At 71.8% G+C, this 54,904-nt stretch carries 54 protein-coding genes and 1 pseudogene (2 of these 55 only partly in view); 38 read left to right on the forward strand and 17 right to left on the reverse strand.

Features of this window, described 5'->3' with window-relative positions; translation table 11 throughout:
- From DK419_RS03115 to glpK, 10 genes are all read left to right on the forward strand, one after another.
- Positions 1–133, forward strand: the 3' portion of a protein-coding gene (locus tag DK419_RS03115) for an RHE_PE00001 family protein (protein ID WP_109957800.1). 944 nt of this gene lie to the left of the window's left edge; only the last 133 of its 1,077 coding nucleotides appear in the window; its start codon lies off the left edge, out of view; it ends in the stop codon at positions 131–133.
- 345 nt (positions 134–478) lie between these two features.
- Positions 479–1,294, forward strand: a complete 816-nt coding sequence (locus DK419_RS03120; RefSeq protein WP_208642274.1) for a DeoR/GlpR family DNA-binding transcription regulator — start codon at positions 479–481, stop codon at positions 1,292–1,294.
- 150 nt (positions 1,295–1,444) lie between these two features.
- Positions 1,445–2,992: a glycerol-3-phosphate dehydrogenase gene (glpD, locus tag DK419_RS03125; protein WP_109962098.1), complete on the forward strand. Its 1,548-nt coding sequence runs from the start codon at positions 1,445–1,447 to the stop codon at positions 2,990–2,992.
- 24 nt (positions 2,993–3,016) lie between these two features.
- Positions 3,017–4,114, forward strand: coding sequence for an ABC transporter ATP-binding protein (locus DK419_RS03130; RefSeq protein WP_109957801.1), 1,098 nt, complete (start codon positions 3,017–3,019; stop codon positions 4,112–4,114).
- 15 nt (positions 4,115–4,129) lie between these two features.
- Entirely contained in the window at positions 4,130–5,215 is a 1,086-nt protein-coding gene (locus tag DK419_RS03135) for an ABC transporter ATP-binding protein (RefSeq protein ID WP_109957802.1), read from the forward strand.
- Entirely contained in the window at positions 5,212–6,186 is a 975-nt protein-coding gene (locus DK419_RS03140; protein ID WP_109957803.1) for a carbohydrate ABC transporter permease, read from the forward strand. Before DK419_RS03135 ends, DK419_RS03140 begins: the two co-directional genes overlap by 4 nt.
- A complete protein-coding gene (locus DK419_RS03145; protein WP_109957804.1) occupies positions 6,186–6,983 on the forward strand; it encodes a carbohydrate ABC transporter permease in 798 nt (265 codons plus the stop codon). Before DK419_RS03140 ends, DK419_RS03145 begins: the two co-directional genes overlap by 1 nt.
- A 16-nt stretch (positions 6,984–6,999) precedes the next feature.
- Positions 7,000–7,281 carry a DUF2160 domain-containing protein gene (locus tag DK419_RS03150; protein WP_109957805.1) on the forward strand — a complete coding sequence of 94 codons (282 nt, stop codon included), beginning with the start codon at positions 7,000–7,002 and terminating at the stop codon, positions 7,279–7,281.
- A gap of 73 nt (positions 7,282–7,354) precedes the next feature.
- Entirely contained in the window at positions 7,355–9,100 is a 1,746-nt protein-coding gene (locus DK419_RS03155) for an ABC transporter substrate-binding protein (protein WP_109957806.1), read from the forward strand.
- 153 nt (positions 9,101–9,253) lie between these two features.
- The gene (glpK, locus tag DK419_RS03160) at positions 9,254–10,747 is read left to right on the forward strand and encodes a glycerol kinase GlpK (protein ID WP_109957807.1); all 1,494 of its coding nucleotides are present in this window, start codon (positions 9,254–9,256) and stop codon (positions 10,745–10,747) included.
- 235 nt (positions 10,748–10,982) lie between these two features.
- On the opposite strand, the gene DK419_RS03165 is transcribed toward glpK, so the two are convergent.
- Together DK419_RS03165 and DK419_RS03170 are read right to left on the reverse strand one after the other, a co-directional pair.
- Complete coding sequence (locus tag DK419_RS03165) at positions 10,983–11,849, reverse strand: NAD(P)-dependent oxidoreductase (RefSeq protein ID WP_109957808.1); 867 nt, start codon at positions 11,847–11,849, stop codon at positions 10,983–10,985.
- A gap of 96 nt (positions 11,850–11,945) precedes the next feature.
- The gene (locus DK419_RS03170; protein ID WP_109957809.1) at positions 11,946–12,728 is read right to left on the reverse strand and encodes a transporter substrate-binding domain-containing protein; all 783 of its coding nucleotides are present in this window, start codon (positions 12,726–12,728) and stop codon (positions 11,946–11,948) included.
- 185 nt (positions 12,729–12,913) lie between these two features.
- Here DK419_RS03170 and DK419_RS03175 point away from each other — a divergent pair, with 185 nt between their 5' ends.
- Entirely contained in the window at positions 12,914–14,641 is a 1,728-nt protein-coding gene (locus tag DK419_RS03175) for a methyl-accepting chemotaxis protein (RefSeq protein ID WP_109957810.1), read from the forward strand.
- Between the two features lie 9 nt (positions 14,642–14,650).
- Here the strand turns inward: DK419_RS03175 and moaA are convergent, their stop codons facing one another.
- Positions 14,651–15,700, reverse strand: coding sequence for a GTP 3',8-cyclase MoaA (gene moaA / locus DK419_RS03180; RefSeq protein WP_425352630.1), 1,050 nt, complete (start codon positions 15,698–15,700; stop codon positions 14,651–14,653).
- A 110-nt stretch (positions 15,701–15,810) separates the two neighbouring features.
- On the opposite strand from moaA, the gene DK419_RS03185 reads away from it, so the two are divergent.
- A complete protein-coding gene (locus DK419_RS03185; RefSeq protein WP_109957811.1) occupies positions 15,811–16,188 on the forward strand; it encodes a gamma-butyrobetaine hydroxylase family protein in 378 nt (125 codons plus the stop codon).
- A 149-nt stretch (positions 16,189–16,337) separates the two neighbouring features.
- Here the strand turns inward: DK419_RS03185 and DK419_RS03190 are convergent, their stop codons facing one another.
- From DK419_RS03190 to DK419_RS03200, 3 genes are all read right to left on the reverse strand, one after another.
- Entirely contained in the window at positions 16,338–16,967 is a 630-nt protein-coding gene (locus DK419_RS03190; RefSeq protein ID WP_109957812.1) for a L,D-transpeptidase, read from the reverse strand.
- Between the two features lie 204 nt (positions 16,968–17,171).
- Positions 17,172–17,816 (reverse strand): bifunctional 4-hydroxy-2-oxoglutarate aldolase/2-dehydro-3-deoxy-phosphogluconate aldolase, encoded by a 645-nt coding sequence (eda, locus tag DK419_RS03195; RefSeq protein WP_109957813.1) that lies wholly within the window; start codon positions 17,814–17,816, stop codon positions 17,172–17,174.
- Complete coding sequence (locus tag DK419_RS03200) at positions 17,813–18,754, reverse strand: sugar kinase (protein ID WP_109957814.1); 942 nt, start codon at positions 18,752–18,754, stop codon at positions 17,813–17,815. Before DK419_RS03200 ends, eda begins: the two co-directional genes overlap by 4 nt.
- A gap of 458 nt (positions 18,755–19,212) precedes the next feature.
- On the opposite strand from DK419_RS03200, the gene DK419_RS03205 reads away from it, so the two are divergent.
- From DK419_RS03205 to DK419_RS03240, 8 genes are all read left to right on the forward strand, one after another.
- Positions 19,213–19,467, forward strand: coding sequence for a hypothetical protein (locus tag DK419_RS03205; protein WP_109957815.1), 255 nt, complete (start codon positions 19,213–19,215; stop codon positions 19,465–19,467).
- Positions 19,468–19,594: 127 nt separating this feature from the next.
- Positions 19,595–19,933, forward strand: a complete 339-nt coding sequence (locus DK419_RS03210; protein WP_109957816.1) for a hypothetical protein — start codon at positions 19,595–19,597, stop codon at positions 19,931–19,933.
- A 101-nt stretch (positions 19,934–20,034) separates the two neighbouring features.
- Positions 20,035–20,547 carry a MarR family winged helix-turn-helix transcriptional regulator gene (locus DK419_RS03215; protein ID WP_109962100.1) on the forward strand — a complete coding sequence of 171 codons (513 nt, stop codon included), beginning with the start codon at positions 20,035–20,037 and terminating at the stop codon, positions 20,545–20,547.
- Positions 20,544–22,592 (forward strand): FUSC family protein, encoded by a 2,049-nt coding sequence (locus tag DK419_RS03220; RefSeq protein WP_109962101.1) that lies wholly within the window; start codon positions 20,544–20,546, stop codon positions 22,590–22,592. The genes DK419_RS03215 and DK419_RS03220 overlap by 4 nt, the downstream gene beginning before the upstream one ends.
- Positions 22,592–22,795 carry a DUF1656 domain-containing protein gene (locus DK419_RS03225; protein ID WP_109957817.1) on the forward strand — a complete coding sequence of 68 codons (204 nt, stop codon included), beginning with the start codon at positions 22,592–22,594 and terminating at the stop codon, positions 22,793–22,795. The genes DK419_RS03220 and DK419_RS03225 overlap by 1 nt, the downstream gene beginning before the upstream one ends.
- A 12-nt stretch (positions 22,796–22,807) precedes the next feature.
- Entirely contained in the window at positions 22,808–23,776 is a 969-nt protein-coding gene (locus tag DK419_RS03230; protein WP_109957818.1) for an efflux RND transporter periplasmic adaptor subunit, read from the forward strand.
- A gap of 116 nt (positions 23,777–23,892) precedes the next feature.
- Positions 23,893–25,233, forward strand: coding sequence for an MFS transporter (locus DK419_RS03235; protein ID WP_109957819.1), 1,341 nt, complete (start codon positions 23,893–23,895; stop codon positions 25,231–25,233).
- A 91-nt stretch (positions 25,234–25,324) separates the two neighbouring features.
- Positions 25,325–26,005 carry a nucleotidyltransferase family protein gene (locus tag DK419_RS03240; RefSeq protein WP_280953939.1) on the forward strand — a complete coding sequence of 227 codons (681 nt, stop codon included), beginning with the start codon at positions 25,325–25,327 and terminating at the stop codon, positions 26,003–26,005.
- A gap of 3 nt (positions 26,006–26,008) precedes the next feature.
- On the opposite strand, the gene cbiB is transcribed toward DK419_RS03240, so the two are convergent.
- Entirely contained in the window at positions 26,009–27,001 is a 993-nt protein-coding gene (gene cbiB / locus DK419_RS03245; protein WP_109957821.1) for an adenosylcobinamide-phosphate synthase CbiB, read from the reverse strand.
- A gap of 14 nt (positions 27,002–27,015) precedes the next feature.
- On the opposite strand from cbiB, the pseudogene cobD reads away from it, so the two are divergent.
- The 3 genes and pseudogenes from cobD to DK419_RS03260 all read left to right on the forward strand — a co-directional run.
- Positions 27,016–28,016, forward strand: a pseudogene (gene cobD / locus DK419_RS03250) (threonine-phosphate decarboxylase CobD); the annotation flags it as partial.
- 121 nt (positions 28,017–28,137) lie between these two features.
- Entirely contained in the window at positions 28,138–29,433 is a 1,296-nt protein-coding gene (locus DK419_RS03255) for a KpsE/RkpR family capsule polysaccharide export protein (RefSeq protein ID WP_109957822.1), read from the forward strand.
- A gap of 105 nt (positions 29,434–29,538) precedes the next feature.
- A complete protein-coding gene (locus tag DK419_RS03260; RefSeq protein ID WP_109957823.1) occupies positions 29,539–29,826 on the forward strand; it encodes a hypothetical protein in 288 nt (95 codons plus the stop codon).
- Between the two features lie 11 nt (positions 29,827–29,837).
- Here DK419_RS03260 and DK419_RS03265 read toward each other — a convergent pair whose 3' ends face one another.
- Positions 29,838–30,266 carry a CBS domain-containing protein gene (locus DK419_RS03265; RefSeq protein ID WP_109957824.1) on the reverse strand — a complete coding sequence of 143 codons (429 nt, stop codon included), beginning with the start codon at positions 30,264–30,266 and terminating at the stop codon, positions 29,838–29,840.
- A 226-nt stretch (positions 30,267–30,492) separates the two neighbouring features.
- On the opposite strand from DK419_RS03265, the gene glgX reads away from it, so the two are divergent.
- The 4 genes from glgX (at position 30,493) to DK419_RS03285 (ending at position 37,030) form a co-directional block, all read left to right on the forward strand.
- Positions 30,493–32,772, forward strand: coding sequence for a glycogen debranching protein GlgX (gene glgX, locus DK419_RS03270; protein WP_109962102.1), 2,280 nt, complete (start codon positions 30,493–30,495; stop codon positions 32,770–32,772).
- A gap of 166 nt (positions 32,773–32,938) precedes the next feature.
- Positions 32,939–33,316, forward strand: a complete 378-nt coding sequence (locus DK419_RS03275) for a response regulator (protein ID WP_109962103.1) — start codon at positions 32,939–32,941, stop codon at positions 33,314–33,316.
- Between the two features lie 29 nt (positions 33,317–33,345).
- Positions 33,346–35,265: an AI-2E family transporter gene (locus tag DK419_RS03280; RefSeq protein ID WP_109957825.1), complete on the forward strand. Its 1,920-nt coding sequence runs from the start codon at positions 33,346–33,348 to the stop codon at positions 35,263–35,265.
- Between the two features lie 148 nt (positions 35,266–35,413).
- A complete protein-coding gene (locus DK419_RS03285) occupies positions 35,414–37,030 on the forward strand; it encodes a hybrid sensor histidine kinase/response regulator (protein ID WP_109957826.1) in 1,617 nt (538 codons plus the stop codon).
- A 505-nt stretch (positions 37,031–37,535) separates the two neighbouring features.
- Here DK419_RS03285 and DK419_RS03290 read toward each other — a convergent pair.
- Together DK419_RS03290 and DK419_RS03295 are read right to left on the reverse strand one after the other, a co-directional pair.
- Entirely contained in the window at positions 37,536–38,333 is a 798-nt protein-coding gene (locus DK419_RS03290) for a response regulator (RefSeq protein ID WP_109957827.1), read from the reverse strand.
- Between the two features lie 96 nt (positions 38,334–38,429).
- Positions 38,430–39,644 (reverse strand): NADP-dependent isocitrate dehydrogenase, encoded by a 1,215-nt coding sequence (locus tag DK419_RS03295; protein WP_109957828.1) that lies wholly within the window; start codon positions 39,642–39,644, stop codon positions 38,430–38,432.
- Between the two features lie 289 nt (positions 39,645–39,933).
- On the opposite strand from DK419_RS03295, the gene DK419_RS03300 reads away from it, so the two are divergent.
- From DK419_RS03300 to DK419_RS03310, 3 genes are read left to right on the forward strand one after another with little or no spacing between them, the layout of a single operon-like run.
- Positions 39,934–41,208 (forward strand): AAA family ATPase, encoded by a 1,275-nt coding sequence (locus DK419_RS03300; RefSeq protein ID WP_109957829.1) that lies wholly within the window; start codon positions 39,934–39,936, stop codon positions 41,206–41,208.
- Positions 41,205–41,780: a hypothetical protein gene (locus tag DK419_RS03305; RefSeq protein ID WP_109957830.1), complete on the forward strand. Its 576-nt coding sequence runs from the start codon at positions 41,205–41,207 to the stop codon at positions 41,778–41,780. The genes DK419_RS03300 and DK419_RS03305 overlap by 4 nt, the downstream gene beginning before the upstream one ends.
- A complete protein-coding gene (locus DK419_RS03310; protein ID WP_109957831.1) occupies positions 41,777–42,514 on the forward strand; it encodes an RNA methyltransferase in 738 nt (245 codons plus the stop codon). Before DK419_RS03305 ends, DK419_RS03310 begins: the two co-directional genes overlap by 4 nt.
- Positions 42,515–42,517: 3 nt before the next feature.
- Here DK419_RS03310 and DK419_RS03315 read toward each other — a convergent pair whose 3' ends face one another.
- Positions 42,518–43,531 (reverse strand): NADP-dependent oxidoreductase, encoded by a 1,014-nt coding sequence (locus DK419_RS03315; RefSeq protein WP_109957832.1) that lies wholly within the window; start codon positions 43,529–43,531, stop codon positions 42,518–42,520.
- Between the two features lie 182 nt (positions 43,532–43,713).
- Here DK419_RS03315 and DK419_RS03320 point away from each other — a divergent pair, with 182 nt between their 5' ends.
- Positions 43,714–44,121, forward strand: coding sequence for a DUF4174 domain-containing protein (locus tag DK419_RS03320; protein WP_109957833.1), 408 nt, complete (start codon positions 43,714–43,716; stop codon positions 44,119–44,121).
- A 100-nt stretch (positions 44,122–44,221) separates the two neighbouring features.
- On the opposite strand, the gene DK419_RS03325 is transcribed toward DK419_RS03320, so the two are convergent.
- Positions 44,222–44,758: a hypothetical protein gene (locus tag DK419_RS03325; protein ID WP_109957834.1), complete on the reverse strand. Its 537-nt coding sequence runs from the start codon at positions 44,756–44,758 to the stop codon at positions 44,222–44,224.
- 173 nt (positions 44,759–44,931) lie between these two features.
- Between DK419_RS03325 and DK419_RS03330 the strand changes: the two genes are divergently transcribed.
- The 5 genes from DK419_RS03330 to DK419_RS03350 all read left to right on the forward strand — a co-directional run bounded on the left by DK419_RS03330 (position 44,932) and on the right by DK419_RS03350 (position 47,833).
- Positions 44,932–45,720, forward strand: a complete 789-nt coding sequence (locus tag DK419_RS03330; protein WP_109957835.1) for a phosphodiester glycosidase family protein — start codon at positions 44,932–44,934, stop codon at positions 45,718–45,720.
- A gap of 112 nt (positions 45,721–45,832) precedes the next feature.
- Complete coding sequence (gene coaD, locus DK419_RS03335) at positions 45,833–46,336, forward strand: pantetheine-phosphate adenylyltransferase (RefSeq protein WP_109957836.1); 504 nt, start codon at positions 45,833–45,835, stop codon at positions 46,334–46,336.
- Positions 46,337–46,367: 31 nt separating this feature from the next.
- Positions 46,368–46,916: a peptidylprolyl isomerase gene (locus tag DK419_RS03340; RefSeq protein ID WP_109957837.1), complete on the forward strand. Its 549-nt coding sequence runs from the start codon at positions 46,368–46,370 to the stop codon at positions 46,914–46,916.
- Positions 46,917–46,919: 3 nt separating this feature from the next.
- A complete protein-coding gene (locus DK419_RS03345; RefSeq protein ID WP_425352631.1) occupies positions 46,920–47,381 on the forward strand; it encodes a hypothetical protein in 462 nt (153 codons plus the stop codon).
- Positions 47,378–47,833: a peptidylprolyl isomerase gene (locus DK419_RS03350; protein WP_109957838.1), complete on the forward strand. Its 456-nt coding sequence runs from the start codon at positions 47,378–47,380 to the stop codon at positions 47,831–47,833. The genes DK419_RS03345 and DK419_RS03350 overlap by 4 nt, the downstream gene beginning before the upstream one ends.
- Before the next feature lie 230 nt (positions 47,834–48,063).
- Here DK419_RS03350 and mobA read toward each other — a convergent pair whose 3' ends face one another.
- Together mobA and DK419_RS03360 are read right to left on the reverse strand one after the other, a co-directional pair.
- Positions 48,064–48,717, reverse strand: coding sequence for a molybdenum cofactor guanylyltransferase MobA (gene mobA / locus DK419_RS03355; protein WP_109957839.1), 654 nt, complete (start codon positions 48,715–48,717; stop codon positions 48,064–48,066).
- Complete coding sequence (locus DK419_RS03360) at positions 48,714–49,856, reverse strand: Mrp/NBP35 family ATP-binding protein (protein WP_109957840.1); 1,143 nt, start codon at positions 49,854–49,856, stop codon at positions 48,714–48,716. The genes mobA and DK419_RS03360 overlap by 4 nt, the downstream gene beginning before the upstream one ends.
- A gap of 235 nt (positions 49,857–50,091) precedes the next feature.
- Here DK419_RS03360 and DK419_RS03365 point away from each other — a divergent pair, with 235 nt between their 5' ends.
- Together DK419_RS03365 and DK419_RS03370 are read left to right on the forward strand one after the other, a co-directional pair.
- Entirely contained in the window at positions 50,092–50,706 is a 615-nt protein-coding gene (locus tag DK419_RS03365; RefSeq protein ID WP_109957841.1) for an RNA polymerase sigma factor, read from the forward strand.
- Between the two features lie 175 nt (positions 50,707–50,881).
- Entirely contained in the window at positions 50,882–52,660 is a 1,779-nt protein-coding gene (locus DK419_RS03370; RefSeq protein WP_109962105.1) for a vWA domain-containing protein, read from the forward strand.
- A 30-nt stretch (positions 52,661–52,690) separates the two neighbouring features.
- Here the strand turns inward: DK419_RS03370 and DK419_RS03375 are convergent, their stop codons facing one another.
- The 3 genes in view from DK419_RS03375 to DK419_RS03385 are tightly spaced (at most 58 nt apart) and all read right to left on the reverse strand, a layout consistent with a single transcriptional unit that may run on beyond the window.
- Entirely contained in the window at positions 52,691–53,329 is a 639-nt protein-coding gene (locus tag DK419_RS03375) for an HAD family hydrolase (protein WP_208642275.1), read from the reverse strand.
- A gap of 58 nt (positions 53,330–53,387) precedes the next feature.
- The gene (locus tag DK419_RS03380; RefSeq protein ID WP_425352657.1) at positions 53,388–54,167 is read right to left on the reverse strand and encodes an ABC transporter ATP-binding protein; all 780 of its coding nucleotides are present in this window, start codon (positions 54,165–54,167) and stop codon (positions 53,388–53,390) included.
- Positions 54,167–54,904, reverse strand: partial view of a FecCD family ABC transporter permease gene (locus DK419_RS03385; protein ID WP_109957844.1) — the 3' portion only. Its footprint extends 300 nt past the window's final position; 738 of the gene's 1,038 nt are visible here — the last part of the coding sequence; its start codon lies off the right edge, out of view; its stop codon occupies positions 54,167–54,169. The genes DK419_RS03380 and DK419_RS03385 overlap by 1 nt, the downstream gene beginning before the upstream one ends.

The following is a 54,904-nucleotide window of genomic DNA, read 5'->3' on the forward strand; positions in this document are numbered from 1 at the left end:
CACGGTGGCGAGCGCCGCCCGGGCGCTCGCCGTCACCCCGCAGGCGGTGGAGGGGATGCTGGCCGAGCTGGGATCCGCCCGCCCGCGGGAGTTGACGGAGCGGCGGCGGTACCGGGCGTGGGGGATCGTGTGAGGTATTCCAGCCCTCGACCAAGCGACGCCGCGGCCGCTTCGCAAGCGGCGATCGAAATCCATCCACTGGCGCAGGATGCGTACGATCTCGATCGCGCCGCCGGCACGATCTCGATTGAAGACGATGTGTGAACCGATCACGAGCTCGACGTAGCCGAGACGGATGTCGTCGGCGCTGCGGCCTTTCGCTGTAGCGTCAGCCAGACGGTCGAAGCCGTCCGCGGTGGTCCGAACGCGTACCCCGCACCCTTCCTCGCCCCCGATTGCACCCGCCCCCGCTTGCCCCGACAATGCCCGCCCCCGCGGTCCCGCGGGCAACAAGCGCCCCGATGGGCGAGAACAAGGCATGCGCGTCGTGATCGACCAGGTTTCCCAGCGCCAGCAGGACATCCTCGCCCTCGCCCGCCTGCACGGGCGGGTCAGCGTCGAGGAGCTGGCGGCGCGGTTCGAGGTGACGCCGCAGACGATCCGCAAGGACCTGAACGAGCTGTGCGACAGCCGGCTCCTGTCGCGCATCCACGGCGGCGCCGTGGTGGCCTCGGGCGTCGAGAACGTGTCCTACGAGGCGCGCCGCCTCGTCGCCCACGGCGAGAAGCGGGCGATCGGCGAGGCGGCAGCAAGGCTGATCCCGAACAGCGCGTCGCTGTTCATCAACATCGGCACCACCACCGAGGAGGTGGCGCGCGCGCTCGGCGACCACGAGGACCTCCTCGTCATCACCAACAACCTCAACGTGGCGACCCTGCTCTACCGCCACCCGAAGATGAGCCTGATCGTCGCCGGCGGGCCGGTGCGGCGGGCCGACGGGGCGGTGATCGGCTCGGCGGCGGTCGATTTCATCAACCAGTTCAAGGTCGATTACGCGGTGATCGGCGCCTCGGCGATCGACGAGGACGGCACGCTGCTCGACTTCGACTACCGCGAGGTGCGGGTCGCCCGCGCCATCATCGACAATGCCCGCCGGGTGATCCTGGTCGCCGACAAGCTGAAGCTCGAACGCTCGGCGCCGATCCGCGTCGGCCACCTGCGCGAGCTCGACTACTTCGTCACCGACGCGCTGCCCTCCGGCGCCTTGCGGGAGATGTGCGCGGCGCATCGCGTCGAGCTGGTCGAGGCCGGGGCGGAGGCCGGCGCGCACGAGACGTCCGACGCCGCCGAGTAGCCGAAACCGATACATCGCCGAAACCGAAAGGCTTGGGCTTTCGTTCGCACCTCTCGGCTTTCGGTTTCGCTTGCGTCAGCCACCGGTCGCGACTAGATTCGCACCAGGATGCAAACGAAAGAGCCGAAAGGCTCGGACAGGGAGGTGGCCTTGGCCCCCAGGCGCCAGCAGCCCGGCGACGAGCGCGGGGTGTTCGACCTCGCGGTGATCGGCGGCGGCATCAACGGCTGCGGCATCGCCCGCGACGCGGTCGGCCGCGGCGCCTCGGTGGTGCTGTTCGAGCAGAACGACCTGGCCAGCGGCACCTCCTCGACCTCGACCAAGCTGATCCACGGCGGCCTGCGCTACCTCGAGCATTACGAGTTCCGCCTGGTCCGCGAGGCCCTGATGGAGCGCGAGGTGCTGTGGGGCATGGCGCCCCACATCGTCTGGCCCCTGCGCTTCGTGCTGCCGCACCATTCGGGTCTGCGGCCCGGCTGGCTCCTGCGCCTGGGGCTCCTGCTCTACGACAACCTCGGCGGCCGCAAGCGCCTGCCCGGCACCCGCACCCTCGACCTCACCCGCGATCCCGCCGGCGAGCCGCTGAAAGCCGGCTTTCGCCGCGCCTTCGAATATTCGGATTGCTGGGTCGAGGATTCGCGCCTCGTGGTGCTGAACGCCCGCGACGCCGCCGAGCGCGGCGCGATGATCCGCACCCGCACCCGGGTCGTCACCGTCGCCCGCACCGACGGGCTGTGGGAGATCACCGCGGAGGACCGCCAGACCGGCGCCCGCGACACCGTGCGGGCCCGCACCCTCGTCAACGCCGCCGGCCCCTGGGTGGCGAACGTGCTCACCGGCGTGGCGCGGGCCAATTCCAGCGAGGGCGTGCGCCTCGTCCAGGGCAGCCACATCGTGGTGCGGCGCCTCTTCCAGCACGACCGCGCCTACATCTTCCAGAACGCCGACCAGCGCATCATCTTCGCGATCCCCTACGAGCGCGACTTCACGCTGATCGGCACCACCGACCGCGACTACAAGGGCGACCCCGCCGACGTGAAGGCGAGCGAGGAGGAGATCGCCTATCTCTGCGCCGCCGCGAGCGAGTACTTCCGCGATCCGGTCACCCGCGACGAGGTGGTGTGGACCTATTCGGGCGTGCGCCCGCTCTACGACGACGGCGCCTCGAAGGCGCAGGAAGCCACCCGCGACTACGTGCTGACCCTCGATGCGCCGGACGGCCAGCCGGCGATGCTCTCGGTCTTCGGCGGCAAGATCACCACCTATCGCCGCCTCGCCGAATCGGCGCTCGAGCGCCTGAAGGACCACCTCCCGGCGGCCCGCAAGGAGCCCTGGACCTCGGGTGCCGTCCTGCCGGGCGGCAACTTCCCGAAGGAGGGCTACGACGAGGTCGTGGCGGGGCTTGCGCGCCAGCACCCGGGCGTGCCGGAGGCGCTGGTCGCCCGGCTGGTGCGGGCCTACGGCACCGATGCGCGGGAGATCCTGAGCGGCGCCCGCTCGCTGGCCGATCTCGGACGGGTGTTCGGGGCGGATCTCACCGAGCGCGAGGTGCGCCACCTGATGCGCCGCGAATGGGCGGTCTCCGCCGACGACGTGCTCTGGCGCCGTTCGAAGCTCGGCCTTAGGGTCACCCCCGCCGAGGCCGCCGCCCTCGACGACTTCATGCGCCGCGCCGCCGCCGCGCCCAACGCCGCCTGACGAGACGAGAGACGGGAGGGCGCCATGACCCTGATCCTGGAGAACGTGACCAAGCGGGTCGGCCCCGAGACCCATATCCGCGACGTCAGCCTCGCCCTGCCGAAGGGCTCGCTCAACGTGCTGCTCGGCCAGACGCTCGCCGGCAAGACGACGCTGATGCGCCTGATGGCCGGGCTCGAGGCGCCGAGCGATGGAAGGATTATCGCCGACGGCAAGGACGTGACCGGGCTGCCGGTGCAAGCCCGCAACGTCGCGATGGTCTACCAGCAGTTCATCAACTACCCCTCGCTCTCGGTCTACGAGAACATCGCCTCGCCGATGCGGGTCGCCGGGGTCGCGAGGGCCGAGATCGAGGCGCGGGTGCAGGAGGCGGCGGGGCTTCTCCGGCTCACCCCCTACCTCAAGCGCAAGCCCCTCGAACTGTCGGGCGGCCAGCAGCAGCGCACCGCCATCGCCCGGGCGCTCTGCAAGCGCGCCGACCTCGTGCTGATGGACGAGCCGCTGGCGAACCTCGACTACAAGCTGCGCGAGGAGTTGCGGGAAGAACTCCCGCGGATCTTCGCCGCTACGGGGGCCATCTTCGTCTACGCCACCACCGAGCCGGCCGAGGCCCTGATGCTCGGCGGGCGCACCGCCACCCTGCACCAGGGCCGCGTCACCCAGGTCGGTCCGACGCCGGACGTCTACCGCCGGCCCCAGGATCTCGTCACCGCGAAGGTCTTCTCCGACCCGCCGCTCAACACCTTGAGCGTGACGAAGGCCGGCGGCCGGGTCTCGCTTCCGACCGGCGGCCAGGTCCGGGCGACCGGCACGCTCGCGACCGTGCCCGACGGCACCTACACGATCGGCTTTCGCGCCCACCACCTCGCCCTCGATCCCCTGCAGGCCGAGGCGATCGCGCTGCCCGCCACCGTCTCGGTCGCCGAGATCACCGGCTCGGAGAGCTACGTCCATGTCGACCTGCAAGCCGATGCCGGCGAGAGCCGCCTGATCGCGCTCCTGCCCGGCGTGCGCCGGCTCGAGCCCGGCACGGCGGTGACCGCCTATCTCGACCCCCGCCACGCCCTGGTGTTCGACGGGACCGGCCGCACCGCCGCCCTCGACCTGCCGGCGGCGGCTTGAGAGGAGAGGGGATCCATGGCCCGCATCACCCTCGACCACCTCGCCCACGCCTACGGCCCGAACCCCAAGGGCCCGCAGGACTACGCGCTGAAGGAAATCGACCACGTCTGGCGCCAGGGCGGCGCCTACGCGCTGCTCGGGCCGTCGGGCTGCGGCAAGTCCACGCTGCTCAACATCATCTCGGGGCTGGTCGTCCCGACCCGCGGCCGCATCCTGTTCGACGACCGCGACGTCACCACGGTGCCGACCGAGGGGCGCAACATCGCCCAGGTGTTCCAGTTCCCGGTCGTCTACGACACCATGACGGTGCGGGAGAACCTGGCCTTCCCGTTGAAGAACCGGCGCGTCGCCCCGGCCACCATCCGGTCGCGGGTGGAGGAGATCGCCGGTCTCCTCGACCTCACCCGGGTGCTCGACCGCCGTGCCAACAACCTGACGGCGGACATGAAGCAGAAGATCTCGCTCGGCCGGGGCCTCGTGCGCCCGGACGTGGCGGCGATCCTGTTCGACGAGCCGCTCACCGTCATCGACCCGCACCTGAAGTGGCAGCTGCGCTCGACGCTCAAGGAGCTTCACCGCAAGCTCGACCTGACGATGATCTACGTCACCCACGACCAGACCGAGGCGCTGACCTTCGCCGACACGGTGGTGGTGATGCATGACGGCGCCGTGGTGCAGACCGGAACGCCCGACGAGCTGTTCGAGCGCCCCGCCCACACCTTCGTCGGCCACTTCATCGGCTCGCCGGGCATGAACCTGCTGCCGGCGCGGGTCGAGGGCGCGACCGCGACGATCGAGGGCCACGCCGTCCCGCTCGCCCGCCACTACCCGGACCTGCCGCAGGGCAAGCGCATCGAGCTGGGTGTCCGCCCCGAATACGTACACCTCGCGCCGAAGGGCCTCGGTCTCCCCGTCCAGGTCAAGCGCATCGACGATATCGGGCGCCAGCGCCTCGCCCGGGTCGAGCTCGGCGGCCGGCCCCTCGTCGCCACGGTGGCGGAGGGCCAGAGCCTCGACGGGACCGAGGCGGCCTTGACCCTCGATCCGCGCCAGATCCACATCTACGCCGACGGCGCCCTGGTGCCCGGGGAGGCCGCATGACCAAGACCGTCAACCAGAAGGCCTGGCTCCTCGTCCTGCCGGTCTTCGCCGTCGTCGCCTTCTCGGCGGTGCTGCCGCTGATGACGGTGGTCAACTACTCGGTCCAGGACACGTTCGGGAACAACCAGTTCTTCTGGAACGGCCTCGGCTGGTTCCAGGAACTGCTCGACCCGTCGAGCCAGTTCGGCGAGCGCTTCTTCGATTCGCTGTGGCGCAACCTCCTGTTCTCAGGGATCATCCTGGCGATCGAGGTGCCGCTCGGCATCGCGGTGGCGCTGTCGATGCCGCGGGAGGGCCGCTCGGTCGCGTTCTGCCTCGTGCTGATGGCCCTGCCGCTGCTGATCCCGTGGAACGTCGTCGGCACGATCTGGCAGGTCTTCGCCCGCACCGATATCGGCCTCCTCGGCTCGTTCCTCAACCGCATCGGCATCGACTACAATTACGCCGGCTCCGCGCTCGCCGCCTGGGTCACCATCGTGACCATGGACGTGTGGCACTGGACGAGCCTCGTCGCGCTCCTGTGCTACGCGGGTCTCAAGTCGATCCCCGACGCCTATTACCAGGCCGCCCGCATCGACGGGGCGAGCCAGTGGGCGATCTTCCGCACGATCCAGCTGCCGAAGATGCGCCGCGTCCTGCTGATCGCCGTGCTGCTGCGCTTCATGGACTCGTTCATGATCTACACCGAGCCCTTCGTGCTCACCGGCGGCGGGCCCGGCAACGCCACGACCTTCCTGTCGATCGACCTCGTCAAGCTGGCGCTGGGACAGTTCGACCTCGGCCGGGCGGCGGCGATGTCGCTGGTCTACAACCTGATCATCCTCAGCGTCTGCTGGGTGTTCTACACCGTGATGACCAACGTGGACGCCGGCAACCGCACGGTGCTGGCCGACACCGACCCGGCGGATGCCGGCGCCGCCGGCAGCCTGCCCCCCGCCACCACCATCCCGCTCGACCGGAGGGCCGCCTGATGCGCCCGCGCCACGTCGTGATGACGCTCTACCTCCTGTTCCTGATGGTCCCGATCTACTGGCTCGTGAACATGAGCCTGAAGACCAACCAGGAAATCAACACCAGCATGACGCTCTGGCCTCATGCCATCACGTTCGACAACTACATCCGGATCTTCACCGATCCGAGCTGGTACGGTGGCTACCTGAACTCGCTGTCCTACGTGGCGATCAACACGGTTCTGTCGATCGGCCTCGCCTTGCCGGCGGCCTACGCGTTCTCGCGCTACAGCTTCATCGGCGACAAGCACCTGTTCTTCTGGCTGCTCTCGAACCGGATGGCGCCGCCGGCGGTGTTCGCGCTTCCCTTCTTCAACCTCTACTCGGCGGTCGGCCTGTTCGACACGCCCTGGGCGGTGGCGCTCGCCCACTGCCTGTTCAACGTGCCGCTGGCGGTGTGGATTCTCGAAGGCTTCATGTCCGGCGTGCCGCGCGAGATCGACGAGACCGCGGCGATCGACGGCTACTCGTTCCCGCGCTTCTTCATCAAGATCTTCATGCCGCTGATCGCGTCCGGCATCGGCGTCGCCGCCTTCTTCTGCTTCATGTTCTCGTGGGTCGAGCTTTTGCTCGCCCGCACGCTCACCTCGGTCGACGCCAAGCCCATCGCCGCCACCATGACCCGCACGGTCTCGGCCGCCGGCATGGATTGGGGCCTGCTCGCGGCGGCCGGCGTGCTCACCATCGTGCCGGGCGCCCTCGTGATCTGGTTCGTGCGCAACTACATCGCCAAGGGCTTCGCCCTCGGTCGGGTGTGATCGGGGAGTTCGTCCGATGTCCGATTTCGCCTGGATGGCCTGGACCTGGCAGACCGCCGTGTTCTTCGCGGTCATCGCCGGCCTGCTCGCCCTGATGACCGCGCTGGCCGTCTGGCGCCCGGAGACCGAAGAGGTCGGGATCCTGCGCATCCCGACGACCCGGGGCGACCGGCTGTTCCTGACGCTGGTCGGCGCCGCCTTCATCAACCTCGCCTGGCTCGGCCTCGTCGGCCCGAGCCTCGAATGGGCGCTCGCGCTCTCGCTCGTTTACGGGGCGGTGATGTTCCGCTTCGCTTAAACGGTTCGTCGCTACGTCCGGCAGCCAGCCGGCATCAGGCGGGCCGATCACCACCAGAGGGAGGACCACCACCATGAAACGCCATCGTCTGCTCACGGCCGCGAGCGCCCTCGCGCTCACCCTGGCCGCCGGCCACGCCTTCGCCGGCATGGAAGAGGCCAAGCGCTGGGTCGACACCGAGTTCCAGCCCTCGACCCTGTCGAAGGAGGAGCAGCTCAAGGAGATGCAGTGGTTCATCGATGCGGCGAAGCCCTTCGCCGGCATGGAGATCAACTTCGTCTCCGAGACCATCACCACGCACGAATACGAGGCCCGCACGCTGGCGAAGGCCTTCTCCGAGATCACCGGGATCAAGGTGCGCCACGACCTCCTGCAGGAGGGCGACGTGGTCGAGAAGATCCAGACCCAGATGCAGTCGGGCAAGAACATCTACGACGGCTGGATCAACGATTCCGACCTCGTCGGCACCCATTTCCGCTACGGCCAGACCGTCGCCCTGTCGGACTTCATGACGGGTGAGGCCAAGGACGTCACCTCGCCGACCCTCGACCTCGACGACTTCATCGGCAAGTCCTTCGGCACCGGGCCGGACAACAAGCTCTACCAGCTGCCCGACCAGCAGTTTGCCAACCTGTACTGGTTCCGCTACGACTGGTTCACTCGCGCCGACCTCAAGGAGAAGTTCAAGGCCAAGTACGGCTACGAGCTCGGCGTGCCGGTCAACTGGTCGGCCTACGAGGACATCGCCGACTTCTTCACCAATGACGTGAAGGAGATCGACGGTGTCAAGGTCTATGGCCACATGGACTACGGCAAGAAGGACCCGTCGCTCGGCTGGCGCTTCACCGACGCGTGGCTGTCGATGGCCGGCAACGGCGACCGGGGCATCCCGAACGGCAAGCCGGTCGACGAGTGGGGCATCCGCATGGAGGGCTGCCGCCCGGTCGGCTCCTCGATCGAGCGCGGCGGCGACACCAACGGCCCGGCGGCGGTCTACTCGGTGACGAAGTACGTCGAGTGGCTGAAGAAGTTCGCCCCGCCGCAGGCCGCCGGCATGACCTTCTCGGAGTCGGGCCCGGTGCCGTCGCAGGGCAACGTCGCCCAGCAGATGTTCTGGTACACCGCCTTCACCGCCGACATGGTCAAGCCGGGTCTCCCGGTCATGAACCAGGACGGCACGCCGAAGTGGCGCATGGCGCCCTCGCCGAAGGGCCCGTACTGGAAGGACGGGATGAAGCTCGGCTACCAGGATGCCGGCTCGCTCACCCTCTTGAAGTCGACCCCCCTCGATCGCCGCAAGGCGGCCTGGCTCTACCAGCAGTTCATCGTCTCGAAGACGGTCAGCCTGAAGAAGAGCCACGTCGGCCTCACCTTCATCCGCGAGAGCGACATCTGGGACAAGTCCTTCACCGAGCGGGCGCCGAAGCTCGGCGGCCTGGTCGAGTTCTACCGCTCGCCGGCCCGCACGCAGTGGACCCCGACCGGCGTGAACGTGCCGGATTACCCCAAGCTCGCTCAGCTCTGGTGGCAGAACATCGGCGACGCCTCCTCGGGCTCCAAGACCCCGCAGGCGGCGATGGACGCGCTCGCCGCGGCCCAGGACGACGTGATGGCGCGCCTCGAGCGCTCGAAGGTGCAGGGCGAGTGCGGCCCGAAGCTCAACCCCAAGACCTCAGCCGAGCACTGGTACGAGCAGGCCAAGAAGGACGGCACGCTGGCGCCCCAGCGCAAGCTCGCCGACGAGAAGCCGAAGGGTGAGACGATCGACTACGACACCCTGATCAAGAGCTGGCCGGCCTCGCCGCCGAAGCGCGGCTGACGCTGCGGGAGCCGGGGCGTGCAGCCCCGGCTCTCCTTTCCGCGATGATCCGGGAATGGCTATGACGGCGGCGACCGCCGCGCTCGTCGCGAGGGAGATCGTCTTGGCCTACGACATGACGGAACCGCCACCTCTCTGACGAGCCCCGAAACGATGTCCTCCCTCATCCTCGCCATCGACCAGGGCACCACCTCCTCGCGCGCCCTCTTGTTCCGGCCCGACACCTCGATCGCGGGCCTCGCCCAGGCCGAGTTCCCGCAGCACTTCCCGGCCTCGGGCTGGGTCGAGCACGAGCCGGAGGACCTCTGGCGCACGACGCTCGAGACCTGCCGGGCGGCGATGAAGCAGGCCGGGGTCACGGCCCGGGACGTGGCGGCGATCGGCATCACCAACCAGCGCGAGACGACGCTGGTCTGGGACCGGCGCACCGGCGAGGCGGTGCACCGCGCCATCGTCTGGCAGGACCGGCGCTCGGCCGGGATCTGCGCCCGCCTCAAGGAGGCCGGCCACGAGCCGATGGTGACGGGCAAGACCGGCCTGATCCTCGACCCCTACTTCTCCGGCACCAAGATCGCCTGGATCCTCGACAACGTGCCCGGCGCCCGCGCCCGGGCCGAGGCCGGCGAGCTCGCCTTCGGCACCGTCGATTCGTATCTCCTGTGGCGCCTCACGGGCGGGCGGCTGCACGTCACCGATGCCACCAACGCCTCGCGCACGCTGCTCTTCGACATCCATCGCGGCGCCTGGGACGAGGAACTGACGGGGCTCCTCGGCGTGCCGGCCTCGATGCTCCCGGAGGTGCGCGATTCCTCAGGCGATTTCGGTGAGACCGACCCGGAGCTGTTCGGCGCCGCGATCCCGATCCGGGGCGTCGCCGGCGACCAGCAGGCGGCCGTCGTCGGGCAGGCCTGCTTCCGGCCCGGCATGGTCAAGTCGACCTACGGCACCGGGTGCTTCGCCCTCCTCAACACCGGCTCCCAGCCGGTCGCCTCGAAGAACAAGCTCCTCACCACCATCGCCTACCAGCTCGACGGGAAGCGCACCTACGCGCTCGAAGGCTCGATCTTCGTCGCGGGCGCGGCGGTGCAGTGGCTGCGCGACGGGCTCGGCGTGATCGAATCGGCTGCCGAGACGGGCGCGCTCGCCGAGCGGGCCGACCCGGGCCAGGACGTCTACCTCGTGCCGGCCTTCGTCGGCCTCGGCGCGCCCTACTGGGAGCCGGACGCCCGCGGCGCCCTGTTCGGGCTGACCCGCGGCACGGGACCGGCCGAACTCGCCCGCGCGGCGCTCGAGAGCGTCTGCTTCCAGACCGCCGACCTCCTCGCCGCCATGCGGGCCGACTGGGCGGACGGGGACGGCAGCGCCACGGTGCTCAGGGTCGATGGCGGCATGGTCGCCTCCGACTGGACGATGCAGCGCCTCGCCGACCTGCTCGCCGCCCCCGTCGACCGCCCCGAGGTGAAGGAGACGACGGCGCTGGGCGCGGCCTACCTCGCCGGCCTCGCCTGCGGCCTCTACCCGGAGCCCGAGCACTTCGCCGACCATTGGCGCCTGGAGCGTCGCTTCGCCCCGGCGATGGAGCCGACGCTGCGCGAGCGGCGGCTGGCCGGCTGGCGCAAGGCGGTGAGCTGTTTGGTGGGGAAGTAGACACCTGACTTACCGGCGCTGACTGAAAACCAGATGGCGCGGGATCCCCTCTCCCGAGTGGGAGAGGGGTAGGGGTGAGGGTGATACGGTTCTTATCCAAGCACTGAACGTCGTGCTGACAGCGGGACGGTCAGAGCCTGACTCGGAACCGTGTCACCCTCACCCCCGGCCCCTCTCCCACACGGGAGAGGGGAGGGAGCTTTATCTTGTCATCGACAATGCCGCGCTGACATTTTTACTTCTCCAGCCGCGCGATCAGGCTCGACGTGTCCCAGCGCCCGCCGCCCAGGCTCTGCACCTCGGCGTAGAACTGGTCGACGAGGGCCGTCACCGGCAGCTTGGCCTTGTTGCGGCGGGCTTCCGCGAGGACGATCGACAGGTCCTTGCGCATCCAGTCGACGGCGAAGCCGAACTCGAACTTGCCCTCGTTCATGGTCTTGCCGCGGTTCTCCATCTGCCAGGAGCCGGCGGCCCCCTTGGAGATCACGTCGAGCACCGCCTCGATGTCGAGCCCCGCCCGCTTGCCGAAATGCACCGCCTCCGACAGGCCCTGGACGAGGCCCGCGATGCAGATCTGGTTCATCATCTTGGCGAGCTGGCCGGCGCCGACGGGCCCCAGCAGCCGGCAGGCGCGGGCGTAAGACCCGATCACCGGCTCGACCCGGGCGAAGGTGTCGGCCTCGCCGCCGCACATCACCGTCAGCACGCCGTTCTCGGCGCCCGCCTGGCCGCCGGAGACCGGCGCGTCGATGAAGCCGAACCCGGCCTTGCCCGCAGCCTCGGACAGCTCGCGCGCCACCTCCGCCGAGGCGGTGGTGTGGTCGACGAAGACCGTGCCCTTGCCCATCGCCGCGAAGGCGCCGTCCGGCCCGGTCGTGACCTGGCGCAGGTCGTCGTCGTTGCCGACGCAGGCGAAGACGATCTCCTGGCCCTCGGCCGCCTCGCGGGGCGTCGCCGCGGCCTTGCCGCCATGCGCGCTCACCCAGTCGTCGGCCTTGGCCTTGGTGCGGTTGTAGACCGTGACGTCGTGGCCCTTGGCGGCGAGGTGACGGGCCATCGGCCCCCCCATCACGCCGAGACCCAGAAACGCGACCTTTGCCATGCGCTCGCTCCTCCCACGCCGTTGTCCCGGCGGTCGGTCCCCGGTGTAGTGAGCCGCGCCTACGCCCGTCAAACGGGCGTCGTCACCGGCGTGTCGTCACTTCGTGTCGAAAGGGATGAACTTCGCCCGGATGCGGTCGTAGCGCCCGTCGGCGACGAGCGCCGCGAGCGCCCGCTCGAACGCCTCGCGCAGGGCGCCGTCGCCCTTGCGCAGGCCGATGGCGACGCCCTCGCCCAGCAGCGGCTCGCCCGCGGCGACGTCGCCGGCGAGGCGGCAGCAGGCCTCGCCCTCGGGCCGGCTCAGAAAGGTCGCGAGATCGAGCTTGTCGCCCAGCACGAAATCGACCCGGCCGGCCCGCAGGTCGAGGGTCGCGTCGGCGAGGCTGTCGAAGGTGCGGATCTCGGCGCCCGGCACCCGCTGCTCGAGATAGGCGACCTGCGGCCCGTGCGCCGCCACCCCGATCCGGCGGCCCCGCAGGGTGGCCGGCGACGGGTTCGGCAGCGAGGTGTCCCGGCGCGCCACGTAGGCGAACGGGATGCGCAGGTAGGGTTTCGTGAAGGCGATGCGGGCGGCCCGCTTCGGGGTGGGCGCCATCGCCGCCATGATGGCGTCGTACTCGCCGGCCTCCAGCCCCTTGATGATGCCGTCCCACTGGTGGAGCACGATCGTGCAGGCGAGCCGGGCCTCCGCGCACAGGGCCTGGGCCAGCTCGACCTCCAGGCCCGCCGGCTTGCCGTCCTCGACGTAGTTGAACGGCGGATGGCCGCCCTCGGTGGCGATGCGCACCGGCGAGGGGAGGCCGGAGGGCGCCGGCTCGGCGAGGGCGGGCCCGGCGGCGAGCAGCGACAGGAGCAGGAGGCGGGAGAGCAGGCGGCTCATCCGGCGGCGGTCTCTCGTGGAAGGGCGGTGGACGGGGGGCGTCGAACCGGACGGGGGCGGACCCTGCCACGGCCGCGCCTGCCGACGCAACTCGTGCGTCATCGCGCCTCGCGAAACCGGGTCGGCGACGTTAACTCTGCGTCAGGGTTAACCGGCCTTTAAGCGCGGCGCGCTCTCATCCGGCCATGCGCCTGAGCTTCCGCCCGCCCCACCCGCCCCGCGACCGCGCCGACGCGGTCGAGATCCTGCCGCCGCTCGCCGTGGCGGAACCGGCGGCCGAGGGACCGGACCTCGGCACGGGCCGGGCCGGGCGCGACGCCGTCGACCGGGTCGAGGCCGAGCTGGTGCGGGCCGCCCGCGCCGTCGGCGTCGCCGCCCGGGACGGCTGCGCCGAGACCGCCGCCGCCGCCGCGGACGCGGCCGCCCTCGCCCGCGACCTGGGCACCCTGAGACACCGGGCCGGCGAGGCCGGCGCCCGCGGGCGGGCCCTGGGTGCCTCCGCCGAGACGCTGGCGGCGGAGGCCGAGGGGCTCTCCGGCGTGCTGGTGCAGGCCGGCCGCCACCTCGACCGCACCGACGCGCAGAGCCGGGTGCTCGAGGCCGAGATGGCGTCGGCCGCAAAGGACGCCGCCCGCGTCGTCGAGGCGGTGGCGACCCTGGCGCGGCAGGCCAACCGGCTCGCCCTCAACGCGACCGTCGAGGCGGCGCGGGCCGGCGCGGGCGGCGACCCGCTCTGGCAGGCGGCGGAGGAATTCAAGCTCCTGTCGGCCGACGCCGCCCGGGCGGTGGAGGAGGTGCGCATTCTGAGCCGCCGCCTCTCCGGCCCCGGCGCGGTGGCGATGGGCAGCGTCGCGACCTCGCTCGCCTGCCTGCGCCCGGCCTTCGCCACGACCGGCGCGGCGGCCCGGGCCCAGGCCGAGGCCGCCCGGCACCTCGCCGGGGAGGCCCTGGACCTCGCCGACGCCACCGACGACCTCGACCGGGACGCCGCGGCCGCGATTCTCGCGGCCGGCGAGGCGGCCCGGCGCATGGCGGCCGCCGAATCGGTCGGTGCCGGCGTCGCCGGGCTCGCCGGGGGGCTCGCCGGGCGCACCGTCGCGTCCCTGCGCCAGGCCGAGATCGGCGACCGGCGGGTCCACGACCGCTATCCGGTCGATCTCGCGGCGCGGGTCGGCAACTGGGGCCTCGGGCGGGTGCTGGATCTCAGCCGGGGCGGGCTGCTCCTGACCCCGCCGGAGGGCTGCGGCGCGCCGGCGGGATCCCGCCTCTCCCTCGACGTGCGCGGCATCGGCCGGCTGCAGGTGCAGGTCGCCGGGGCGAGCCCGCGCGGCCTGCACTGCGCGCTGGCCGATCCGGCCTCCGAGGCGCGGATGCGCGACGCCCTGGTGGCGGTCGAGGAGGAGAACCGGCCGCTGATCGCGGCGGCGCGAGGGGGCGCGGCGGCGGTCGGCACGGTGCTGGAGCAGGCGCTCGCCGAGGGCCGGCTCGCGCACCACGCCCTGTTCGACACGAGCTACCGCCCGGTCGCCGGCATCGAGCCGCCGCACTACCTCACCGCCGCCGTGCCGGCCCTGGAGGACATCCTGCCGCCGATCCTCGAGCCGCTGCTGCTCGCCGATCCGCGCACGGCGTTCTGCTTCGCGGTCGATCGCAACGGCTACGCCCCGGTCCACAACCGCGCCCAGGCCCAGGCGCCGCGGGCCGGCGACCCAGCCTGGAACGCGCTCCACGCCCGCCAGCGCCGGCTCTACGACGACCGGATCGGGCTCAGCGCCGCCCGCTCGACCCGGGCCTTCCTGGTCCAGGCCTGCCCGCAGGACGAGGCCGGCCGGCCGCCCCTGCGCGAGGTCGCGGCCCCGATCCGCGTGCACGGCCGGCACTGGGGGGCGCTGCGGATGGGGTTCCGGATCTGAGGGGGGCGTTCAGCCCCCCGTCGTGCTCATGTGCCGCGGCACCGCGGGCTTGGCCGCGCGGGCGATGACGAAGTCGTGGCCCTTCGGCTTGCGGGTGATCGCCTCCCTGATCGCCTCGGCCACCACGGCATCGTCGGGGGAGGCGCGCAGGGCCGCCCGCAGGTCGGCGGCGTCCTCCTGGCCGAGGCACAGGTAGAGCTGGCCGGTGCAGGTCAGGCGCACCCGGTTGCAGCTCTCGCAGAAATTGTGGGTGAGCGGCGTGATGAAGCCGAGCCGCCCGCCGGTCTCCTCCAGCCGCACGTAGCGGGCCGGACCCCCGGTGCGGTCCGGGAGCGGGGTGAGGGTGTAGCGCTCGGACAGGCGCTCGCGCACCACCGAGAGCGGCAGGAACTGGTCGACCCGGTCGGGCTCGATGTCGCCGAGGGGCATCACCTCGATCAGCGTCATCTCCATGCCGAGCCCGTGGGCCCAGTCGAGCATCGCCGGAATCTCGTCCTCGTTGACGCCCTTGAGCGCCACGGCGTTGATCTTGACCTTGAGGCCCGCCTCGCGCGCCGCCGCGATGCCGTCGAGCACGGTCGGCAGGTCGCCGCGCCGGGTGATCGCCCGGAACTTGTCGGGGTCGAGGGTGTCGAGCGAGACGTTGATGCGGCGCATGCCGAGGGCCGCCAGCTCGGCGGCGTGCTGGCGCAGGCGCGTGCCGTTGGTGGTCAGCGTCATCTCCTCCAGCGCCCCGGACGCGAGGTGGCGCGAGAGGTTGCGGAACAGCCGCATGATGTCCCGGCGCACCAGCGGCTCGCCGCCGGTGATGCGCAGCTTCCTCACGCCGCGCTCCACGAACACCGAGCAGACCCGGTCGAGCTCCTCCAGCGTGAGCAGGTCGCGCTTGGGCAGGAACGCCATGTCCTCCGACATGCAGTAGACGCAGCGCAGGTCGCAGCGGTCGGTCACCGAGACGCGCAGGTAGGTGATCGCGCGCTGGAACGGATCGATCAGCGGCGCCGGCCGCGCCGGCACGGACGCCGCCGGCATCGGATCGTCGGTACGGGGACCCCACATGCGAACACTATCCTCGGGACTTGAGGCTCTGGCGGCCGGACGTCAGCCTGCATATGAGCGCTCCCGGGATTACGGGCAAGTTGTGCCTTCAGGCGCAGGGAGACGCACCCATGACCGATGACGCGGATTGGCCGACCGAGATCCGGCTGTCGCGCGACAAGCGCACGCTCCACGTCGCCTATGCCGGCGGCGCGGCCTACGCCCTGCCGGCGGAGTACCTGCGGGTCGAGAGCCCCTCGGCCGAGGTCCAGGGCCACGCGCCCTCGGAGCGCAAGTGGCTTGCGGGCAAGCGCGAGGTCGAGATCCTGTCGGTGGCTCCGGTCGGCAACTACGCCGTCAAGCTCACCTTCGACGACATGCACGATACCGGGATCTACGCCTTCGATTTCCTGCGCCGCCTCGGCGAGGAGCAGGCGGCGCGCTTCTCCCGCTACGAGGAGGAACTGGCGACCCGCGGCCTGAGCCGGGAGCCGGCGCGGCGGCGCTGACGCGAGGCCGGCGGCGCGGGCCCCGTGCCGCCTCGACGAGAACGGGTCCGCGCCGGGGCTCGAGCGCCCGGCGCGGACCCGTTCGGGATCCAGGCGATGCCGTCGAACGGGGCCGTTCGACGGGTGCCGCAGGATTGTCCGTGCGCGCCTCAGCGCTGCACGATCACCTTCGTGCCGACCTTGGCGCGGGTGTAGAGGTCCATCACGTCGTCGTTGGTCATCCGGATGCAGCCGGAGGAGACGGCGGTGCCGATGGTCTCGGGTTCGTTGGAGCCGTGGATGCGGTAGAGCGAGCCGCCGAGATACATCGCGCGGGCGCCGAGCGGGTTCTCGGGGCCGCCCTTCATGTAGCGCGGCAGGTCGGGCCGGCGCCGGATCATCTGGGCCGGCGGGCGCCAATCGGGCCACTCGCGCTTCATCGAGATGGTCTGCGCGCCGCCCCAGGTGAAGCCCGGGCGGCCGACGCCGACGCCGTAGCGCATCGCCTGGCCGTTGCCGAGCACGTAGTAGAGCCGGCGCTCGGCGGTCGAGACCACGATGGTGCCGGCGCCGTAGGGGCCGGAATAGGCCACCGTCTCCCGCGGGATCGGGCTCAGCTTCGGCACCGAGGCGTCGAGGGGATCGACGGCCGCCGCGGCGGCGGGGGCCCGCACCGTCATGGTGAGGGGCTGGTCGAGGGGCTGGCGGGTGAGCGGGTCGATCTCGTAGGCGGCGGCGGGCGCCGCCCAGGCGGCGACGGCGCAGGCCAGCCCGGCCAGGGCGGGGACGAAGCGGCGCATAAAAGCCTCTTGGCAGGAAAGCTCGGGGGGAAGCGCGGGGCTGAGGACGGTGCGAACGCGACCGGCACCGTACGGCGGAACCAATGGCCAAGCCGTAAACGCCCACGTCCCAAAGCCAAGCTTAAATCCGGCGAAGCTTCGCGGTTGCGAGATCGGCGTTGTGCCCGCGCCACACCGTGGCGGCGCGGGCACGTTTCCGGTCCGTTACTGCAGCGCCGCGAGGGTGCGGCGGGCCCGCTCGGTGATGGCGGCGAAGTTGCCGGCGCGGATCTCGGCCTCGGGCGCGAGCCACGAGCCGCCCACCGCCGCGACGTTCGGGAGCGCGAGCCAGGCCTTGGCGTCGGCCTCGCCGATCCCGCCGGTCGGGCAGAAGCGGGCCTGCGGGAACGGGCCGCCCAGCGCCTTGAGCGCCGCCATGCCGCCCGCCGGCACGGCCGGGAAGAACTTCGCCACGGTGAAGCCGGCGGCGAGCACCTGCATCAGGTCGGAGGGCGTGGCGATGCCGGGCATGAACACCATGTCGCTCGCGGCCGCCGCCCGCAGGAGCTCAGGCGTCGCCCCGGGGCTCAGCGCGAAGCGGGCGCCCAGCGCGTGCGCGGTCTCGAGGTCGGCCGGGGTCAGCACCGTGCCGAGGCCGACCACCGCCTCCGGCACCTCGGCCATGATCGCCTTCGCGGCGTCCCGCGCCACGGGGGTGCGCAGGGTGATCTCGAGCGTGGTGATGCCGCCCGCCACCAGGGCGCGGGCGAGGGGAACCGCGTGGGCGAGCTCCGGCACGGTGATGACGGGGATCACCGGCGAGGCGGCGAGCAGCGCGTCGAGGCGGTGGGCGCGGGTATCCGTGGTCATGAGCGTCGTCCCAGGGCAGGGGTAAGGGGCAGGTCGGGCATCGCCGCCCGGGGGATCACGGCGCCGCGATGGCCGATGACCGCGCCGGCGAGGCGGTGGCCGCAGGACGCGGCCTCGGCGGGCGGGCGTCCGGCGAGGCGCGCCGCCATGTAGGCCGCCGCGAAGCTGTCGCCCGCCGCGGTGGTGTCGACGACCGCCTCGACGGGCGGGGCCTGCACCGTGACGTCGTCGTCGCTTGCGAGCACCCGCACGCTCGGCGGCGAGCCGCCGCCCTTCAGCACGATCTCGCAGCGGCCGTGATGGCGCAGCACCTCCTCCTCGCCCTCCCGGCCGTACAGCCATGCGAGGTCCTCGCTCGATGCGAAGATCAGGTCGGCCGCCGCCATCGCGTCGCGGAAGGCGGCCTGCGCCTTCGCCTTGTCGGGCCAGCCGCGGGGCCGGTAATTCGTGTCGAAGGCGACGCGCCCGCCCTTCGCCCGCACGGCCCGGCAGGTCTCGGCCAGCGCCGCCCGTCCGGCCTCGCCGTAGAGCGACAGGCTGATGCCGGAGGCGTAGACGAGGTCGTACCCCGCTAGAGCCGCCCGGGTCCCGGCGGCGCCGGGGCCGGAGAACAGGTCGCGGGCGGCGGCGCTGTCGCGCCAGTAGTGGAAGCTGCGTTCGCCGGATCCGTCGGTGCGGATGATGTAGAGCCCCGGCATCCGCCCGGGCAGGCGGCGCACCTGGCCCGTGCCGACCCCCTCGGCGGCCCAGGCCGCCAGCATCTCCTCGCTCCACGGATCGTCGCCGAGCGCCGTCACGTAATCGACCGCGACGCCGAGCCGGGCGAGGTAGAGGGCGGTGTTCAGCGTATCGCCGCCGTAGCCGCGCAGCAGGCTGCCGTCCGGCCGCTCGGACAGCTCCATCATGCACTCGCCGATGCAGGCGACCCTCGTCGTCATCGTGTCCGTTCCTCTGCCTGCCGCCCCGCGTGCGCGCTCCCCTCCCCCTTTCCGGGGGAGAGGGTGAGGTTGTGCCGCGTGGAACGTGGCGCTTCGTCCGGCGGCACGCCCACCTCCGGCTCCCTACCCCCCAAGGGGGAGACAGTGCGGTGCGGTGTCAACGCCCCGCCCTCGGCCCGCGCCTCGCTCGCCCGCGCGGTGAACTTTGTTCTGGGTTAAGTCTTGAACGATAGGGCCGGGGCGCTACAAGGTCTGCCCTAGCGTCGCCCGTCCGGGCGACGTCCGCGACGAACCCGCGACGGCTCCGGGCCGCCGCGGATGCCGAAGGCCCCCGAGCCCGTATCCCTGCCGCGGCCGGGATGGGCGGGACGACCGTTTCGAGACCGCGAGGCTGCCGCCGCTCACGCCAGACACCCGGGTTCGCCAAGACCCCACCCGTCTTCCGGAGTTCGTCCGACATGCCGCTCTACCGATTGCGCTCCATCGTCCATGACCGGGGCGCAGCCCTCTCGTTCCACGATCTGCCGGTCCAGGAACTGCCGATCGAGGCGCCGACGGTGCGCCACGCCGCCGCCCGCGTGCTCGGGCAGGCCGACACGATGTTCGGCGACCGGGCCGGAGAGGCCTGGCTCGTCGCCGAGGACGGTGCCCGGGTCTGGAGCCTGAGCCTCGATGCCCGGGAGACCGACGAGGTGGAGAGCGTCCTAGCGTAAGGCGTCCCGGTCTGAGGCGCGGCGTGCCTTGCTGGCGCCGCAAGCACCCCGCATCGGAACGGCCGCCCGAGCCTCGTGTCGAGTGTCTCGATCCGCCGAGTTCCCCGATGCCGAGTTCCCTGCTTCGATGAGAGTGCTGTTCCTCGGCGCCGCGGCCGCCCTCGTGCTGACCGCCGCGCCCGCCGCCGCCGACTGGCGCTACTGCCTCGCCCGCGGGCCCGCACGCACCGTCTACCTGTCGGCCCCGTTCTCGACCGTCGCGGCGATGCCCTCCCTCGACGCCGCCTTCGGCCGGATGCTCGACCGGACCCACCGCACCCACGATCCCGTCCAGTGCCCCCGGGCCGAGGACGCCGGAGCCCTGCGGGCGATGCGCCTGACCGCCCTGCGCTACAACCGCGAGGACGGCCAGACGGTGGTCGAGCTCGACTGGACGCCGGACCGCGACGCGGCCGGGAGGCCGTAACAGCCTCTTACACGCATAGCCGCCCCGCATCGGCCGCGCTTTCGGATAAATCGTTAGCATCCTATCTATGAGTCCGATCAACCATCGGCTCGCCCGACACGATGCGACGCGACCTCCTGCAATCCCTCACCCTGACCCTGCTCCAGGCCGGGCGCGTCTGGCGCCGGGCCGCCGACGAGGTCGTGACGGCCTACGGGCTGACCGAGGCGACGGCGCTGCCGCTGCTGCTGATCGGGCGGCTCGGCGGCGATCTGCGCCAGACGGCGCTCGCCGAGGCCCTCGGCGTCGAGGGCCCGAGCCTGGTGCGCCTGCTCGACCAGCTCTGCGAGGCCGGCCTCGTCACCCGCCGCGAGGACCCGACCGACCGCCGCGCCAAGGTGCTGCACCTGACGGCCGAGGGCCGTGCCCGCGCCGGCGCCATCGAGGCGCGGTTCGACACGCTTCGCGAGGCGGTCTTCACCAAGGTTGGCGACGACGACCTGCGGGCGGCCTTGACTGTGCTGCGCACGCTCCAGGCCGACGGCCCGAAGGGTGCGAGCCTCCGCCCGCCGGACGAGGGCGCAAGCCCGCCGCGCCGGGAGATCGAGGGGCCCACCACCGGAGGACGCTCCTGATGCTGCCCGGCTGGCGCCAGTGGCTCTTCGCCCTCAAGGTCAGCGGGGCGGCCCTCCTCGCCCTCGGCATCGCCCTGTGGGTCGACCTGCCGCGCCCGTACTGGGCGATGGCGACCGTCTACATCACCATGCAGCCGCTCGCGGGCGCCACCCGCTCGAAGGCCCTGTACCGGGTGGTCGGCACGCTGATCGGCGTCTCGGCCGCGGTCGTGATGGTGCCGCCGCTCGTCGCCTCGCCGGAGATGCTGACCCTGGCGCTGGCCCTCTGGACCGCCGGCTGCCTCTACCTCTCGCTCCTCGACCGCTCGCCCCGGTCCTACCTGTTCATGCTCGCCGGCTACACCGCGGCGCTGATCGGCTTCCCGGCGGTGACGGCGCCCGAGACGATCTTCGACACCGCGGTGTCGCGGGCGGAGGAGATCACCCTCGGCATCCTCTGCGCCTCGCTGGTGGCGAGCCTGGTCTTCCCCGAGCCCGTCGGCCCGGTGCTGGCCTCCCGCGTCGGCGCCTGGCTCCAGGAGGCCGGCCGCTGGACCGGCGACGTGCTGTCGGGGGCCGGCGAGGCGCCGGCGGTCCGGGCGCGGCGCCTGCGGCTCGCCGCGGAAGCCGCGGAGATCGACGCGCTCTCGGCCCATCTCGCCTACGACACCTCGGCCCAGAGCCGGGCGGCGCCGCTGGTGCAGCTCCTGCGCGGCCGGATGCTGATGCTGCTGCCGATCCTCTCCTCCCTCGCCGACCGGATCGCGGCGCTCAAGGGCCTCTCGGGGCTGACGCCGGAGCTGCGCGGGCTTCTCGCCGACGTCGAGGCGTGGTCGGCGGCCGGGGCTCCGGCCGTCGAGGCCGACGCGCTCCTCGCCCGCATCGAGGCCGCCGACCGCCCGCTGCCGCCGCACGCCGCGTCGCAGGCCGGTCCCTTCTGGACCGCGCTCGTGCGGGCGAGCCTCCTCGACCGCCTGCGCGAGCTCGTCGCCATCGGCCGCGACTGCCGGGTGCTGCAGGAGGGCATCGCCCGCGGCAGCGGCCGCTCGCGCGCGCCGCTCGCCTTCGCGGGCGAGTTCGGCGGACGGGCCCCGCGCCACCGCGATCACGGCATGGCCCTGCGCTCCGCCCTCGGCGCCTTCCTCGGCACGGTCGCCTGCGTGGTGGTGTGGATCGCCACCGCCTGGCCCGACGGCGCCACCGCGGCGATGATGGGCGCGGTGCTGTGCTGCATGTTCGCGACCCAGGACGATCCCGTCCCGGCGATCCTGAGCTTCGCCACCTGGACCGGGGTCGCGGCGGCCGCGATCGGGGTGCTGCTGTTCGGCGTGATGCCGCTCGTCCACGACTTCGTCAGCCTCGCCCTGGTGCTGGCGCCGGGCCTGATCCTGTGCGGCCTGCTGATGACCTCGCAAAGGACCCTGCCGGTGGGCCTCGCGCTCGGCGTCAACGGCAACGCGCTCCTGGCGATCCAGGACCGCTACACCTCGGAATTCGGGGCCTACGTCAATTCGGGCCTCGCCCTCGTCGGCGGGATCTGGATCGCCGCCCTGGTGACCCGGCTGGTGCGCTCGGTCGGGGCCGAGCACGGCGCCCGCCGGCTGATCGCGGCGAGCCGCGCCGACCTCGCCCGGGCGGCGCGCCGGCGCGGGCGCGGCGACCGCACCGCCTTCGCCCACCTGATGCTCGACCGCCTCGGCCTCCTGGTGCCGCGGCTCGCCGCCGCCGGGCCCGACAGCGATCTGTCCCGCATCGACGCCCTGGCGGCCCTGCGGGTCGGCATGAACCTCGTGTCCTTGCGCCGCGCCCGCCACGGGCTGGCGGCCGACGAGGTCGCGGCCCTCGACGACGCCCTCGACGCGGTGGCGAGCCACTACGAGGGGCCGCGCGGCCCGGCCTCCGCGGCCCTGCTCGCGCGCATCGACGCGGCCCTCGCCCGGATCGGCGCGCAGGCCGCCGGCGCGGGCCGGCGCGACGCGCTCCTCGGCCTCGCGGGCCTGCGCCGCGCCCTGTTCCCCGAGGCGCCGCCCGCCGGCGCCCCGATCCTCGCGCGGGAGGCCGCCTGATGGCCGACATCGACCTCTACGGCGTCTTCGTGCCGGCCCTGCTGGTCTGGGCGGTGGCCGCCTTCCTCGTCAACCTGGGCTTGCGCCGCCTGATCGGCGCGCTCGGGCTCTACCGCCTGGTCTGGCACCGGGCGCTGTTCGATCTCTGCCTCTACCTCGTGTGCCTCGGCGGCGTCGTGTCGCTCGCCGGCCGCCTGACCTGAAGAAACCGGATCATGACCCGCGCGCTCGCCTTCCTCGGCCGCTTCGCCGTCACCGCCGTCATGCTGGTCCTCGCCCTCGTGGTCGGGACCGCGCTCTGGGACTACTACCTCGAGGCCCCCTGGACCCGCGACGGGCGGGTGCGGGCCGAGGTGGTCGGCGTCGCCCCCGACGTGTCGGGCCTCGTGCGCGACGTCGAGGTGCGCGACAACCAGGAGGTCCGGCGCGGCGACGTGCTGTTCCGCATCGACCCCGACCGCTTCGGCCTGGCGCTTCGCCAGGCGGACGCCGTGGTGGCCGGCCGCAAGGCCACCCTGGTCCAGGCCGAGGCCGACCTCGCGCGCTACCGTCAGCTCAGCGACAACGTCGTGTCGCAGCAGAAGCTGGAGGCCACGCTCGCCGCCGAGCAGGGCGCGCGCGCGGCCTACGACCAGGCGGTCGCCGACCGCGACCTCGCCAGGCTCAACCTCGACCGGTCCGAGGTGCGCGCCTCGGTCAACGGACGCATCAGCAACCTCGAATTGCGTCCCGGCGCCTACGTGGCGGTCGGCAAGGCGGTGATGGCGCTCGTCGACGGCGACACCCTGCACGTCCAGGGCTACTTCGAGGAGACGAAGCTCGACCGCATCCATCCGGGCGATCCCGTCACCGTGCGGCTGATGGGCGAGGACCGCGACGTCACCGGCAGGGTCGAGAGCGTCGCCGCCGGCATCGAGGACCGCGAGCGCTCCGCCAGTTCCACGTTGCTCGCCAACGTCAACCCGACCTTCGCCTGGGTGCGCCTCGCCCAGCGCGTGCCGGTCCGCGTCGCCCTCGACGCGAACGTCGACCGCGACCGCCTGACCGTCGGGCGCACCGCGACCGTGGTGGTGCACCCGCGCGGCGAGCGGCCGGAGATCCGCCCCTTCGAGGGCTTGCGCCATCTGGGCCTGCGCGACGGCTGGGAGGCGCTGAAGACCAACCTGCAGGTGAGCCGTCGCTGACCGGCGCGCCGCCGCGCGACCGATTGCGATACCGATAACACTTCCGCCCCGGCCGTCACCGGATTAAGCAGCGCCACCAAGACGTGACGACCTCGACGCGGCCGGGAGGAGGCCCCATGGCACATGCACAGCACGACGCCCTCGGCACCGATGCTCTCGGCATCGGCACCATCAGGACGATCACCTGGCGGTTGATGCCGCTCCTCGGCCTGATGTACCTGATCGCCTATATCGACCGGCAGAACGTCTCCTACGCCAAGCTGCAGATGGTGGGCGACCTGGGGCTCAGCGAGGCGGCCTACGGCTTCGGCGCCTCGCTGTTCTTCCTCGCCTACTTCCTGTTCGAGGTGCCCTCGAACGTCATCCTGGAGCGGGTCGGCGCCCGGGTGTGGTTCACCCGCATCATGGCGACCTGGGGCATCATCACGATCCTGCTCGGCTTCTCGACCGGGCCGGTGATGTTCTACGTGCTGCGCTTCCTCCTGGGCGCGGCGGAGGCCGGGTTCTTCCCCGGCGTGCTCTACGCGCTCACCCTGTGGTTCCCGCAGGTCTTCCGCGGCCGGATGGTCGGCTGGTTCATGATCGCGAGCGCGCTGGCCAACGCCGTCGGCGCGGCGATCGGCGGCGCGCTGCTCGACCTCGACGGCCTGCTCGGCTACCGCGGCTGGCAGTGGGTGTTCATCGCCACCGGCGTGCCGGCGGTGCTCCTCGCCTTCGTGGTGTTCTTCATCCTGCCCGACCGGCCTTCGGCGGCACCCTGGCTCGGGGCCGACCAGAAGCGGTGGCTCGCCGACACCCTGGCGCGCGAGGCCGCCGACACCCCCCACACCGACCACCACAACCCGTTCCGGGTGCTCGCCGACATCCGCGTGGTGCTGCTCGCGCTGCTCTACGTCGCCTTCCCGCTCGCGGCCTACGGCCTGAGCTACTGGCTGCCGACGGTGGTGAAGGGCTTCGGCGTCTCGAACACGATGAACGGCTTCATCAACATCATTCCGTGGATCTGCGTGGCGCTGGCCCTGTGGTGGGTGCCCCGGCACGCGGCGCGCACGGGCGAGACCACCTGGCACATCGCCGGCCCGGCCCTCGTCGGGGCGCTGGGGCTCGTCCTCAGCGTGGTGCTGCCCGGCGACGCGGTGAAGTTCGCCTGCCTGTGCGTGGCCGCCGCCGGCATCTTCTCGGGCCAGCCGGTGTTCTGGTCGCTGCCGCCGACCTTCCTGCGTGGCGCCACCGCGGCGGCCGGCATCGCGATGATCAACTCGGTCGGCAACCTCGGCGGCTTCATCGCCCAGAACGTCGTGCCGTGGATCCGCGACGTCAGCGGCAGCACCCTCGTGCCGATGCTGTTCCTCGCCGCCTGCCTCCTCGTCGGCGTCGTGATGGTGTTCGTGGTCCAGGGCGTCCTGCGCCGCCGCACGGTGGCCGAGGCCGGGGGGCTCGCGCCGGTGCGGCGCTGAACGCCGATGATCCCTTTCTCGGGCCGGATCGGTCCGAAAAAGGGATAACGCTTCTGCCGTCAATGGTCTGACGGGAGAGGCCGGCGCCGGCATCCGGGTCGTCGGCACCCACGCCCTCTTCGCCTACGAGCGGCTGGCCGGCCTGCGCATCGCCAGCGGCCACCTCGCCACCGGCGACGTCGATCTCCCGTTCGATGCCCGCGCCCGCCTGAGCCTCGTCGCCGAAGCCCTGCCGGGCGCCGATCTGAGGCGGGAGGGGCTGATCGGGCTCCTGCGCGGCGTCGACCGGTCGTTCGAGCCGACGGGGCCCGAGAGCGTCCGGGCGGTGAACCGGGACGGCGTCATGGTCGACCTGATCCAGCCGCCGCCGAAGCACCGGATGGCGCGAGGTCCCCGCACCCGGATCGGGTCCTCGCCCGAGGATCTCAGCGCCGTCGAGATCGAAGGCCTGACCTGGCTCGTCAACTGCCCCGAGGTGAGCGCGACCACGATCGACGCCCGAGGCTACCCGGTCGGCCTCGTGGTGCCGGATCCGCGGGCCTTCGCGCTCCACAAGGCCTGGCTCGCCGCCCGCGGCGACCGCGACCCGCTGAAGCGCGGGCGCGACGCGGGCCAGGCCCGCCTCGTCGCGGCGCTCGTCGCGGAGCGCCTGCCGCATCTCCCCTTCGACGATCCGGCCCTCGGCGCGATCCCGCGGGCCCTGCGCGACCGGGCCGCGGAGATCCTGCCGCGGCCGGCCGAGAGCGGTGATCCGCTCGAGCCGGGCTGGTGAGGCTCACACCATCAGCCCGACGCCCGCCAGCCCCGCCGCCGATCCCCACAACAGCCCGCAGGCCCGCCGGTACAGCACGAGCGCGCGCCGGATGTCCTCCCCGGTCGCCTCGGCCCGGCCCGACCCCATCCAGGCATCCTCGACCCGCGTCGCGCCGTAGACCCGCGGGCCGGCGAGGCGCAGGCCGAGAGCGCCGGCCATCGCGGCTTCGGGCCAGCCGGCATTGGGCGAGCGGTGGCGGCCGGCATCGCGGCGCACGGCGCGCACCGCGTCGCGCGCCGAGGCGCCCGGCGTCAGGGCGGCGGCCGCGACGACGAGCCCGGCGGTGAGGCGCGAGGCCGGCAGGTTGACGAGGTCGTCGAGGCGGGCGGCGGCCCAGCCGAAGGCCTCGTGCCGGGGCGTGCGGTGGCCGATCATGCTGTCGGCGGTGTTGATCGCCTTGTAGAGCGCCCCCCCGGGCAGGCCCCCGACCCCGAGCCAGAAGGCCGGCGCCACGATGCCGTCGGAAAAGTTCTCGGAGAGACTCTCGATCGCGGCGCGGCAGAGCGCGGCCTCGTCGAGGCTCTCGGGGTTGCGCCCGACGATCATCGCCACCGCCCGGCGCCCGCCGGAGAGGCCGTCGCGGTCGAGGTCGTCCGCCACCCGGGCGACGTGGTCGTGCAGGCTGCGCTGCGCCGGCAGGCTCGCGGCCAGCAGCGCGCAGAGGACGAGGCCGGGAAGCCCGAGGGCGCCGCAGCCGAGGGCGAGGGCGAGGGCGGCGAGGCCCGTGGCGGACAGGACGAGGGCGAGGGCCAGCACCCCGGCGGCGCGCCGGCGCCCGTCCGGATCGGTCGCGCGGTTGAGGCGCCGGTCGAGGGCGGCGATCAGGGCGCCGATCCAGGTGACAGGGTGGCCGGCCAGCCTGTACAGGCGGTCCGGGTAGCCGAGGGCGGCCTCGATCGCGAGGGCGAGGACGAGCAGCACGAGGCTGTCGGGCGGGTGCAGCAGGGCGGTCATCGGGCGTGGACGGAATGGCGAGCGACACGGGGGAAGGGCCGATCCGGCACGGGGGCGACCTCGGCGAGGCGGGCCTTCTCTTCCCGCAGGCCCCCAGCCCTGGATCGATCTCTCGACGGGGATCAACCCGATCCCCTATCCGTGGCCGGTCCTGGAGGCCAGCGCCTTCACGCGCCTGCCGGCGGCCTCCGACCTCGCCTCCCTCGAGGCGGCTGCGGCGCGGGCTTACCGCGCGCGGCCCGAACACGTCGTCGCCGCGCCGGGGACGCAGGCGCTGATCGACCTGATCCCGCGGCTGCGGCCCCCCGGCCGGGTCGCGGTGGTGGGTCCGACCTACGCCGAGCACGCCGCCTCCTGGGCCCGGGCCGGGCACGCCGTCGCGACCGTGCCGGACCTCACCGCGCAGGCCGACGTCGTGGTGGTCGTCAACCCGAACAATCCGGACGGGCGGGTCGCGGCGCGGCGCGACCTCGCGGCGGCGGCGGCCGGGCTCGCCGGGCGCGGCGGCTGGCTCGTCGTCGACGAGGCTTTCGCCGATCTCGAGATGTTCGGCCCGGAGCCGGTCGAGAGCCTGTGCGGGGCGCCGCCGCCCGGCTGCCTGGTGCTGCGCTCCTTCGGCAAGACCTACGGCCTCGCGGGCCTGAGGCTCGGCTTCGCGGTGGCGGGCGAACCCCTGGCCGGCCCGGTGCGCCGCGCCCTCGGGCCCTGGGCGGTGTCGGGGCCGGCGATCGCGGTCGGGCGCCGCGCCCTGGCGGACGCCGACTGGCGGCGGGAGGCGGCGGCCGCTCGGGGCCGCGACGCGGTCCGGCTCGACGCCCTGCTCGAGGCCGCCGGCGGCCGGATCGTCGGCGGCACGCGGCTGTTTCGCACCGCCGACTTCCCCGACGGCCCGGACCTGTTCGCGCGCCTGGGCCGGGCCGGGATCTTCGTGCGCCGGTTCGAGGCCGCGCCGGCCCGCCTGCGCCTCGGGCTGCCTCCCGACGCGGCGGCCTGGGCCCGCCTCGCAGCGGTCCTCGGGGGCCGGTGCCCCGCCGGGACGGGGCCGGACGCCATTAAAAAGGCCGAAAACCGCAGCACTCGAAAAACCCTGGCCGTCGGGGTCACGAAGCCGGCGCCGCACGAGGGATCAGGCGAAGATGGACGCGGACGAGGTCAAACGGCGCGACAGGCTCGGCAGCATGATCGCGTTCGCGCGGCGCACCGTGCCCGACCTGCGCCGCAACGCCGAGACGGTCGAGCCGATCTCTCCCGGGCGCCGGTTGCCGGCCCTGCTCAATCCCCTGCGCTGGACCCGCGTGCCGCTCGTGCCCGCCGCCGGTACCCAGAGCCGGGTCCTGGCGCGGCTCCTGCGCAACATCGGCCTCTTCGTGCTGCTGCCGACGGCGGTGGTCGGAGTCTATCTCGTCTTCATCGCCGCCGACCAGTACGTGGTCGAGGCCCGCTTCGCCGTCCGCGGCGAGGTCGAGCCGATGGGCAACGTCCAGCTCGGCGAGTTCTCCTCGCTGATCCAGAAGAACAACAGCCAGGACAGCTACATCGTCCGGGACTACGTTCAGAGTCAGCCGATGCTCGAGAGCGCCCAGAAGGAGCTCGACGTCGCCCGGATGTTCACCCGCGACGAGGCCGACTTCTGGACGCGCTACTCCGGCGACAAGCCGATCGAGCAGCTGCTGAAGTACTGGCGCAAGCACGTCCAGGTCCATATCGACCTGGTCTCGGGCGTGATGACCCTGACGGTGCAGGCCTTCACGCCCGACGACGCCCTGGCGATCGGGCAGCACGTCGTCGCCCGCGCCGAGGCGCTGATCAACGCGATCTCGTCCCGGGCGCAGCAGGACATGCTGCGGCACAGCAAGGACGACCTGGCGGCGACCGAGGAGCGGCTGCGCAAGGCGCATCTCGCCCTGCGCGAGTTCCGCAACCGATGGGGCATCATCGATCCGGCGAAGTCGGCGGAGGCGACGATGAGCACCCTGCTCTCCCTGCGCAAGGACAAGATCAAGGCGGAGAACGACCTGCAGGTGTTGCGGGGCTCCGGCCTCGACGAGAAGTCGCGCTCGATCCAGACCATCGTGGCGAGCCTCAACGCCACCAACCAGCAGATCAAGCAGCTCGAGGACACGCTGACGAGCGACGGCATGGCAGTCGGCGGGCGGCACGTCTCGGACGCGATCCTGGAATACGAGGGCCTGATGGTCGAGCGCACCATCGCCGAGAAGCTGCACGACTCGGCCACCGTGATGGCCGACCGCGCCCGGGTGGCGGCGAACCGCCAGCACGTCTACCTCGCGGTCTTCGTGCCGCCGACCAGACCCGAGCTCTCGACCGTCCCGATGCGCGGGCACGCCCTGTTCGTCGCCTTCTTCGCCTTCCTGGTGGTCTGGGGCTGCAGCAGCCTGCTGATCGCCGGCGTGAAGGACCACAACATGTAGGGCGGCCGGCGCCGCCGGGGCCTTCGGTCCCGGCGCAGGTCGTGCGATGAGACGGGCCGGGGCGCCGGGCCGGCGCCCGCGAGGTCAAGGACGAGCAGCACCCCGATGTCCGATTTCACCGACCTGGTCGCCCGGGCGATCTCCCCGGCGATGAGCCGCGAGGAGCGCGAGGCGGTCTACCAGGTGGTCAAGCAGGCCATGCGCCGGCTCCAGGAGAGGGAGAACCTCTCGCCCGACGATCCCCGCGCCCTGCTCCAGGCTCACCTCGTCGAGGAGACCGTCCGCGACGTCGAGGCCCTGGTCACCCGCTACGTCGCGCGCCAGACCATCCTGGCGGCCGAGCGCGCCAACGAGGCGGCCAACGCCGCCGCCGCGGCGGCTGCCGGCGATTAGGCCCCGCGCGCTCACGCCTCCTCGGTCAGGCGCTTGAGCGAGGTCTGGAGCGCGTCCCCCCCGAGCAGCAGCGCCCGCGACAGGTCCGCCAGGGTGACCCAGCCGGTGACGCGCCCGCCCGCATCGCGCACCGGCAGGCGCCGGACGTGGTGGGCGGCCATCAGGTCGAGGGCGGTGCGCACCGGGTCGGTCTCGGCGCAGGACACGACCGGGCGCGACAGCACTTCGCTCACCCGGACGTTGCGCGGGTCGAGCCCCTGGGCGACGACCCGGTAGAGGATGTCGCGGTCGGTGACGACGCCGTCGAGGGAATCCGGCGTGCCGACCGGCAGGGCGCCGACGTCGAGTTCCCCCATCAGCACCGCGGCCTCCTGCACCGGGGCCTCGCCGGCGATGAACTCCACGTCCCTGCTCATCACGTCCGCGATCGTCGCGCTCATTCCGGCTCCCCGCCATCCCCGGTTCCCGGCCCACGGCCGGTGGTCCCAAGTCACCCATCAGGGCAACCCGCGAGGCCTCCCCGCGGCTCCGCATGGTGACCGGATTCCTCCCCGGAACCCACAGCTGCGAAATTTTGGCGACGGGACGGGAGCTTGGGCGAGGGCCGGCGCGTTCAGCCCACAGTCAGGCTTCTCGCCTCCGGGATCGTCGAACGCCCCCATGAACATGGAACTCACGTCCAAGCCCGCGCCGGAGAACCCGGCGGCCTCGCCTCTCGCCCGGCGCGCCACGCGCATCAGCGAGGGCCAGCCCTTCCCGCTCGGCGCCACCTGGGACGGCCTCGGCGTCAATTTCGCGCTGTTCTCCGCGCACGCCACCAAGGTCGAATTGTGCCTGTTCGACGATTCCGGCGAGACCGAGATCGAGCGGATCGAGCTGCCCGAATACACCGACGAGGTCTGGCACGGCTACCTGCCGGATGCCCGTCCCGGGACGATCTACGGCTACCGGGTCCACGGCCCCTACGAGCCGGAGGCCGGCCACCGCTTCAACCCCAACAAGCTCTTGCTCGACCCCTACGCCAAGGCGCTGGTCGGCTCCGTCACCTGGAACCCGGCGCTGTTCGGCTACGTGATGGAGAGCGGCGACGACACCACCTTCGACACCCGCGACAGCGCGCCCTTCACCCGCAAGTGCCGGGTGATCGATCCCGCCTTCACCTGGGGCCGCGACCAGAAGCCGAACGTGCCGTGGGACAAGACCGTCTTCTACGAGACCCACGTCAAGGGCTTCACCAAGCTGCACCCGGCCGTCCCCGAGCGCCTGCGCGGCACCTATGCGGGCCTCGGCACGCCTGAGGTGCTGGCCTATATCCGCAGCCTCGGCGTCACCTCGGTCGAGCTCCTGCCGATCCACTCCTTCGTCAACGACAGCTACCTGCTGGAAAAGGACCTGGTGAACTACTGGGGGTACAACACCCTCTCGTTCTTCGCCCCCGCCCGCCGCTACGCCGCCGTGCCGGACTTCGCCTTCTCGGAGTTCAAGGAGATGGTGGCCCGCATGCACGGGGCCGGCCTCGAGGTGATCCTCGACGTGGTCTACAACCACACCGCCGAGGGCAACGAGAAGGGCCCGACCCTGTCGTTCAAGGGCATCGACAACGCCTCGTACTACCGGCTGCTGCCCGACCAGAAGCGCTACTACATCAACGACACCGGCACGGGGAACACCGTCAACCTCTCGCACCCGCGGGTGCTGCAGATGGTGACGGACAGCTTGCGCTACTGGGCGACCGAGATGCGGGTCGACGGCTTCCGCTTCGACCTCGCGACGATCCTCGGCCGCGAGCCCTACGGCTTCGACGAGGGCGGCGGCTTCCTCGATTCCTGCCGCCAGGACCCGGTCCTGTCCTCCGTCAAGCTGATCGCCGAGCCGTGGGATTGCGGCCCGGGCGGCTACCAGGTCGGCGGCTTCCCGCCCGGCTGGGCCGAGTGGAACGACCGCTTCCGCGACGAGGTGCGCGGCTACTGGAAGGGCGACGAGGGTCTGCTCCCGGCGCTCGCCTCCCGCCTCACCGGCTCGGCCGACAAGTTCAACAAGCGCGGCCGGCGCCCCTGGGCCTCGGTGAACTTCATCACCGCGCATGACGGCTTCACCCTCGCCGACACGGTCTCGTACAACGAGAAGCACAATTCCGCGAACGGCGAGGACAACCGGGACGGCCACTCGCACAATCTCTCCTACAATTACGGCGCGGAGGGACCGACCGACGATCCCGAGATCCGCGCCGTGCGGATGCGCCAGATGCGCAACCTGCTGGCGACGCTGCTGCTCTCCCGCGGCACGCCGATGCTGCTCGCCGGCGACGAGTTCGCCCGCACCCAGCGCGGCAACAACAACGCCTATTGCCAGGACAACGAGATCTCGTGGATCGACTGGGGGGGAATCGGCGAGGAGGAGCGCGATCTCGCGGAGTTCACCCAGCGCCTCCTGATCCTGCGCAAGTCCCTGCCGATGCTGAGCCGCGGGCGGTTCCTCACCGGCGCCTACGACGCCGATCTCGGCGTCAAGGACGTGAGCTGGCTCACCCCGTCCGGGACCGAGATGAACCCGGAGAACTGGAACGACGGCGGCGCGCGCTCGCTCGCCGTCGTGCTCGACGGCCGGGCCCAGTCGAGCGGCATCCACCGGCGCGGGGGCGAGGCGACCCTGATGCTCCTGTTCAACGCCTATCACGACGTCGTGGAGTTCACCCTGCCGGAGGTGGTGGGGGGCGATGCCTGGATGCGGGTGCTCGACACCAACCTGCCCGACACCCAGGACCTCGCCCGGTTCGGCGTCGGCGACACCTACGCGGTCACCGGCCGCTCGATGCTGATGTTCGTGCTGCGTCCGACCGACGTGGATCACGCCAGCGAGACCTGGCGCTCCTACCAGCACGTGATCCAGGCCTTCGAGCGGGCGGAATCGGAGTGCGTGGCGTTCGGGTTGCCGCACGAGGGGTGACATCCGGGCGGGCCTGCCCACTTTGAGTCGGGCCCGGCATGCTCCGCCCCTCCGCCGCGTCACAGCGGGGGAGGGGCGTGGTCGAGGGCCTTTCGATGAGGCGCGGTGACGAAGCGGCGGCCGGTCCGGCCGCCCGCCTTCGCCGCGCGAGCGTGGAGTGGGGGCGGTGGCGAAGATCCTTCTCGTCGAGGACCACGAGGAAATCTGGGATTTCCTCTCCCGGCGGCTCAAGCGGCGGGGCTACGAGGTGGTCCTCGCCCATGACGGCGAGGAGGGCGTGATGAAGGCCCGCACCAGCCGGCCGGACATCATCCTGCTCGACATGAACCTGCCGGTGCTCGACGGCTGGTCGGCGGCGCGCGCGCTCAAGTCCGACGCCGAGACCGCCCGGATCCCGATCATCGCGCTCACCGCCCACGCCATGTCGGGCGACCGCGAGAAGGTGATCCAGGCCGGCTGCGACGACTACCACCCGAAGCCGGTCGACTTCTCGAAGCTCCTGACCCAGATCGGCGCCGCCCTCGGCACGCCGCCGTCTCCTTAAGACCGACAACCGCGGCAGGTGCGAAGCCGATGATCGACGATCCCGTGACGGCGCGCCGCCTGCGCGACGCGATGCCGGTGTTCACGGCGCTGGCGACCTGCCTGCTGGTTCTCGCCATCGGGGCGATCCTGTCCCTCGGGCGGGACGTCTTGATGCCGATCACGCTCGCGGTGCTGCTCAGCTTCGTCCTGGCGCCCGCGGTGCGGGGGCTCCAGCGCCGGCGCCTGCCGCGCTCGCTCGCGGTGCTCGTCGTGGTGCTGGCGACCTTCGCAGGCTTGGGGGGCCTCGGCCTGATGATCGCCAACGAGGCCTCGCAGCTCGCCTCCGACCTGCCGCGCTACACCGTGACGATGCGCGAGAAGATCGGGGCGCTGCGCGCCCAGGCCGGCGGCGGCGCCACCCTGGAGCGCCTGTTCCAGGCGGTGCAGGACCTGAGCCAGGACCTGCAGCCGCCGGAGGCGGCCAAGCCCCGCGGCGGTCCGGCGGACGCCGAGAAGCCGATGCTGGTCGAGGTGCGCGAGCCGAAGGCCGGCCTGCTCTCGACCCTCGGCAGCGTCGTCGCCCCGGTGCTGCACCCGCTCGCAACCGTCGGGCTGATCCTGCTCTTCACCCTGTTCTTCCTCGCCCAGCGCGAGGACCTGCGCAACCGCGCCATCCGCCTCGCGGGCTCGGGCGACCTGCGCGCCACGACCGCGGCGATGGACGACGCGGTGGCGCGCCTGTCGCGGTTCTTCCTCGCGCAGGCCGGCCTCAACCTCGCCTTCGGGGTGGTGGTGGCGGCAGGCCTGTGGCTGATCGGCGTGCCGAGCCCGGTCCTGTGGGGCGTGCTCGCCGGCATCCTGCGCTTCGTGCCGTATATCGGGGCGGTCATCGGCATGGCGTTCCCGCTCCTCGTGGCGGCGGCGGTCGATCCGGGCTGGTCGATGCTGATCGCCACGGTCGTGCTGTTCGCCGTCGTCGAGCCGATCGCCGGCCACGTCGTCGAGCCGCTGCTCTACGGCCACTCGACCGGGCTCTCGCCGGTGGCGGTGATCCTGGCCGCGACCCTGTGGACCTTCCTGTGGGGGCCGGTCGGCCTCGTGCTCGCGACCCCGATCACCGTCTGCCTGGTGGTGCTGGGACGCCACGTCGAGCGCCTGTCCTTCCTCGACGTGATGCTGGGCGACCGGCCGGCGCTCGCGCCCTCCGAGATCTTCTACCAGCGAATGCTGGCGGGCGACCCCCTCGAGGCGATCGACAAGGCCCGCCAGGTGCTGAAGGAGCGGGAGCTCGCGACCTACTACGACGAGATCGCCCTCGGCGGCCTGCGGCTCGCCCAGAACGACCGGGCGAGCGGGGCGCTCGCGGCGGACCGCCAGCAGGCGGTCGGCCAGGCGATCGAGACCGTGGTGACGACCCTCGGCGCCATGCCGGTCAGCAAGGGCGCCGCCGCCATGCGCAGCGCCGAGACCGAGGCCGCGGTCGCGGCGCTCGGGCCCGACCGGGCCGCCACCGCGATCGTGCGCCGGCCGGAGGACCTGGCCCCGGCCTGGCGCGGGCAGGCCCCGGTGTTGATCGTGGCCGCCCGCGGGCCCTTCGACGTCGCTGCCGCCGGCATGCTGGCCCAGGTGCTCGGGCGCCACGGCCTCCAGGCCCGCACGACCTCCCAGGACGCCCTGAACCGGGGCGAGCGGCCGGACATGGAGGGCGTGGCCCTGGTCTGCCTGTCCTACATCGAGCCGATCAGCACCTCCCACATCCGGCTCGCCGCGCGGCTGGCCCGGCGGGCGAATCCGGGCGTGCGGGTGATGGTGGCGGTCTGGCGCGAGCGCGACCCGGCCGGCCGCGACCGCCTGCGCCGGGCGACCTCGGCCGACATCCTGGTCACCACCATCACCGACGCCCTCGACGCCGCCCTCCGGCTCTCGGGCGCGGGCGAGACCCGCGAGGCCCCGCGCCGGGCGGCCTGACCGGATTTTTTCCTCCGCCGCGGTCCCCGGGACCGTCCCCCGCACGGGGGCGCGGTCGCGATCCGCGGCATTTACGGTTGTGCACCAACGCCGGGTGTAGGATCCCGGGCGGGCGCGGGACTTCGGTCTGCGGGCCATCGGAGCGACGATGAGTGTGAAGCGAACGCCGACCGAACTCGGAATCCGGCCGACCGTGGCGGACGTGCCCACCGACGTCGCGGACCACCACAGCGACATCTTCTTCGCCGCCGTCGAGATGACGCGGATGCCGATGATCGTCACCGATCCGCGCCAGCCCGACAACCCGATCATCTTCGCCAACCAGGCCTTCCGGGCGATGACCGGCTACGCGCCCGAGGAGCTCGTCGGCCGCAACTGCCGCTTCCTGCAGGGCCCCGAGACCGACCGCGAGACGGTGGCGGAGGTGCGTCGCGCCATCGCGGCGCGCGAGGAGATCGCGACCGAGATTCTGAACTACCGCAAGAACGGCTCGACCTTCTGGAACGCGCTGTTCATCTCGCCGGTCTACGACCCGACCGGCGAGCTGGTCTACTTCTTCGGCTCGCAGCTCGACGTGTCGCGCCGGCGCGACGCCGAGGAGGCGCTGCGCCAGTCGCAGAAGATGGAGGCCCTGGGCCAGCTCACCGGCGGCATCGCCCACGACTTCAACAACCTGCTGCAGGTCGTGGTCGGCTACGTCGACATCCTGCAATCGGGCCTCGAGGACCCGGCGACCGACCCCCGCCGGATGACCCGGGCGGTCGACAACATCCGCAACGCCGCCGAGCGCGCCACGACCCTGACCCAGCAGCTGCTCGCCTTCGCCCGCAAGCAGCGCCTCGACGGGCGGGCGGTGAACCTCAACAACCTGGTCGAGGGCATGCGCGACCTCGCCGGGCGCACCCTCGGCGAGGAGATCGCCGTCGAGGCGGAGCTCGCGGAGGGCCTGTGGAACGCCCGCCTCGACCCGACCCAGACCGAGGTCGCGCTCCTCAACATCCTGATCAACGCCCGCGACGCGATGCCGGGCGGCGGCACCGTGACGCTCCGGACCGAGAACCACGCCTTCACGGCGGACGATCTGCCCTCCGGCCTGGCCCAGCCCGGGCGCTACGTCTCGGTGGGGGTCACCGACAGCGGCGACGGCATGGCGCCGGAGATCCTGTCGCGCGTCATGGAGCCGTTCTTCACCACCAAGGAGGAGGGCCGCGGCACCGGCCTCGGCCTCGCCATGGTGTACGGTTTCGCCAAGCAGTCCGGCGGCACCGTCGTGATCGAATCGCGGTCGGGCCACGGCACCACGGTGCGGCTCTACTTCCCGATGAGCGACAGCGAGGAGCGCCCGGCCCCCGGCCCCGGGCAGCGGGCCGACCAGCGCTCCGGCACCGAGACGATCCTGGTCGTCGACGACCGCCGCGACGTCGCCGAGCTCGCCCGGGCGATCCTGCGCGACTTCGGCTACACCACCCTGCTCGCCACCGACGGCCGCCAGGCGCTCGAGCTCCTCGACGGCGGCGACAAGGTCGACCTCCTGTTCTCCGACCTGATCATGCCCGGCGGCATGAACGGCGTGATGCTCGCCCGCGAGGCGCGCCGCCGCCAGCCCCGGCTCAAGGTGCTGCTCACCACCGGCTACGCCGAGGCCTCGCTCGAGCGGACCGACGCCGGCGGCACCGAGTTCGAGATCATCAACAAGCCCTACCGCCGGATGGAGCTGGCGCGGCGGGTGCGCGCGGTGCTCGACGGGCCGACCGGGGTGACGTGAGCCGTCCAAGGGGCGGCGGGAGCCGGGCGGTACGTCTAGTTCCCCGCATCTCCTACCTCGTCCCACCTGCGACCTCGTCCTGAGGTGCCGGAGCGCAGCGGAAGCCTCCTTCGAGGCTCGTTTCATCCGCACATTAAAAGGCATGCACCTTAGAGCCGGTTTGAGCGGATTGTACTCAGGCAATATGGTGGAATTTATGGGATATCCTGCCATTTTACCTCATCCTAAGGTGTCAGTCGATCGAAGATCGACTGACCTCGAAGGAGGGCTCCAGAAGTCGCTGAGATCCCTGGAGCCCTCCTTCGGGACTCCCTCCTGTGCGATCTTCGATCGCCGGACAACTCAGGATGAGGTGACTGGGCAGGATGATCAAAACTGCCTCAAGCCTTGAGCGAGAAAATCGCGCTCAAACAGGCTCCTAGGATAGGGTCGCGGGTAGGAGATGAGGGGGAATCAAAATAAATTAATAGTTTCAGCGAATGCAAGCGTGCGCTTCCGCGTCGTGTCAGGGTTTCCGCGTGACGATAGCATTCATCACCATCCGGAACAGTTCCTGAGCGTCGTTGGTGCAGCCCTGTCCGCCGTGCCGTGCCGTCTCTTCCTTGTGCTCTCGCGCGTTCGACGAGGCGTAGAAGAACAGCGGCGTTGTCCTGTCGAAGGCGCGTAACGCGTCGAGCAGGACATAGCCCTCCTGCGGTCCCTCGCGCCGCCCCATATCCGAAATCACGGTAGCGAATCTGCGGGACTTCAGCTGTCTGAGAGCATCCTCGGTCGTTTCCGACAGGACGAAGTGGATGCCCATCGCCTCGAAAGCCTTCCGCTCGTACCTGTTGTTGTCCGGCCGGTCATCGACCCACAGGATGCAGCGCCGCCAGCCTTCCGGCTCGCTGGCGATGGTCGACGAATTTTGCACAGCCTTCACGACGTCGTTGATCTGTGTCTGCGACGCCGTCGCGCTGTCCTTCGAGATGGCAGCTGTCAGCGAAGCCGCGGCTTGCAGCTTAGACTGGAGATGCATCTCCACGTAATGCGCCTGGTTTGTGAAGTCGCCTGGGCTGTATAGATCCTTGCTGTGATAAGCAACAAGCCATGCAAATATCGAAATAACAACAAATGGAAATATAGAAATAAAGTAAACAAGAATGATTCGTTCGCCAGGCGTGAATGATCCGCCGACGGAGACGAGCGCTGCGAAGGCGTAGATCAGGACGACGAAGAGGGAGATGGTGCCGAGGGGGTTGCGGGACAATCCTGCGGCGGATTTTGCAAACCCCGAGACTGGTCCGATCTCACCGAGTGCCATCGCTTGCCTCAAAGAAAAGGGCGCGCCCAACAAAGCAGGCGCGCCCTCGATTAGCAAGCGCGAAATTCACTTCGCGTTAGATATATTGGCAACGGCTCACGCCGTCATGGCGGTCTTCAGGTTCTCGTCGATCTTGTCGAGGAAGCCGGTGGTCGAGAGCCACTTCTGGTCCGGGCCGACGAGGAGCGCGAGGTCCTTGGTCATGAAGCCGGCCTCGACGGTGTCGACGCAGACCTTCTCGAGGGTCTCGGCAAACTTGGCGAGATCGGCGTTGCCGTCGAGCTTGGCGCGGTGCGACAGGCCGCGGGTCCAGGCGAAGATCGACGCGATCGAGTTGGTCGAGGTCTCCTTGCCCTTCTGGTGCTCGCGGTAGTGGCGGGTCACCGTGCCGTGGGCGGCCTCGGCCTCGACGGTCTGGCCGTCGGGGGTGAGCAGCACCGAGGTCATCAGGCCGAGCGAGCCGAAGCCCTGCGCCACGGTGTCCGACTGCACGTCGCCGTCGTAGTTCTTGCACGCCCAGACGTAGCCGCCGGACCACTTCAGGGCCGAGGCGACCATGTCGTCGATCAGGCGGTGCTCGTAGGTGATGCCGGCCGACTGGAACCGCGACTTGAACTCGGCCTCGTACACCTCCTCGAAGATGTCCTTGAACCGGCCGTCATAGGCCTTCAGGATGGTGTTCTTGGTCGAGAGGTAGACCGGGAACTTGCGGGCGAGGCCGTAGTTCATCGACGCGCGGGCGAAGTCGCGGATCGACTCGTCGAGGTTGTACATCGACAGGGCGACGCCGGCGCCCGGGAACTTGAACACCTCGCGCTCGATGACGGTGCCGTCGTCGCCCTCGAACTTGACCGTCATGCGGCCCTTGCCCGGGACCTTGAAGTCGGTGGCGCGGTACTGGTCGCCGTAGGCGTGGCGGCCCACCACGATCGGCTGGGTCCAGCCCGGCACCAGGCGCGGCACGTTCTTGCAGATGATCGGCTCGCGGAAGATCACGCCGCCCAGGATGTTGCGGATCGTGCCGTTCGGCGACTTCCACATCTCCTTGAGGTTGAACTCCTTCACCCGGGCCTCGTCCGGGGTGATGGTGGCGCACTTCACGCCGACGCCGTGCTTCTTGATCGCCTCGGCGGCCTCGATCGTCACCTTGTCGTTGGTGGCGTCGCGATGCTCGACCCCGAGGTCGTAGTATTCCAGCGGAACGTCGAGGTAGGGATGGATCAGCTTGTCCTTGATGGACTGCCAGATGATCCGGGTCATCTCGTCGCCGTCGAGCTCGACGACGGGGTTCGCCACCTTGATCTTCGCCATGTCTGATCCAGCCTTCCGTGATCCGGGGGCCGCCCACAAGCCCGCGTTGGCTAAGCGGCCGGCCGTGGCGCGGTCATAGCGCGCTGCACAAACAGGGGGAAGCGCCGGGACGGAATGGTTTTTCCTGGGCGTCGCGAAAAAAGCCCCGGCGCGGGGGCGCCGGGGCTGCAAGGAGGTCCGCTCTAACAACACGGATCGGGGCCGGTGGGTTCCCGTTCTCGGCCGGCCGCTTCATTTCAAGCCCGGTTTCCGATATCGGTAAGCCGGGTCGAGCCCTCCGCGCCGGACCATGATCGAGAGCCTGCACCTTCGCAATTTCAAGAGCTTCGCCGACGCCACCCTCACGGTCGGCGGGCTGACGGTCGTCGTCGGGGTGAATGCCAGCGGGAAGAGCAACCTGCGGGATGCGTTCCGATTCCTGCATGGGATCGGGCGGGGGTACACGCTGCCGGAGATCATTGGCGGGAAGTATGGTGAGGGCGGGTATCGCGAGTGGGGACCGCTGCGGGGGACTGCGTCCGAAATCGTCAGGTTTGGACAGTCGAACTTTGCTCTCGAAATAGTCGGCAGGGCCGCGAGCGGCAGCCAATTTCGCTATAAGATTATCGTACCGCGCGAAGATGTGGATGGTCGATTCTATGTGGGGGCAGAGTCTCTTCAGTTAGAGACTGGAGAGGAGGCACAAGCAGTATTTCATACTCTGAATGCGCCGTTCGGGCGCGATGTTGGTCTATGGCTTAGAGGCGATCCGATGGTTGTGATTGGTACAACGGACGATCATGGCTACCTCAATCGGGCTGTCCTTCGAAGCGATCGGCCGATCCTGACGCAACTTACGGCTTGGCACGATGTCCCACAGTATCTGCGCAACACGATCGAGCAAGTTGCCGCCACCCTCGCCGCCATCCGCTTCCTCGACCTCTCCCCCGAAGCCATGCGCCGGCCTTCGTTCCCCGGGCAGACGGTTCTCGGCGAGAGCGGCGAGAACCTCGCGACCGTCCTGCAAGCCCTCTGCCTCGACCCCGAGCGCAAGCACGCCCTCATCGCCTGGATCTCCGAGCTGACGCCGCTCGAAATCACCGATTTCGAGTTCGAGAGCGACGCGACGGGTCGCGTCATCCTGTTCCTGCGCGACGCCGAGGGCGGGCGGATCTCGGCCTTCAGCGCCTCGGACGGGACGCTCCGCTTCCTCGCCATGGCGGCGGCCCTGCTATCGGATTCCGGCCGCAGCCTGTTCTTCTTCGAGGAGATCGATACCGGCCTGCACCCGTCGCGGATGCGGGTGCTGATCGACCTGATCGAGCGCCGCGTCGCCGAATCCACGCTCCAGGTCGTGACCACCACCCATTCGCCCGACCTGCTTACCCTCGTCGGCGACAAGACCTTCGAGAGCACGTCGGTCGTGTATCGACCGCCCGGGGCCGGCGGGTCGGTGATCCGCCGGGTCGGCGAGCTGCCGCGCATCGCCGACTTGCGAAAAACCCAGACCCTCGGCCGGCTGCACTCTTCCGGCTGGTTCGAGGATGCGCTCTACTTCGACGACCCGGCCGAGGCCGCCGAATGAGATTCCTCGTGATTCCCGAGGATTTTCGCAACGACCAGCACCTCCTCGCTCCGATCCTGACGGCGCTCCTCGCCTCGCTCGGCTTCGCGCGGCCGAAGCTGAAGGTCTGTCTCGATCCGCTCATCGGCGGCATCGACGAGGCGCTGAAGCCGGAGCGGTTGCAGGAGGTGGTCGACCGCTACCGCGGCATGGTCGACGTCTTCCTGCTCTGCGTCGACCGGGACGCCAGCCCGCATCGCCGAGCCCGCCTCGACGCCATCGAGGCCCGCTTCGCGCCGCTCGTCTGCTTCCTCGCTTGCGAGGCGTGGGAGGAGCTGGAGACCTGGGCGCTCGCCGGCCTCGACCGGCCGGGATCGGCGCCTTGGGCGGCGATCCGCGCCGAGCGCGACGTGAAGGAGCGCCATTTCGCGCCCCTGGCCGCCGCTCGTCGACTGACGTCGGAGCCGGGCGGCGGGCGCCGCACGCTCGGGATCGAGGCGGCGAAGCGCGTCGACCGCATCCGGCAGCGCTGCCCCGAGGATTTCGACCGGCTGGCCGGCCGGCTCGCCGCGTTGAGAGTGCGTGAACCATGACCACCACGCCCCGCCCCGTCATCATCCTGGTCGAGCCGCAGCTCGCCGAGAATATCGGCATGACCGCCCGCGCGATGGGGAATTTCGGGCTCGACGCCCTGCGCCTCGTCGCCCCGAAGGGCGGCTGGCCGATGAAGGGGGTGCGCGAGACCGCCTCGAGCGCCACCCACGTCCTCGACGGCACGACCGTCTTTCCCACCATCGCCGAGGCCCTGGCCGACCTGAACTACGTGCTCGCCACCACGGCGCGGGAGCGGGGTCAGATGAAGCGGGTCTTCGGGCCCGACGAGGGGATGGCGGAGGCGGCCGGGCGGCTCGCCGCGGGGGAGCGGGTCGGCATCCTGTTCGGGCGCGAGCGGGTCGGGCTGTCGAACGACGAGGTCTCGCTCGCCGATGCCATCGTCACCTTCCCGGTCGATCCGGAGCACGCCTCGCTCAACCTCGCCCAGAGCGTGCTCCTCGTCGGCTACGAGTGGCGCCGGGCCGCCGGCCGGGCGGCGCTGCCGTTCTCCGGCGCGATGCGCTCGGGGCCGGCGCCGCGCGAGGCCCTGATCTCACTGTTCCAGAGCCTGGAGGCCGACCTCGACGCCGCCGGCTACTACCCGCCGGCGAAGCGCGACGGCATGATCCGCAACATGCGCGACATGTTCCACCGCATGGCGATGACCGAGCAGGACGTGCGCACCTTCCGGGGGGCGCTGCGCGCGCTGGCGCGGCGTCCCCCGGAGGAGTGACGCCTACAGCTTCACCACCAGCTTCCCGAAGTTGCGGCCCTTGAGCAGGCCGATGAACGCCTCGGGCGCGCTCTCCAGCCCCTCGACCACGTCCTCGCGGTAGCGGATCCGGCCCTCGCGCAGCCACTGGCCGACGTCGGAGAGGAAGGCCTGTTCCTGGTCGGCGAAGTCCCAGACGATGAAGCCGCGGAAGGTCAGGCGCTTGCTCAGGACCGCCCGCATCACCGCCGGCACCCGGTCGGGGCCGGGGGGCAGCTCGGTCATGTTGTAGTTGGCGACGAGGCCGCAGACCGGGATGCGGGCGAAGTCGTTGAGGAGCGGCAGCACCGCGTCGAACACCGCGCCGCCGACATTCTCGAAGTAGACGTCGATGCCGTCCGGGCAGGCGGCCGCCAGCGCGCCCGGCAGGTCGCTCCCGCGATGATCCACCGCCGCGTCGAAGCCGAGCTCCTCGGTGAGATGGCGGCACTTGTCGGGCCCGCCGGCGATGCCGACCGTGCGGGCCCCCTTCAGCCTGGCGATCTGCCCGACGAGGGAGCCGACCGGGCCGGTCGCGGCGGCCACCACCACGGTCTCGCCGGCTTTCGGCGCCCCGATGGTGAGGAGGCCCGTATAGGCGGTCATGCCCGGCATGCCGAGCACCCCGAGCGCCGTGGTGACGGGGGCTGCCGCGGCATCGAGCTTGCGCAGGCCCTGGCCGTTCGACACGGCAAAATCCTGCCAGCCGCCATAGGCCAGCACCGTGTCGCCGACGGAGAAGCCCGGATGGTGCGAGGCCGCCACCTCCGCCACCGTGGCGCCGACCATCACCTCGTTGATCTCGACCGGCTTGGCGTAGGATTTCGCCGCGCTCATCCGGCCGCGCATGTAGGGATCGAGGGAGAGGTAGCGGTTGCGCAGCAGCACCTCGCCCTCGTGCGCGACCGGGACCGCGCTGCGCTCGATGCGGAAATGGGACGGATTCGGCTCGCCGTGGGGCCGGGACGCCAGGACGATGCGGCGGTTCACGTCGGACATGCGGGGACCTCCCTGCAGGGATGTTTCGAGCCGGAGCGACCGCGGCCGCGCCCGGCACCGGTCCGCACTTGGGTCGGTCGGCCCCGCGCGTCAACGTCGCGCTGGCGGCGGGGTGCCAGGGCTTTACTTCGAGAAGGAGCCTCCGGACGGCCCGTCCGGGGCGATCCGCGAAAGGGTCCGGCATGCTCCCGTCCTCGCTCCTCGCCGGCGCGCTCCTCGTCGCCGCGTCCGTGCCGGCGCTCGCCGCCGGCTCCGACCTCGACCGCTACCGCTGGAAGTCCCGGGTGCTGGTGATCGCGGCCGATGCCGACGATCCCCGCGCCGCCGCGCAGGGCCGCATCGCCGAGGCGGCGGCGCCCGGGATGCGCGAGCGCGACCTCGTGGTGGTGCGGGCGATCGGGGAGGGGAGGGAGGCCGCTTCCTTACGCCGCCGCCTCGGCCTGCCGGCGACCGGCTTCCGGGCGGTGCTGGTCGGCAAGGACGGCGGGGCGAAGCTCACCGCCGCCGAGCCGATCCCGGCCGAGCGGCTCTTCTCGACGATCGACGCCATGCCGATGCGGCAGGATGAGGCGTCAGGACGCCGGAACTGACGGGCCCGCCACGACACCCCGCCACGAACACCGGAACCCACCACAAAAAAGGGCCGCCCTGCGCGGGCGGCCCTCGTCCGAATCGCGGCCGGTCCGCCGCTCAGTAGCAGCGGGTCACGAGAACGCGGCGGTAGCCGTAGGGCGTCCAGCGCACCCGGGGCACCTCGTAGCAGCCGCCGCCATAGCCGTAATCGTAGCCGCCGCCGTAATAACCGACGGGGGCATAGCCGTACCCGCCGTAGCCGTAGCCGCCGTAATACGGGTAGGCCGTGGCCGCCGCGAGGCCGAGCCCGACGCCGAGCCCGAGGCCGGCCGCGCCCCAGCCGTAGCCGCGGCGATAGCCGTAGCCCCCGCGCCAGCCCCCATAGCCGCCGCGCCAGCCGCCGAAGCCCACGCCGCGATAGCCGCCGAAGCCGCCCCGGTAGCCGCCGAAGCCCACGCCGCGGTAGCCGCCGCCGAAGCCCCGGCCGAAGCCGCCGCCGCCGAACCCGCCCCGGAACCCGCCGCCATGGAAGCCGCCGAAGCCGCCGCCGCCCCGGAATCCGCCACCGCCGAAGCCGCCGCGCGCCTCGGCGGTGGCCGGCACAACCAGCAGCGCGCCCGCGAGGGCCGCCGACGCCGCCAACATGCCTTTCATGATCCGATCTCCTGATCGCGAGAACCGTGCGCCCCCAGGCTGTCAGAACGCCGAAGCACGATGGTCGGTTCGTGCTGCAAAACGTCACGATCGCTCTATACCGGTATCCCGAAAACCGGCCGTCGGGCCAAGATGTGCGGACCAAGATGGGCAGACGAGGAGCGGAGAGACACATGGTGGGAGTGGCGGGACGGATCGGGGCGTTGCTGCTCGGAGCGGGCCTGTGCTGGCTGTCGGCCGGCCCTGCCCCTGCGGCGCCCAGCCCTGCCCCTGCGGCGGCTCCGTCCGCTCCGGCGGCCCTGTGCCGGCCGCAGAGCCACGAGGGCCAGGCCTATGCCGTCTGCACCGTCGACCTGCGGCGTGCCCGGGTGAAGCTCTTCTGGCGCGGTCCCGACGGCCTGCCCTATGGCTCGCTCTCGCGGCTCGCCGGCCAGCAGGGGGCGCACCTCGCCTTCGCGATGAATGCCGGCATGTACGATACCGGCCTCGCGCCCGTCGGCCTCTACGTCGAGGAAGGGCGCGAGCTGAAGGCGGCCAACACCGCCAACGGCCCGGGCAACTTCCACATGAAGCCCAACGGCGTGTTCTACGTCGCGGGCGATCGCGCCGGGGTGCTCGAGACCGGGCGCTACCTGAAGGCGCATCCCCGGGCCGAGTTCGCCACGCAGTCCGGCCCGATGCTGGTGATCGGCAACCGCATCCATCCCAAGATCTCCGAGGACGGGCCGTCGCAGAAGATCCGCAACGGCGTCGGCGTGCGGCCGGACGGGCATACCGCGGTGTTCGCGATCTCGGAGGCGCCGGTGAGCTTCGGGGCCTTCGCGCGGCTGTTTCGCGACGCGCTCGGCTGCCCCAACGCGCTGTTCCTCGACGGCAGCGTGTCGAGCCTCTACGCCCCGTCGCTCGGCCGCCAGGACCTGAGCCGGCCGCTCGGACCGCTGGTCGGCGCGGTGACGAAGTGAGGCGGGCCAAGTAAGGCGGGCCAAGCGAGGCGGGCCAAGCGAGGCCTTGCGAGATGAGGCGGGAAGGGGCGGGCGGTTCCGTCGAGCCCGAAAATGCTCTAGGGGGACCACGATGAACCGCACCGCGCTCTATGCCGGCTCCTTCGATCCGGTGACCAACGGCCATCTCGACGTGGTGCGCCAGGCCTGCCGCCTGGTCGGCCGCCTCGTGGTGGCGATCGGCGTGCATCCGGGCAAGGCCCCGCTCTTCACCGCCGAGGAGCGGGCGGACCTGATCCGGGCCACCTGCGGCCCGCTCGCCGCCGAGACCGGCACCGCGCTCGAGGTCGTCACCTTCGCCGACCTCGCGGTGGCGGCGGCGCGCCGGCACGGCGCCAGCCTGTTCATCCGCGGTTTGCGGGACGGCACCGATCTCGACTACGAGATGCAGCTCGCCGGCATGAACGGCGCCATGGCGCCGGAGGTGCAGACCGTGTTCCTGCCGGCCTCGACCGGCGTGCGGCCGATCACCGCCACCCTGGTCCGCCAGATCGCCGCCATGGGCGGCGACGTGCGGCCCTTCGTGCCCGCGGCGGTGGCCGACCGCCTTCGTGCCCGCTTCGCCCCGCCCGCCTGACGCGGCCCTTCTTCCATCCAGGAGACACCCGATGATCCGCTGGCTCGCAGCCCTGGTGCTGTCCGTCGCCGCCCTCGGCCTTAGCCCCCCGGCGAGCGCCGCGCCCGACCAGAACACCGTCTACCTCGACACCAAGGACGGCCGGATCACCATCCAGCTGCGCCCCGACCTCGCGCCCAAGCACGTCCAGCAGCTCAAGGCGCTGACGAAGCGCGGCTTCTACAACGGCATCGTGTTCCACCGCGTGATCGACGGCTTCATGGCCCAGACCGGCGACCCGACCGGCACCGGCATGGGCAAGTCCGACCTGCCGAACATCCCGGCGGAGTTCTCCAAGGCGCCGTTCAAGCGCGGCACCGTCGGCATGGCCCGCTCGCAGGACCCGAACTCGGCCAACTCGCAGTTCTTCATCTGCTTCGGCGACGCCTCGTTCCTCAACAACCAGTACACGGTGGTGGGCGAGGTGACCTCGGGCATGGACGTGGTCGACAAGATCAAGAAGGGCTCCTCGGCCCAGAACGGCAGCGTGCAGAACCCGGACAAGATCGTCCGGATGAGCCTGGCGCAGGACGGCCAGTAGGCCTTGCCCGGCGGGTTTCGTTACGCCGGCCTCGCGCTGGCCCTGTCGGCCTCGCCCGCCGCCGCGCAGTTCGACGTGTACGACAACCCCTCCGTGCTCTCGCTGCCGACCACCCTGCGGGCGACCGTGCGGGTGCCGGTGGCGGCGCCGGAGGGGCCCGCCGACACCCTCGCGGGCCTCTATCCCCGGCTCGCCGCCTGCTGGCGGCCGCCGTCCGATCTCGGGACGGCCGCGATCACCGCGCGCTTCGCGCTGCGGCGCGACGGCAGCCTTCAGGGCACCCCGCGGATCACCTTCACGCGCGTTCCGCCCCGGCGGCGGGACGCGCTCGTCGCCGAGACCCTGGCGTCGCTCGCCCGCTGTACCCCGGCGCGGCTGACGGCGGGGCTCGGCGGCGCCGTCGCGGGGCGTCCCATCGCCCTGCGTTTCGTCTACCCTGGTCCGAATCAAGGAGACCGACCATGACCGACAGCAACCGACTCGTGATGGAGACCAGCAAGGGCCGTGTGGTCATCCAGCTTCGCCCCGACCTTGCCCCCAACCACGTCGAGCGGATCACGACCCTCTCGGAGCAGGGCTTCTACGACGGCGTGCCGTTCCACCGCGTCATCGATGGCTTCATGGCCCAGACCGGCGACCCGACCGGCACCGGCACCGGCGGCTCCGACCTGCCGGACCTGAAGGCCGAGTTCAACGCCGAGCCCCACGTGCGCGGCACCTGCTCGATGGCCCGCACCAACTTCCCGCACTCGGCCAACTCGCAGTTCTTCATCTGCTTTGCCGACGCCCGCTTCCTCGACAAGCAGTACACGGTGTGGGGCAAGGTCGTTGAGGGCATGGACGTGATCGACCAGATCAAGCGCGGCGAGCCCGTGCGCGACCCCGACACGATCAAGACGATGCGCGTCGAGGCGTAAGCCTTCGTTTCGGCAGGCTGTCGCCTGTCGAGATGCGCGGGTGAACCCTCCCCCCTCTGCGGGGGAGGGTGGCGAGCGGATGCGAGCCGGGAGAGGGCAGCGCGACGCTGCTCCAGGCGACGCCCTTCGGAACGGTTCAGTCGTTTCCGGAAGCGGCGTCCCCTCTCCCGCCCGGCGCACGAGTGCTTCGCACTCGCAGCCGGGCACCCTCCCCCGCAGAGAGGGGAGGGTTACGGTTCCGAGCTGTACTGGATCGGCAGACCACCTTCGCCCGCCACCAGCCGCTCCGCCGCGAAAAAATCCTCCGGCGTGTTGAGGTTCAGGAACGGGTCCACCGGCTCCGTCGCCCACGCCGCCTCCGCGGCGTTGTGGCGGGCGATCCACATGCCGACCCGCCGCAGGCCCCGCTCGACGAGCGCCGCCCGCAGGTCGTGGCGCAAGCCCACCGCCCAGACCCCGTTCACGAAATGCAGCTGCCCGCCCGAGGCCGCGACCGCCATCTCGACGCCGTCGCGGGCGCGTGCCGCGTGCAGGCGGGCGACGAGGTCGTGGGGCAGGAACGGCGTGTCGCCGGCGACGCTCGCGACGTAAGGAACGTCCGGGTGGTGCGCGGCGCAGAAGTCGAGGGCGGCGAGCACGCCGGCGAGGGGGCCCGGCGCGTCGGGGATCGAATCCGGCACCACGAAGCCCGTGAAGGCGCGAAACCGGCCTGCATCGCCGTTGGCGTTGAGGATCAGCCCGGCGGCGCATTGCGGGCGCAGACGCTCCGCCACCCGCTCGAGCAGCGTTTTGTCGCCCAGCCGCAGCAGCGGCTTGTCGCCGCCGCCCATCCGGCGGGAGAGCCCGCCGGCCAGGATCACCCCGAGGGTCGGGGGAACACTCACTCGATCACGATCCGGGGCGCCGGGCGCGGGCCGGCGCCGCCGCTGAGATTCGTCCAGAGCGCCGAAGCAATCGCCCGGTAGGCGGCGGCCTGCGGCCCGTCGGGATCGACCGCCACGACGGGACGGCCGGAATCGGAGGATTCGCGGATCGTCATGTTCAAGGGCACCTCGCCCAGGAACGGCACGCCGAGGGTCTCGGCCTCGTGGCGGGCGCCGCCATGGCCGAAGATGTGCGAGGTGCCGCCGCAATGCGGGCAGACGAAGGTCGCCATGTTCTCGACCACGCCGAGGATCGGCACCTCGACCCGGCGGAACATCGTCACGGCGCGCCGGGCGTCGATGAGCGCCAGGTCCTGCGGCGTCGAGACGATCACCGCGCCGGCGAGCGGCGTGGCCTGGGCGAGCGTCAGCTGCGCGTCGCCGGTGCCGGGGGGCATGTCGACGATCAGGACGTCGAGCTCGCCCCAGGCGACCTCGCGCAGGAGCTGCGTCAGGGCCGACTGCACCATCGGGCCGCGCCAGATCATCGCCGTGTCGGCGGAGATCAGGAAGCCGATCGACATCACCGCGAGGCCGTAGCCGTTGAGCGGCACGATGCGCTGGCCTTGCGGCGTGTTGATCGTCTCGGGCTTGCGGTCGAGGCCGAAGAGCTTCGGGACCGAGGGGCCGTAGATGTCGGCGTCGAGCAGCCCGACCTTGAGCCCTTGCGCGCGCAAAGCCAGGGCGAGGTTGCAGGCGGTGGTCGACTTGCCGACGCCGCCCTTGCCCGAGGCCACCGCCACGATGTGGCGCACCCCCGGCAGGGCCGGGCCGGGGCGGGGACCGCCCTGCGGGCCGCCTTGCGGCGCACCCGGAGCGGCGGGGCGCGGAGCGGGACTCGCGCCGGGTCCGCGCTCGGCGGTGAGGCTCGCGAGCGCCGCCTTGACGCCGGGCAGCTTGAGAACCGCGATCTCGGCCGCCTGCCGCACCGCCTCGAAGGCCTTGGCCTCCGGCGGCGCGATGCCGATCGAGAACACAACCCGGCCGGAGGGGTCGATGACGATCTCCGACAGGCGACCGGAGGCCGGCAGGCTGGTTCCCGCCGCATCGACCGTCACGCCCGCGAGCGCCTTCAGCACGTCGTCCCGGGTGATCGCCACGTCGCCTCGCTCCTGTCCGCAACCCGTATCCGTTCCCGCGTCATGTAACCCCTGCGCCGCGAAACGCCAGCGCGGCGGGAACGGCCATCGGTGGGGGGCGGCGTGGGCCCGTGCCGCGCCCGCTGCGAATCCGCCCAAAAAATCGTCGAACCTCCGCCAAGGATGGCGCGGCCTGCCGCGTCTGACGGATCGGAGCGGGGCCGGCCGGCCGCGCGACGGAGGCGGAACCTCGGGCATGCAGCCGCTCGCGACACAGATGGACATGACGGGGGCCGGGCCCCCGCCCGGGACGGCGCCGCCGGATCCCGATGCCGACCTCGCCGCCCGGGCGGCGCGGGGGGACCGCACGGCCTTCGAGGCGCTGCTGCGGCGCCACTACGACCGCATGCACCGCATCGCCTGGCGCATGACCGGCTCGCGCCACGACGCCGAGGACGTGGTGCAGGAGGTGTGCTGCGCCCTGGTGGAGCGGATCGCGGGGTTTCGCGGCGAGGCCCGGGTCTCGACCTGGCTGTTCGGCATCGTCGTCAATGCCTGCCGCGACCATCACCGCCGCCGCACCACGCTGGCGCGGATGAAGGAGGGATTGGGCGTGCTGCTGCGCCTCGGCCCCGCGCCCGACGGGCGCGACCTCCATCGCCGCGCCTGGCTCGCCGGGGCGCTCGCCCGCCTCGATCCGCGCTTGCGCGAGACCGTCGTGCTCGTGGCGGGCGAGGGGCTGACCCATGCCGAGGCGGCTCACGCCCTCGGCGTCGCCGAGGCCACGGTGTCCTGGCGCCTGCACGAGGCCCGCCGCCGCCTGAAGAGCGATCCGCTCACGACCGATCCGGAGGAGCGCCATGGCGCCTGACACCGATTGCCTGCCGCCCGCGCCGGTCCCCTCCGCCGAGGCCCGCGAGCGGGCGCTCGCCGCGGCTCTGGCCCGGTTCGACGCCGCGCACGGCGAGAAAGATCGCGCCACGGGCCAAGCTTCCGCCGGGCCGGCGCGTCGCAAGGAGCGTCGATCCCCCCTGGGAGGCCCGCTCATGCTTCGCACCCGTCCCCTCGTCGCCGCCACCCTGGTCGCCGCCCTCGGCCTGCCCGCTGCCTGGGCCATCCTGCGCGAGCGCGCCGAGGCGCCCCCGGCGCCTGAGGCGACCGCACCGTCGCCATCTTCTGAGCCCGCTCCGGCCGCCGCCGATACTGCGCGGTCCGCCGCCCCGCCGCCACCCGCCGCCCCGGCCCCGCTCGCCCAGCGGATGCTCCCCGAAGCCAACCCGGCCTACAGCGACTTCGCAAGGGATCGGAGCCGCGGAGCGCTGGCCCTCCAGGCGCCGATGCCGAGGCGCGTCGCCCCGGCTGCGGACGCGCTCCCGGCCCCCGCCGAGCCCGTCGGCCGCGACCGCTTCCCGGAGGCCCGGCCGAGCGGCTTCCAGGCGGTGGCGCAGGCGCCGGTCTCGACCTTCTCGATCGACGTCGACACCGCCTCCTACGCCTTCGTGCGCGCCAGCCTGAACCGCAACGTGCTGCCGCCGCCGAACGCCGTGCGCGTCGAGGAGATGATCAACTACTTCCCGTACGCCTACCCGGCGCCGACGAGCTCGGAGGAGCCGTTCCGCATCACCACCTCGGTCTTCCCGAGCCCCTGGGCCGAGGGGCGCAAGCTGGTGCAGATCGGCATCAAGGGCTACGCCGTGGCGCCGGAGACCCGGCCGCCGGCGAATCTCGTCTTCCTCGTCGACACCTCCGGCTCGATGGCGGGGCCGAACCGGCTGCCGCTCGTCAAGCAGGCGCTCGGCCTGCTGCTGACGAAGCTCGACGCCCGCGACCGGGTCGCGATCGTGGCCTACGCGGGCGCGGCCGGCACGGTGCTGCCTCCCACCCCGGCGAGCGAGCGCCAGAAGATCCTGGCGGCGATCGACGGGCTCGGGGCCGGCGGCGGCACGGCCGGGGGCGAGGGCCTGCGCCAGGCCTACGCACTGGCCGAGCAGGGCTTCGAGGCCAAGGCCGTCAACCGGGTGGTGCTCGCCACCGACGGCGACTTCAACCTCGGCATCACGGACCGGGACGAGCTGAAGGGCTTCGTCGCCCGCAAGCGCGAGACCGGTATCTTCCTGTCGGTGCTCGGCTTCGGCATGGGCAACCACAACGACGCGCTGATGCAGGCGCTGGCGCAGAACGGCAACGGCGCGGCGGCGTACATCGATACCCTGAACGAGGCCCGCAAGGTGCTGGTGGAGGAGGCGACCTCGACCCTGGTGCCGACCGCCAAGGACGTGAAGATCCAGGTCGAGTTCAATCCGGGCGAGATCGCCGAGTACCGGCTGATCGGCTACGAGACACGGGCGCTCCGCCGCGACGACTTCACCAACGATAGGGTCGATGCGGGCGAGGTCGGCTCGGGCCAGAGCGTGACCGCGCTCTACGAGGTGGTGCCGGTGGGCGGTCCGCGGGCGATGCCCGACCTGCGCTACGCCGGCAAACCCGCCGCGCCGGCGGCGGGATCGCGCGACTACGCCCACGTGGCGATCCGCTACAAGCGGCCGGACGCGGAGGCGAGCCGGCTGATCGAGGCGGTGATCGATCAGGCCCGGGAGGCGAGGACCCTCGCCGAGGCGCCGCAGGAGGCCCGCTTCGCCGCCGCCGTCGCGGCCTTCGGCGAGATCCTGCGCGGCGGGACCCATACCGGCGCGTTCCGCTACGCGGACGTCGCGCGGCTCGCCGCCGGGGCACGGGGCGACGATCCGTTCGGCTACCGGGCGGAGTTAGTCGGCCTCGTGCGCGCCGCGGAAACGGCTGCGGCGCTGGCTCCGGCGCCGCGCTGAGCGCGTGGCCGCGGCTCGCCCTGGAGACGGTCAGCCGGAGAAGGCCAGCTGTCCGCTCATCTCCGGCGTGTAGGTGACCCCGGAGAGGTCGGGCACCCAGTCGTGGTCGTGCATGTCCTCGGGACCGAGTGTGGTGGCGAGCGCCACCACTCGGGCGCCGGAGGCCCGGCCCGCCGCGAGACCGGCCGGAGCGTCCTCGAACACCACGCTCCGCCCGGGCGCGCAGCCCAGGCGCCGGGCCGCCTGGAGGTAGCCGTCCGGATCGGGCTTGCCAGCGACGACATCCTCGGCCGTCACCAGCACCTCGGGGATCGGCAGCCCGGTGAGTGTGAGCCAGGATCGGGCGATGGCCCGATCGGCGGAGGTGACGATCGCCCAGCGTGAGCTGGGAAGGGAGCGCAGCAGGTCGACGGCGCCGGGAATCGCGGTGAAGCCGTCGCACGCCGTCGCGGCGGCATCAGTGAGAGCCGCGGCCTCTACCTCAGGATCGACGCCGGGCGGTGCGAAACGCCGAACAGTCTCGATCGTGCGCCGTCCATGCGAGACCCGCAACAGCGCCTCGGCATCGACGCCGTGCCGGTCGCACCAGCGCCGCCACAGGTCGGTGATGACGGCCGTCGAGTCGACCAGCGTCCCGTCCATGTCGAAGAGCAGGGCCTCGGCGGCCATCGTGGTCCCGGCTGGGATGCGCATCGGGTGACCCACTCGCTGATTCCGATCCGCACTCTTACCGGAAATTCCCTCGCGGCAGGAAGGCCCGCGCCCCGCTGCCACCGTCCCGCACCTCTTCGACCGGCGCCCCGTAGAGCCGGCCGAGGGTCGGGGCGTCCAGCACCTCCGCCACCGGCCCCGCGGCGAGGGGGCGGCCGCCGCGCAGGAGCAGCGCCCGGTCGGCGTAGCGGGCGGCCTGGTTGGGGTCGTGGGTGGTGAAGAGGAGGCCGAGCCCGTCGGCGCGCAGGCGCAGGATCTCGGCCATCACCCGGCCCTGGTTGCCGAAATCGAGGCTGGCGGTCGGCTCGTCGAGGACGACGATGCGGGGTTCCTGGGCCAGCGCCCGGGCGACCAGCACCAGTTGGCGCTCGCCGCCGGAGAGCCGCGTCACCGGGCGCTCGGCAAGGTGGGCGATGCCCATCCGGGCCAGGGCCGCTTCCGCCGCCGCATGGTCGGCCCGGGACGGGGCGGAGAGGAGGCCGGTGCGGCTGGTGCGGCCCATCAGCACCACGGCGCGCGCCGTGAACGCGAAGGCGCTGGCGGCGGCCTGCGGCACGTAGGCCATGGCCCGCGCGCGCTCCCGGGCGGTGAGATCGCCGAGCGGCCGGCCCTCGACCCGGATGGTTCCGCCCAAGGCGGGGAGCAGGCCGAGCAGGGTCTTGAGCAGCGTGGTCTTGCCGCCGCCGTTGGGGCCGAGCAGCGCCAGCGCCTCGCCGGCGGTAAGCCGCACCGAGAGATCGCGGCCGATCTCGCGGCCGGGATAGCCGAAGGCGAGGGCGTCGGCGTCGAGCAGGATCACGACCAGTCCCGCTCCGCCCGGGCGAGCAGCCAGAGGAAGACCGGCGTGCCGACGACGGCGGTGAGGATGCCGAGCGGCACCTCGACCGGGGCCAGGGTGCGGGCGAGCGTGTCGATGGTGAGCAGCGTGCCGGCGCCGAGCAAGGCGGCGGTCGGGATCAGCCGGCCGAAGCCGGGGCCGACGAGGAAGCGGGCGAGGTGCGGCACCACCAGCCCGACCCAGCCGACGATGCCGGCCGCGGCCACGCTCGCCGCGGTGACGAGGGTCGCGGCCGCCACCACGGCGATGCGCAGCGGGCCGGTGGCGAGGCCGAGCGAGCGCGCCTCCTCGTCCGGCAGCGACAGGACGTCGAGGCGCCAGCGCAAGAGCAGGAGAAGCCCGGTGCCGAGGGCCACGGGACCGGCGAGCGGCAGGAGGTCGGACGGGTGCGTGCCCGACAGGCTCCCGAGCAGCCAGAAGGTCATCGCCGGGAGCTGGTTGTAGGGGTCGGCGAGGTACTTGATCAGCCCGACGCCGGCCCCCAGCAGCGAGCCGATGACGACGCCGGCGAGCACCAGCACCAGCACCGGATCGCGCCCCGACAGGGCGGCGCCCAGCCCGTAGACGCAGGCGACCGCCAGGAGCCCGCCCGCGAAGGCCAGCCCCTCGATCGCCAGCACCCCCAGCGAGAGCCAGATGCCGAGGACCGCGCCGAGCGCCGCCCCCGAGGAGGCGCCGAGGATGTCGGGCGAGAC

Origin of the sequence: Methylobacterium terrae (genome assembly GCF_003173755.1) — a bacterium.
GTDB classification, from domain to species: domain Bacteria; phylum Pseudomonadota; class Alphaproteobacteria; order Rhizobiales; family Beijerinckiaceae; genus Methylobacterium; species Methylobacterium terrae.

What these genes read in the sequence shown, in the direction of transcription:
- DK419_RS03120 (WP_208642274.1), top strand. Translation starts at nt 479, where the DNA reads ATGCGCGTCGTGATCGACCAGGTTTCCCAGCGCCAGCAGGACATCCTC.
- DK419_RS03130 (WP_109957801.1), top strand. Translation starts at nt 3,017, where the DNA reads ATGACCCTGATCCTGGAGAACGTGACCAAGCGGGTCGGCCCCGAGACC.
- DK419_RS03135 (WP_109957802.1), top strand. Translation starts at nt 4,130, where the DNA reads ATGGCCCGCATCACCCTCGACCACCTCGCCCACGCCTACGGCCCGAAC.
- DK419_RS03140 (WP_109957803.1), top strand. Translation starts at nt 5,212, where the DNA reads ATGACCAAGACCGTCAACCAGAAGGCCTGGCTCCTCGTCCTGCCGGTC.
- DK419_RS03145 (WP_109957804.1), top strand. Translation starts at nt 6,186, where the DNA reads ATGCGCCCGCGCCACGTCGTGATGACGCTCTACCTCCTGTTCCTGATG.
- DK419_RS03150 (WP_109957805.1), top strand. Translation starts at nt 7,000, where the DNA reads ATGTCCGATTTCGCCTGGATGGCCTGGACCTGGCAGACCGCCGTGTTC.
- DK419_RS03155 (WP_109957806.1), top strand. Translation starts at nt 7,355, where the DNA reads ATGAAACGCCATCGTCTGCTCACGGCCGCGAGCGCCCTCGCGCTCACC.
- glpK (WP_109957807.1), top strand. Translation starts at nt 9,254, where the DNA reads ATGTCCTCCCTCATCCTCGCCATCGACCAGGGCACCACCTCCTCGCGC.
- DK419_RS03165 (WP_109957808.1), bottom strand. Translation starts at nt 11,849, where the DNA reads ATGGCAAAGGTCGCGTTTCTGGGTCTCGGCGTGATGGGGGGGCCGATG.
- DK419_RS03170 (WP_109957809.1), bottom strand. Translation starts at nt 12,728, where the DNA reads ATGAGCCGCCTGCTCTCCCGCCTCCTGCTCCTGTCGCTGCTCGCCGCC.
- DK419_RS03175 (WP_109957810.1), top strand. Translation starts at nt 12,914, where the DNA reads ATGCGCCTGAGCTTCCGCCCGCCCCACCCGCCCCGCGACCGCGCCGAC.
- moaA (WP_425352630.1), bottom strand. Translation starts at nt 15,700, where the DNA reads ATGTGGGGTCCCCGTACCGACGATCCGATGCCGGCGGCGTCCGTGCCG.
- DK419_RS03185 (WP_109957811.1), top strand. Translation starts at nt 15,811, where the DNA reads ATGACCGATGACGCGGATTGGCCGACCGAGATCCGGCTGTCGCGCGAC.
- DK419_RS03190 (WP_109957812.1), bottom strand. Translation starts at nt 16,967, where the DNA reads ATGCGCCGCTTCGTCCCCGCCCTGGCCGGGCTGGCCTGCGCCGTCGCC.
- eda (WP_109957813.1), bottom strand. Translation starts at nt 17,816, where the DNA reads ATGACCACGGATACCCGCGCCCACCGCCTCGACGCGCTGCTCGCCGCC.
- DK419_RS03200 (WP_109957814.1), bottom strand. Translation starts at nt 18,754, where the DNA reads ATGACGACGAGGGTCGCCTGCATCGGCGAGTGCATGATGGAGCTGTCC.
- DK419_RS03205 (WP_109957815.1), top strand. Translation starts at nt 19,213, where the DNA reads ATGCCGCTCTACCGATTGCGCTCCATCGTCCATGACCGGGGCGCAGCC.
- DK419_RS03210 (WP_109957816.1), top strand. Translation starts at nt 19,595, where the DNA reads ATGAGAGTGCTGTTCCTCGGCGCCGCGGCCGCCCTCGTGCTGACCGCC.
- DK419_RS03215 (WP_109962100.1), top strand. Translation starts at nt 20,035, where the DNA reads ATGCGACGCGACCTCCTGCAATCCCTCACCCTGACCCTGCTCCAGGCC.
- DK419_RS03225 (WP_109957817.1), top strand. Translation starts at nt 22,592, where the DNA reads ATGGCCGACATCGACCTCTACGGCGTCTTCGTGCCGGCCCTGCTGGTC.
- DK419_RS03230 (WP_109957818.1), top strand. Translation starts at nt 22,808, where the DNA reads ATGACCCGCGCGCTCGCCTTCCTCGGCCGCTTCGCCGTCACCGCCGTC.
- DK419_RS03235 (WP_109957819.1), top strand. Translation starts at nt 23,893, where the DNA reads ATGGCACATGCACAGCACGACGCCCTCGGCACCGATGCTCTCGGCATC.
- cbiB (WP_109957821.1), bottom strand. Translation starts at nt 27,001, where the DNA reads ATGACCGCCCTGCTGCACCCGCCCGACAGCCTCGTGCTGCTCGTCCTC.
- DK419_RS03255 (WP_109957822.1), top strand. Translation starts at nt 28,138, where the DNA reads ATGGACGCGGACGAGGTCAAACGGCGCGACAGGCTCGGCAGCATGATC.
- DK419_RS03260 (WP_109957823.1), top strand. Translation starts at nt 29,539, where the DNA reads ATGTCCGATTTCACCGACCTGGTCGCCCGGGCGATCTCCCCGGCGATG.
- DK419_RS03265 (WP_109957824.1), bottom strand. Translation starts at nt 30,266, where the DNA reads ATGAGCGCGACGATCGCGGACGTGATGAGCAGGGACGTGGAGTTCATC.
- glgX (WP_109962102.1), top strand. Translation starts at nt 30,493, where the DNA reads ATGGAACTCACGTCCAAGCCCGCGCCGGAGAACCCGGCGGCCTCGCCT.
- DK419_RS03280 (WP_109957825.1), top strand. Translation starts at nt 33,346, where the DNA reads ATGATCGACGATCCCGTGACGGCGCGCCGCCTGCGCGACGCGATGCCG.
- DK419_RS03285 (WP_109957826.1), top strand. Translation starts at nt 35,414, where the DNA reads ATGAGTGTGAAGCGAACGCCGACCGAACTCGGAATCCGGCCGACCGTG.
- DK419_RS03290 (WP_109957827.1), bottom strand. Translation starts at nt 38,333, where the DNA reads ATGGCACTCGGTGAGATCGGACCAGTCTCGGGGTTTGCAAAATCCGCC.
- DK419_RS03295 (WP_109957828.1), bottom strand. Translation starts at nt 39,644, where the DNA reads ATGGCGAAGATCAAGGTGGCGAACCCCGTCGTCGAGCTCGACGGCGAC.
- DK419_RS03300 (WP_109957829.1), top strand. Translation starts at nt 39,934, where the DNA reads ATGATCGAGAGCCTGCACCTTCGCAATTTCAAGAGCTTCGCCGACGCC.
- DK419_RS03305 (WP_109957830.1), top strand. Translation starts at nt 41,205, where the DNA reads ATGAGATTCCTCGTGATTCCCGAGGATTTTCGCAACGACCAGCACCTC.
- DK419_RS03310 (WP_109957831.1), top strand. Translation starts at nt 41,777, where the DNA reads ATGACCACCACGCCCCGCCCCGTCATCATCCTGGTCGAGCCGCAGCTC.
- DK419_RS03315 (WP_109957832.1), bottom strand. Translation starts at nt 43,531, where the DNA reads ATGTCCGACGTGAACCGCCGCATCGTCCTGGCGTCCCGGCCCCACGGC.
- DK419_RS03320 (WP_109957833.1), top strand. Translation starts at nt 43,714, where the DNA reads ATGCTCCCGTCCTCGCTCCTCGCCGGCGCGCTCCTCGTCGCCGCGTCC.
- DK419_RS03325 (WP_109957834.1), bottom strand. Translation starts at nt 44,758, where the DNA reads ATGAAAGGCATGTTGGCGGCGTCGGCGGCCCTCGCGGGCGCGCTGCTG.
- DK419_RS03330 (WP_109957835.1), top strand. Translation starts at nt 44,932, where the DNA reads ATGGTGGGAGTGGCGGGACGGATCGGGGCGTTGCTGCTCGGAGCGGGC.
- coaD (WP_109957836.1), top strand. Translation starts at nt 45,833, where the DNA reads ATGAACCGCACCGCGCTCTATGCCGGCTCCTTCGATCCGGTGACCAAC.
- DK419_RS03340 (WP_109957837.1), top strand. Translation starts at nt 46,368, where the DNA reads ATGATCCGCTGGCTCGCAGCCCTGGTGCTGTCCGTCGCCGCCCTCGGC.
- DK419_RS03350 (WP_109957838.1), top strand. Translation starts at nt 47,378, where the DNA reads ATGACCGACAGCAACCGACTCGTGATGGAGACCAGCAAGGGCCGTGTG.
- DK419_RS03365 (WP_109957841.1), top strand. Translation starts at nt 50,092, where the DNA reads ATGCAGCCGCTCGCGACACAGATGGACATGACGGGGGCCGGGCCCCCG.
- DK419_RS03370 (WP_109962105.1), top strand. Translation starts at nt 50,882, where the DNA reads ATGCTTCGCACCCGTCCCCTCGTCGCCGCCACCCTGGTCGCCGCCCTC.
- DK419_RS03375 (WP_208642275.1), bottom strand. Translation starts at nt 53,329, where the DNA reads ATGGCCGCCGAGGCCCTGCTCTTCGACATGGACGGGACGCTGGTCGAC.